At 73.1% G+C, this 55,169-nt stretch carries 43 protein-coding genes and 1 riboswitch (1 of these 44 only partly in view); of the genes, 13 read left to right on the top strand and 30 right to left on the bottom strand.

Annotated elements, in window-relative coordinates:
- Nucleotides 1–151: 151 nt before the first annotated feature.
- Nucleotides 152–1,723, bottom strand: coding sequence for a bifunctional phosphoribosylaminoimidazolecarboxamide formyltransferase/IMP cyclohydrolase (gene purH, locus ACIQPT_RS10600; protein WP_401154650.1), 1,572 nt, complete (start codon nucleotides 1,721–1,723; stop codon nucleotides 152–154).
- The gene (purN, locus tag ACIQPT_RS10595; protein WP_401154648.1) at nucleotides 1,710–2,366 is read right to left on the bottom strand and encodes a phosphoribosylglycinamide formyltransferase; all 657 of its coding nucleotides are present in this window, start codon (nucleotides 2,364–2,366) and stop codon (nucleotides 1,710–1,712) included. Before purN ends, purH begins: the two co-directional genes overlap by 14 nt.
- 271 nt (nucleotides 2,367–2,637) lie before the next feature.
- Between purN and ACIQPT_RS10590 the strand changes: the two genes are divergently transcribed.
- Nucleotides 2,638–3,609: a hypothetical protein gene (locus tag ACIQPT_RS10590; protein WP_401154646.1), complete on the top strand. Its 972-nt coding sequence runs from the start codon at nucleotides 2,638–2,640 to the stop codon at nucleotides 3,607–3,609.
- Here ACIQPT_RS10590 and ACIQPT_RS10585 read toward each other — a convergent pair.
- The gene (locus tag ACIQPT_RS10585) at nucleotides 3,599–5,356 is read right to left on the bottom strand and encodes a DUF6350 family protein (protein WP_401154672.1); all 1,758 of its coding nucleotides are present in this window, start codon (nucleotides 5,354–5,356) and stop codon (nucleotides 3,599–3,601) included. The genes ACIQPT_RS10590 and ACIQPT_RS10585 overlap by 11 nt on opposite strands.
- A 126-nt stretch (nucleotides 5,357–5,482) precedes the next feature.
- Between ACIQPT_RS10585 and ACIQPT_RS10580 the strand changes: the two genes are divergently transcribed.
- Entirely contained in the window at nucleotides 5,483–6,748 is a 1,266-nt protein-coding gene (locus ACIQPT_RS10580) for a helix-turn-helix domain-containing protein (protein ID WP_401154644.1), read from the top strand.
- 130 nt (nucleotides 6,749–6,878) lie between these two features.
- On the opposite strand, the gene sucD is transcribed toward ACIQPT_RS10580, so the two are convergent.
- From sucD to ACIQPT_RS10535, 9 genes are all read right to left on the bottom strand, one after another.
- Nucleotides 6,879–7,763 (bottom strand): succinate--CoA ligase subunit alpha, encoded by an 885-nt coding sequence (gene sucD / locus ACIQPT_RS10575; protein WP_401154642.1) that lies wholly within the window; start codon nucleotides 7,761–7,763, stop codon nucleotides 6,879–6,881.
- 21 nt (nucleotides 7,764–7,784) lie between these two features.
- On the bottom strand, nucleotides 7,785–8,966 hold the full coding sequence (gene sucC / locus ACIQPT_RS10570; RefSeq protein WP_401154641.1) for an ADP-forming succinate--CoA ligase subunit beta: 1,182 nt from the start codon (nucleotides 8,964–8,966) through the stop codon (nucleotides 7,785–7,787).
- A gap of 291 nt (nucleotides 8,967–9,257) precedes the next feature.
- Complete coding sequence (locus ACIQPT_RS10565) at nucleotides 9,258–9,584, bottom strand: hypothetical protein (protein WP_401154639.1); 327 nt, start codon at nucleotides 9,582–9,584, stop codon at nucleotides 9,258–9,260.
- Nucleotides 9,585–9,633: 49 nt separating this feature from the next.
- Nucleotides 9,634–10,287 (bottom strand): hypothetical protein, encoded by a 654-nt coding sequence (locus ACIQPT_RS10560; protein ID WP_401154638.1) that lies wholly within the window; start codon nucleotides 10,285–10,287, stop codon nucleotides 9,634–9,636.
- Nucleotides 10,288–10,392: 105 nt separating this feature from the next.
- The gene (locus ACIQPT_RS10555; protein WP_401154636.1) at nucleotides 10,393–11,430 is read right to left on the bottom strand and encodes a hypothetical protein; all 1,038 of its coding nucleotides are present in this window, start codon (nucleotides 11,428–11,430) and stop codon (nucleotides 10,393–10,395) included.
- A gap of 100 nt (nucleotides 11,431–11,530) precedes the next feature.
- Nucleotides 11,531–12,769, bottom strand: a complete 1,239-nt coding sequence (locus tag ACIQPT_RS10550; protein ID WP_401154634.1) for a VWA domain-containing protein — start codon at nucleotides 12,767–12,769, stop codon at nucleotides 11,531–11,533.
- Nucleotides 12,766–15,216: a DUF5682 family protein gene (locus ACIQPT_RS10545; protein WP_401154632.1), complete on the bottom strand. Its 2,451-nt coding sequence runs from the start codon at nucleotides 15,214–15,216 to the stop codon at nucleotides 12,766–12,768. Before ACIQPT_RS10545 ends, ACIQPT_RS10550 begins: the two co-directional genes overlap by 4 nt.
- Entirely contained in the window at nucleotides 15,213–16,337 is a 1,125-nt protein-coding gene (locus ACIQPT_RS10540; protein ID WP_401154630.1) for an AAA family ATPase, read from the bottom strand. Before ACIQPT_RS10540 ends, ACIQPT_RS10545 begins: the two co-directional genes overlap by 4 nt.
- A gap of 122 nt (nucleotides 16,338–16,459) precedes the next feature.
- Nucleotides 16,460–16,924 carry an MmpS family transport accessory protein gene (locus ACIQPT_RS10535; RefSeq protein ID WP_401154629.1) on the bottom strand — a complete coding sequence of 155 codons (465 nt, stop codon included), beginning with the start codon at nucleotides 16,922–16,924 and terminating at the stop codon, nucleotides 16,460–16,462.
- Between the two features lie 151 nt (nucleotides 16,925–17,075).
- Between ACIQPT_RS10535 and ACIQPT_RS10530 the strand changes: the two genes are divergently transcribed.
- Together ACIQPT_RS10530 and ACIQPT_RS10525 are read left to right on the top strand one after the other, a co-directional pair.
- On the top strand, nucleotides 17,076–18,485 hold the full coding sequence (locus ACIQPT_RS10530) for an SWIM zinc finger family protein (protein ID WP_401154627.1): 1,410 nt from the start codon (nucleotides 17,076–17,078) through the stop codon (nucleotides 18,483–18,485).
- 417 nt (nucleotides 18,486–18,902) lie between these two features.
- On the top strand, nucleotides 18,903–20,567 hold the full coding sequence (locus ACIQPT_RS10525; protein WP_401154626.1) for a DUF5691 domain-containing protein: 1,665 nt from the start codon (nucleotides 18,903–18,905) through the stop codon (nucleotides 20,565–20,567).
- 99 nt (nucleotides 20,568–20,666) lie between these two features.
- On the opposite strand, the gene ACIQPT_RS10520 is transcribed toward ACIQPT_RS10525, so the two are convergent.
- Entirely contained in the window at nucleotides 20,667–21,080 is a 414-nt protein-coding gene (locus ACIQPT_RS10520) for a cobalamin B12-binding domain-containing protein (RefSeq protein ID WP_003966859.1), read from the bottom strand.
- A 366-nt stretch (nucleotides 21,081–21,446) separates the two neighbouring features.
- On the opposite strand from ACIQPT_RS10520, the gene ACIQPT_RS10515 reads away from it, so the two are divergent.
- Both ACIQPT_RS10515 and ACIQPT_RS10510 read left to right on the top strand, forming a co-directional pair.
- A complete protein-coding gene (locus ACIQPT_RS10515) occupies nucleotides 21,447–22,313 on the top strand; it encodes a lipase family alpha/beta hydrolase (RefSeq protein WP_401154624.1) in 867 nt (288 codons plus the stop codon).
- 206 nt (nucleotides 22,314–22,519) lie between these two features.
- Nucleotides 22,520–24,268, top strand: a complete 1,749-nt coding sequence (locus tag ACIQPT_RS10510; protein WP_401154622.1) for a peptidoglycan DD-metalloendopeptidase family protein — start codon at nucleotides 22,520–22,522, stop codon at nucleotides 24,266–24,268.
- A gap of 66 nt (nucleotides 24,269–24,334) precedes the next feature.
- Here ACIQPT_RS10510 and pcrA read toward each other — a convergent pair whose 3' ends face one another.
- Nucleotides 24,335–26,773, bottom strand: a complete 2,439-nt coding sequence (pcrA, locus tag ACIQPT_RS10505; RefSeq protein ID WP_401154620.1) for a DNA helicase PcrA — start codon at nucleotides 26,771–26,773, stop codon at nucleotides 24,335–24,337.
- 268 nt (nucleotides 26,774–27,041) lie between these two features.
- Nucleotides 27,042–27,208: riboswitch (cyclic di-AMP (ydaO/yuaA leader) on the top strand.
- Nucleotides 27,209–27,215: 7 nt separating this feature from the next.
- Between pcrA and ACIQPT_RS10500 the strand changes: the two genes are divergently transcribed.
- Nucleotides 27,216–28,427 (top strand): NlpC/P60 family protein, encoded by a 1,212-nt coding sequence (locus ACIQPT_RS10500; protein ID WP_401154619.1) that lies wholly within the window; start codon nucleotides 27,216–27,218, stop codon nucleotides 28,425–28,427.
- Nucleotides 28,428–28,503: 76 nt separating this feature from the next.
- Here ACIQPT_RS10500 and ACIQPT_RS10495 read toward each other — a convergent pair whose 3' ends face one another.
- The gene (locus ACIQPT_RS10495) at nucleotides 28,504–28,857 is read right to left on the bottom strand and encodes a hypothetical protein (RefSeq protein WP_401154618.1); all 354 of its coding nucleotides are present in this window, start codon (nucleotides 28,855–28,857) and stop codon (nucleotides 28,504–28,506) included.
- A 203-nt stretch (nucleotides 28,858–29,060) separates the two neighbouring features.
- Here ACIQPT_RS10495 and ACIQPT_RS10490 point away from each other — a divergent pair, with 203 nt between their 5' ends.
- Nucleotides 29,061–30,140, top strand: a complete 1,080-nt coding sequence (locus ACIQPT_RS10490; protein ID WP_401154616.1) for an NlpC/P60 family protein — start codon at nucleotides 29,061–29,063, stop codon at nucleotides 30,138–30,140.
- A 41-nt stretch (nucleotides 30,141–30,181) separates the two neighbouring features.
- Nucleotides 30,182–30,949 carry a GNAT family N-acetyltransferase gene (locus ACIQPT_RS10485; protein ID WP_401154614.1) on the top strand — a complete coding sequence of 256 codons (768 nt, stop codon included), beginning with the start codon at nucleotides 30,182–30,184 and terminating at the stop codon, nucleotides 30,947–30,949.
- A 10-nt stretch (nucleotides 30,950–30,959) separates the two neighbouring features.
- Here the strand turns inward: ACIQPT_RS10485 and ACIQPT_RS10480 are convergent, their stop codons facing one another.
- Together ACIQPT_RS10480 and ACIQPT_RS10475 are read right to left on the bottom strand one after the other, a co-directional pair.
- On the bottom strand, nucleotides 30,960–31,655 hold the full coding sequence (locus ACIQPT_RS10480; RefSeq protein WP_030084469.1) for a response regulator transcription factor: 696 nt from the start codon (nucleotides 31,653–31,655) through the stop codon (nucleotides 30,960–30,962).
- Nucleotides 31,652–32,938, bottom strand: a complete 1,287-nt coding sequence (locus ACIQPT_RS10475) for a PspC domain-containing protein (protein WP_401154612.1) — start codon at nucleotides 32,936–32,938, stop codon at nucleotides 31,652–31,654. The genes ACIQPT_RS10480 and ACIQPT_RS10475 overlap by 4 nt, the downstream gene beginning before the upstream one ends.
- Before the next feature lie 236 nt (nucleotides 32,939–33,174).
- On the opposite strand from ACIQPT_RS10475, the gene ACIQPT_RS10470 reads away from it, so the two are divergent.
- Both ACIQPT_RS10470 and ACIQPT_RS10465 read left to right on the top strand, forming a co-directional pair.
- Complete coding sequence (locus ACIQPT_RS10470) at nucleotides 33,175–34,527, top strand: PspC domain-containing protein (protein WP_401154611.1); 1,353 nt, start codon at nucleotides 33,175–33,177, stop codon at nucleotides 34,525–34,527.
- Nucleotides 34,514–34,777 carry a hypothetical protein gene (locus tag ACIQPT_RS10465; RefSeq protein WP_401154609.1) on the top strand — a complete coding sequence of 88 codons (264 nt, stop codon included), beginning with the start codon at nucleotides 34,514–34,516 and terminating at the stop codon, nucleotides 34,775–34,777. The genes ACIQPT_RS10470 and ACIQPT_RS10465 overlap by 14 nt, the downstream gene beginning before the upstream one ends.
- Here the strand turns inward: ACIQPT_RS10465 and ACIQPT_RS10460 are convergent.
- The 3 genes from ACIQPT_RS10460 to ACIQPT_RS10450 all read right to left on the bottom strand — a co-directional run bounded on the left by ACIQPT_RS10460 (nucleotide 34,684) and on the right by ACIQPT_RS10450 (nucleotide 37,291).
- Nucleotides 34,684–35,193, bottom strand: coding sequence for a DoxX family protein (locus ACIQPT_RS10460; protein WP_401154607.1), 510 nt, complete (start codon nucleotides 35,191–35,193; stop codon nucleotides 34,684–34,686). The two genes, ACIQPT_RS10465 and ACIQPT_RS10460, sit on opposite strands and share 94 nt — an antisense overlap.
- A 104-nt stretch (nucleotides 35,194–35,297) precedes the next feature.
- Entirely contained in the window at nucleotides 35,298–36,566 is a 1,269-nt protein-coding gene (locus tag ACIQPT_RS10455) for a hypothetical protein (RefSeq protein WP_401154606.1), read from the bottom strand.
- A gap of 161 nt (nucleotides 36,567–36,727) precedes the next feature.
- Nucleotides 36,728–37,291 (bottom strand): hypothetical protein, encoded by a 564-nt coding sequence (locus ACIQPT_RS10450; RefSeq protein ID WP_401154604.1) that lies wholly within the window; start codon nucleotides 37,289–37,291, stop codon nucleotides 36,728–36,730.
- Nucleotides 37,292–37,421: 130 nt separating this feature from the next.
- Here ACIQPT_RS10450 and ACIQPT_RS10445 point away from each other — a divergent pair, with 130 nt between their 5' ends.
- Nucleotides 37,422–37,772 (top strand): hypothetical protein, encoded by a 351-nt coding sequence (locus tag ACIQPT_RS10445; protein ID WP_401154602.1) that lies wholly within the window; start codon nucleotides 37,422–37,424, stop codon nucleotides 37,770–37,772.
- Between the two features lies 1 nt (nucleotide 37,773).
- On the opposite strand, the gene ACIQPT_RS10440 is transcribed toward ACIQPT_RS10445, so the two are convergent.
- From ACIQPT_RS10440 to guaA, 3 genes are all read right to left on the bottom strand, one after another.
- Nucleotides 37,774–38,529: an SAM-dependent methyltransferase gene (locus ACIQPT_RS10440; RefSeq protein ID WP_401154600.1), complete on the bottom strand. Its 756-nt coding sequence runs from the start codon at nucleotides 38,527–38,529 to the stop codon at nucleotides 37,774–37,776.
- Between the two features lie 46 nt (nucleotides 38,530–38,575).
- The gene (locus ACIQPT_RS10435; RefSeq protein ID WP_401154598.1) at nucleotides 38,576–39,187 is read right to left on the bottom strand and encodes a Uma2 family endonuclease; all 612 of its coding nucleotides are present in this window, start codon (nucleotides 39,185–39,187) and stop codon (nucleotides 38,576–38,578) included.
- A 127-nt stretch (nucleotides 39,188–39,314) separates the two neighbouring features.
- On the bottom strand, nucleotides 39,315–40,901 hold the full coding sequence (gene guaA, locus ACIQPT_RS10430; protein WP_401154596.1) for a glutamine-hydrolyzing GMP synthase: 1,587 nt from the start codon (nucleotides 40,899–40,901) through the stop codon (nucleotides 39,315–39,317).
- A 342-nt stretch (nucleotides 40,902–41,243) separates the two neighbouring features.
- Between guaA and ACIQPT_RS10425 the strand changes: the two genes are divergently transcribed.
- On the top strand, nucleotides 41,244–41,546 hold the full coding sequence (locus ACIQPT_RS10425; protein ID WP_401154595.1) for a chorismate mutase: 303 nt from the start codon (nucleotides 41,244–41,246) through the stop codon (nucleotides 41,544–41,546).
- A 404-nt stretch (nucleotides 41,547–41,950) separates the two neighbouring features.
- On the opposite strand, the gene ACIQPT_RS10420 is transcribed toward ACIQPT_RS10425, so the two are convergent.
- The 7 genes from ACIQPT_RS10420 to ACIQPT_RS10390 all read right to left on the bottom strand — a co-directional run.
- Nucleotides 41,951–43,708, bottom strand: coding sequence for a peptidase (locus tag ACIQPT_RS10420; RefSeq protein WP_401154594.1), 1,758 nt, complete (start codon nucleotides 43,706–43,708; stop codon nucleotides 41,951–41,953).
- Nucleotides 43,709–43,827: 119 nt separating this feature from the next.
- The gene (locus ACIQPT_RS10415; protein ID WP_401154592.1) at nucleotides 43,828–45,723 is read right to left on the bottom strand and encodes a GMC oxidoreductase; all 1,896 of its coding nucleotides are present in this window, start codon (nucleotides 45,721–45,723) and stop codon (nucleotides 43,828–43,830) included.
- A 48-nt stretch (nucleotides 45,724–45,771) separates the two neighbouring features.
- Nucleotides 45,772–47,388 (bottom strand): succinic semialdehyde dehydrogenase, encoded by a 1,617-nt coding sequence (locus ACIQPT_RS10410; RefSeq protein ID WP_401154590.1) that lies wholly within the window; start codon nucleotides 47,386–47,388, stop codon nucleotides 45,772–45,774.
- 209 nt (nucleotides 47,389–47,597) lie between these two features.
- On the bottom strand, nucleotides 47,598–49,256 hold the full coding sequence (locus ACIQPT_RS10405) for a serine/threonine-protein kinase (protein ID WP_401154588.1): 1,659 nt from the start codon (nucleotides 49,254–49,256) through the stop codon (nucleotides 47,598–47,600).
- A 129-nt stretch (nucleotides 49,257–49,385) separates the two neighbouring features.
- Complete coding sequence (locus ACIQPT_RS10400) at nucleotides 49,386–51,158, bottom strand: protein kinase (protein ID WP_401154586.1); 1,773 nt, start codon at nucleotides 51,156–51,158, stop codon at nucleotides 49,386–49,388.
- Between the two features lie 168 nt (nucleotides 51,159–51,326).
- Nucleotides 51,327–54,464 carry a protein kinase gene (locus ACIQPT_RS10395; RefSeq protein ID WP_401154584.1) on the bottom strand — a complete coding sequence of 1,046 codons (3,138 nt, stop codon included), beginning with the start codon at nucleotides 54,462–54,464 and terminating at the stop codon, nucleotides 51,327–51,329.
- Nucleotides 54,465–54,691: 227 nt separating this feature from the next.
- A protein-coding gene (locus ACIQPT_RS10390) for a serine/threonine-protein kinase (protein WP_401154582.1) crosses the window boundary here: on the bottom strand, nucleotides 54,692–55,169 show its final stretch. The gene runs 1,670 nt beyond the window's last position; only the last 478 of its 2,148 coding nucleotides appear in the window; its start codon lies off the right edge, out of view — the gene reads right to left on this strand; the stop codon is at nucleotides 54,692–54,694.

The raw sequence follows: 55,169 nt of genomic DNA, 5'->3' as shown, positions 1-55,169 counted from the left end.
CGGGGGGCCCCCCCCGTTGGGGTTGCCCCCGGGCGGTAGCGGGTTCGGGGGGGGCGCCCCCCCCCGGGGGGGGCGGGGGGCCCCCCCCCCCCCCCGGGGGGGCCCCCCCCCCGGGGGGGGGGGGGCCCCCCGCCGGTGAACGCGGGTTCGGTCAGTGGAAGAAGTGGCGCGTCCCGGTGAGGTACATCGTCACGCCCGCCTTCTTCGCGGCCTCGATCACCAGCTCGTCGCGGACGGATCCGCCGGGCTGGGCGACGGCCTTGATGCCGGCGGCCGTGAGGATCTCCAGGCCGTCGGGGAACGGGAAGAAGGCGTCGGACGCGGCGTACGAACCGGCCGCCCGCTCCGCGCCCGCCCGCTCGACGGCGAGCTTCGCGGAGTCGACGCGGTTGACCTGGCCCATGCCGACGCCGACCGAGGCGCCATCCTTGGCGAGCAGGATCGCGTTGGACTTGACCGCCCGGGACGCCTTCCAGGCGAAGGCCAGCTCCTTCAGCTCGGCCTCGGAGAGCGCCTCGCCGGTGGCCAGGGTCCAGTTGGCCGGGTCGTCGCCGTCGGCCTGGAGGCGGTCGGCGACCTGGAGCAGCGCGCCGCCGTCGATGGCCTTGACCTCGAACGCGGTGGCCGGGGCCTCGGGGGCGAGCAGCACCCGGATGTTCTTCTTGCGGGCCAGCACCTCGACGGCGCCGTCCTCGTACGCCGGGGCGACGATGACCTCGGTGAAGATCTCCGCGACCTGCTCGGCCAGCTCGACGGTCACCGGGCGGTTGACGGCGATGATCCCGCCGAAGGCCGAGGCCGGGTCGCAGGCGTGCGCCTTGCGGTGCGCGGTCGCGACGTCGTCGGCGATGGCGATGCCGCACGGGTTGGCGTGCTTGATGATCGCGACGCACGGCTCGGCGTGGTCGTAGGCGGCGCGGCGGGCGGCGTCGGTGTCCGTGTAGTTGTTGTAGGACATCTCCTTGCCGTGCAGCTGCTCGGCCTCGGCGAGACCGCCGTCGCCGGAGGTGTAGAGCGCGGCGGGCTGGTGCGGGTTCTCGCCGTAGCGCAGGACGTTCTTGCGCGTGTAGGTGTCACCGAGGAACTCGGGCAGGCCCGAGCCGTCGGCGGCCGCGTAGTCGTCGGCGAACCAGGAGGCGACGGCCACGTCGTAGGCGGCGGTGTGCTGGAAGGCCTCACCGGCGAGCCGCGCGCGGGCGGTCAGGTCGAAGCCGCCGTCCTTGACCGCGGCGAGGACGTCGGCGTACCGCTCGGGGCTGGTGACGACGGCGACCGACGGGTGGTTCTTGGCGGCGGCGCGGACCATCGAGGGGCCGCCGATGTCGATCTGCTCGACGCACTCGTCGTCGGAGGCGCCCGAGGCGACGGTCTCCTTGAACGGGTAGAGGTTCACCACGACCAGGTCGAAGGGCTCGACGCCGAGCTCGGCGAGCTGCTCGCGGTGGGCGTCCAGGCGGAGGTCGGCGAGGATGCCGGCGTGGACGCGCGGGTGCAGCGTCTTGACGCGGCCGTCCAGACACTCGGGGAAGCCGGTGAGCTCCTCGACCTTGGTGACCGGCACTCCGGCGGCGGCGATCTTCCCGGCGGTGGAGCCGGTGGAGACGAGCTCGACGCCCGCCTCGTGCAGACCGCGGGCGAGGTCTTCGAGCCCCGTCTTGTCGTAGACGCTGACCAGGGCGCGGCGGATGGGCTTCTTCACCGGGGTGGGCTTATTCACCGACATGACCGAGATGAACCTTTCGTCCCTCAATGCGATAGCCGTCACGGGCGATCCGCCCCACGGCCTCGACGAGCAGTGAGCGCTCGACTTTCTTGATGCGTTCGTGAAGGGCGGCTTCGCCCTCCGGGGTGTCCTCCTCGGTCACCTCGACCACGCCCTGCGCGATGATCGGACCGGTGTCGACGCCGTCGTCGACGAAGTGGACGGTGCAGCCCGTGACCTTGACGCCGTACGCGAGCGCGTCACGCACTCCGTGGGCGCCGGGGAAGCTGGGCAGCAGGGCGGGATGGGTGTTGACGAACCGGCCGCCGAAGGCGGCGAGGAACGCGGGGCCCACGATCTTCATGAAACCGGCGGAGACGACGAGGTCCGGGCGGTGCTCGGCGAGGACCGCGGTGAGCGACTCGTCCCACTCGGCGCGGGTCGCGTGATCCTTGAGCTTGCACACGAACGTGGGGATTCCGGCCCGCTCCGCCCGCTCCAGACCACCGGCGCTGTCGCGGTCCGCGCCGACCGCGACGATCCGTGCTCCGTACCCCTCGGGGTCGTCGCCGATGGCATCGAGGAGCGCCTGGAGATTCGTACCCGATCCGGAGACCAGCACGACCAGCCGGGCAGGAGAGGCTGAGCGGGGCGGGGAGGCCACGTCGGGGCCCTTTCTCACGTGATGGCCGCGGGGTGACACACGTGCGGCCTGCTCTTTGTAGGGTCGTACGAAAGTATCGCTTCGCCCGATACGGGGAACCCTACGAACGGGCCGACCGTCAGCAACGATACCGGCACACCCGGCGGCCCCCACGGGACGGGGGCGTGACCGGGAGGTAGCGTCAGGGGACAGCTCACCGTCCACCGGGCTCCTCCGGGCGGACGAACCGTCCACCGGGCGGACATGACGAGATGGGGAAGACGTTCACCACATGCCGGACCGACGCCGCAGCACCGCCTTCCGCCTCCCCCTGCCCCAGCGGTCCGCTCTGCTGATGCGGGAAGGCCGGCCTTCTTCGCCGGACTCCTCCACCTCTCCCGATTCCTCTCCCGAATCCCCCTCCGGGGCCGCCGGAAAGCCGTCGGAGGACAACCCCTTCGCCCCGCCGCCCGCGGACCGTCCGGACCAGCCGTGGCAGCCGCGCCGCCCCGCCGCGCCGAACGGATCCAACGGGTCCGACGGGCCGGACGAGAACGGCGGGTCCGACGGGAACGGCGACGGCTCCTCCGGCGACCGCCCCTCGTGGGGCAGCCAGTGGAGCAGCAAGCAGCCCGGCCGGGGCAACGGCGGCTTCGGCGGCCGCTCCGGCGGCAACGGCTCCGGTGGCCCCGGCGGCAAGGGCGGAACCGACCGCGGCGGTCCGGCCGGACCGCGCTGGGACCCCAAGGACCCCGCACAGCGACGCGCCCGCTACGCGGTGCTCGGCGGCATGTGGGCCTTCTTCTTCGCCCTCTTCGAGTTCACGGAGCTCGCCCTGCTGCTGGGCGCGCTCTCGACGTACTGGGCGATCAGCGCGCTCCGCGCCCCGTCGAAGAACGCCTCCGCGACGGAACGCGCGGTGGCCGGCGGCACGGGGGCGGCCGGGGCCGCTTCCGGCACCAGCACCAGCACGGGAACGGGAGCCACGGCGGACGACGTCTCCGGGGCCGCACGCACCGCGCCCTCGCCGGCCTCGCACACCGCCGCGCAGAGCGTCAGCAGCAGGCAGCAGACCACGGCGGCCGTCAGCGGCCTGGTGACCGCCCTGCTGGCGCTGCTCATCGTGGCGACGACGTTCACCGTGCAGCTCGTCTACCGCGACTACTACACCTGCGTGAACGACTCCCTGACCAAGACCGGCGCGCTGGCCTGCAACGACCAGCTGCCGAAGCCGCTGGAGCCGTTCTTCGGCGTCAAGGAGTAGGTCCCGGGCCGTCCGGCTCCGCCGCGGGACGGCCCGCGGTGGGATCTGAAGGAAAGTCCGCGGGGAAGTCGGCCATCAGGCCGCCGGAGCCCCGTTTCAGGGAGGCCCAACGGGCCTCCCTGAAGTCTTTCTCGTGCCAGGGGTCGGCCGGGAGGAAGTCGTACGGCTCGAACCCCGCGTCGCCCCGCCCCGCCACCGGGTCCGTCGGCGCACCGGAGGCCGCTTCGGCCGCCGGGCCGGGAGCCGGAACAGCGCCTGCGGCGGCCGGGGTCGCGGAGTCACCCGGCCCCGCACCGCCGGACCCGCCCTCCGGCTCGCCCTCCGCGCCGCCCCGCCCGCGCCACGGCGCCCACCAGCGGCGCGGACGCGCCACGACGACCGCCGCCTCCTCCTCACCCTCCTCATCCTCCTGGGCCGCCGTCTCCGAGGGTTCCGCCACCTCCGATACGTCCACGCCCTCGTCCACGTCCCGGCGCCAGGCCCAGCCCGGAGTGCGCAGCCGCCACAGCCGCAGCAACAGGGCCGCCGGTACGCCGACGGCCGCGGTCCACGCCAGCGCCGCCGGGCCGGTCAGCCACCACACCGGACCGAACGCGCTCAGCGCCCCGGTACCGAGGGGCCCACCGGCCACCGCCGTGAGCAGCGCCGTTCCCGCGCCGCACCCCAGCGCGGCGAGCAGGGTCACCAGCACCGTCTCGCGCGGGCTCCACGCCTGCGCGCGCGGCGCGTCGGCGGGGGCGGCCCTGCGGGCGGTGAACCAGCCGACCGCCAGCGCGGCCGCCACCGGCACCGCCAGGGCCGCCCCGTTCAGCAGGGTGCCGGGGCCCTGGTCCGGCAGGGCGGCCAGCAGGGGGAAGGAGGGCACCGCCGGGGTCCCGTCGAGGCCCAGCGGGGTGGCGGTGGCTCCCGTACCGAGCGAGAAGCCGGGGCCGAGCCCGTACGCCGCTCCCCACAGCGCGGCGTTCGGCACGAGCGCGGCGGCCAGCAGGAGCACGGCGAACCGGCCCGGCCAGTCGCCCGCGAGCGCCAGGAACGCGTCCTGGCCCGCCGCCGCGTTCCGGCCGAGCGCCACCGCGACCAGCAGCCCACCGCCGCCGAGCAGCACCATCACGCCCACCGCGGCCGACCGGCACGCCGTCCCGGCCCGGTCGCGGAAGAGCGTCCGCGCGAACGCCTCCTGAAGCGCCAGGGGCGACCAGGACGGCAGGGGGCAGAACGGCCGCCCGGCCGCCGTCCACACCCCGGCCGCCGCCGCACCGGCCACCACCAGCGCCGCCGGGAACACCAGCGTGTCCGGGTCCGGGCGCAGCGAACCGTCCCGCGCGTAGGCCGCCGCACCCGCCACCACCAGCAGGTACCCCGCGGCCACCGCGCAGAACGCGCCCGCCTGCGACGGCCTGGGCCGCCCCTCCTCCGGCTCCGCCGCGTCGCGTGCCGCGCGGTGCGTCAGCCAGACCGGGCCCAGCACGAGCAGCAGCGGCACCACGCCGACGGGCGCGGCAGCGCCGCTCAGCGTGTCGGGGCGGACGAGTCCGGCACCATGGGCGAGCAGCCAGACCCCGGCGGCCGCGCGCAGCGCCCCGCCCGGTCCGCTGTCCGGGTACGGGGAGCTGATCCACACCACCATGACCAGCACCGTCAGCGACCCGAGGCCGAGCCCGGCGGCGACGACGCCCCGCACCAGGGCGGAGGCCAGGGCGAGGGTGCGGTTCCGCTCGGCCGTCGCCTTCGGGCTGCGTTGCGTCATTTGGGTCACGCGGCCCATGCTGCCAACGACACGCGCTTATCCCGCGTAACGCGCGAACAGCCGCCGTGTCGCTCAATATACGTTTATGTACTTTTTCACCCAGTGCGGCGCTGCCGGGGGTCGTCCATGACCCGGAGCACGACCGACGAGGCCGCCGCGCCGCCGCTGCCCTCCCCCAAGGAGCGCCGCAGACTGCGCGAGGCGAAGGCGCTGAGCGAGGAGCAGGTGGCGGCGGCGGTCGGCGTCACGCGCGCCACCGTGCGCTCCTGGGAGACGGGGCGCACGAGCCCGCGCGGACGCAAGCGCGCGCTGTACGCGAAGCTCATCGCACCCGAACCGAAGACGCCCCCCGCCACCGCAGTGCCCGTACCCCCTGCGTCGGCAGTGCCCCCGGTACTCTCTGCGGCTCCGGCAGCCGCGGCAGCTCCGGCGGCTCCGGAAGCCGCCCTCGAAGCCGCCCCGGAGGCCGAGGCTGAGGCCGAGGCGGGACCGGGAGCGGGAGCGGTGGGAATCGCGGAGCCGGAGCCAAGGCCGGAGCCGGAGCCGGAAGCGAGGGCCGTCGGCGAGCGGCCGCTCTCGCCCGCCGAGGCGTTCGACGAGCTGTACGCCCGCACCGCCCCCGGCCTCGTCCGGCAGACCTATCTGCTGACCGGCCGCCGCGCCCTGGCCCGCGAGTCCGTCGAGCGCGCCTTCCAACTGGCCTGGCAGCGCTGGCCCGAGGTCGCCGTCGACCGCGACCCGGGCGGCTGGGTACGTGCGGCGGCGTACGAGTACGCGATGTCCCCCTGGCACCGGCTGCGCCGCACGCACCGGCACCCCGACGCCCCGCCCACGGAGCCGGGCAAGCGGGCGCTGTTCGACGCGCTGCTCGACCTGCCCCCGGCCTACCGGCGCACGCTGCTCCTGTACGACGGCGTCGGCCTGGACCTCCCGGAGACGGCGGCCGAGACGGAGGCCAGCACCCCGGCGGCGGCGGGCCGGCTGATGACCGCCCGTGCCGCCGTCGCCGAGCGGCTTCCCGAGCTGACATCCGCCGAATCGCCCGCCGAACAGTCGGCCCTGCTGCACGACCGGCTCGGCGGCCTCGCGCGCGCCGAGCACGTCCCCGTACCGCAGCCGGCCCGTGCCGTGCGCACCGGCAGCGAGAACAAGGCCAGGCTGTGGACCCGGGCCGCCATCGCGGGCGTCGCGCTGCTCGTCGCCGTGACCGGGCTGACCCTGCACACCGCGCCCACCCACTACGAGCAGCCGATCTCCCCTGCCGAGCGGGTCGGGGGCGTACCGCCGCGCGGTGGTCCGCAGAAGCTCACCGCGCAGGACCTGAAGCTGCAGAAGTCGCTGAGCGAGCAGCTGGCGCACGGCCCGGAGCGGCTGATTCCGCAGCTGAGGTGAGCCGCGTTCCCGGGCGGCGCGTACACGCCCGTACGCCGCCCGTACGTACGCGAACGGCGCGGGCCCGCACCCCCTGTGTCGCTCAGGGGTGCGGGCCCGCGCCGTTCGCTGCGTGTCTCTGCTGCCTGGGTCAGGCGCCGAGGATCTCGCGCGCCAGCTTGGCGGTCTCGGTCGGCGTCTTGCCGACCTTGACGCCGGCGGCCTCGAGGGCCTCCTTCTTCGCCTGGGCGGTGCCCGAGGAGCCGGAGACGATGGCGCCGGCGTGGCCCATGGTCTTGCCCTCCGGGGCGGTGAAGCCCGCGACGTAGCCGACGACCGGCTTGGTGACGTTCTTCGCGATGAAGTCGGCGGCACGCTCCTCGGCGTCGCCGCCGATCTCGCCGATCATCACGATGAGGTCGGTGTCGGGGTCGGCCTCGAACGCCGCGAGGGCGTCGATGTGCGTCGTACCGATGATCGGGTCGCCACCGATGCCGACGGCCGAGGAGAAGCCGATGTCACGGAGCTCGTACATCATCTGGTAGGTCAGCGTGCCGGACTTGGACACGAGACCGATGCGGCCGGGCTTGGTGATGTCGCCCGGGATGATGCCGGCGTTGGACTGGCCGGGGGTGATGAGACCCGGGCAGTTCGGACCGATGATCCGGGTCTTGTTGCCCTTCTCGTTCGCGTACGCCCAGAAGGCGGCGGAGTCGTGAACGGCGATGCCCTCGGTGATGACGACCGCGAGCGGGATCTCGGCGTCGATCGCCTCGACGACGGCGGCCTTGGAGAACGCCGGCGGCACGAAGAGGACGGACACGTTCGCGCCGGTCTTCTCCATCGCTTCCTTGACGGAGCCGAAGACCGGGACCTCGGTGCCGTCGATGTCGACGGAGGTGCCGGCCTTGCGCGGGTTCACGCCGCCGACGATGTTGGTGCCGTCGGCCAGCATGAGCTTGGTGTGCTTCATGCCCGTGGCGCCGGTCATCCCCTGGACGATGACCTTGCTGTCCTTGGTGAGGAAGATAGCCATGGTGTTGGAGTCCCTCGTCCCTTACTTCGCAGCCGCGGCGAGCTCGGCGGCCTTGTCGGCCGCGCCGTCCATGGTGTCCACGCGCTGCACGAGCGGGTGGTTGGCGTCGGAGAGGATCTTGCGACCCAGCTCCGCGTTGTTGCCGTCGAGACGCACGACGAGCGGCTTCTCGACCTTCTCGCCCTTGGACTCGAGCAGCGCGAGCGCCTGCACGATGCCGTTGGCGACCTCGTCACAGGCGGTGATGCCACCGAAGACGTTGACGAAGACGGACTTGACGTCCGGGTCGCCGAGGATGATCTCCAGGCCGTTCGCCATGACCTCTGCGGAGGCGCCGCCACCGATGTCGAGGAAGTTGGCGGGCTTCACGTTGCCGTGGTTCTCACCGGCGTACGCGACGACGTCCAGGGTCGACATGACCAGGCCGGCGCCGTTGCCGATGATGCCGACCTCGCCGTCCAGCTTGACGTAGTTGAGGTTCTTGGCCTTGGCGGCAGCCTCGAGCGGGTTGGCTGCGTCCTTGTCCTCGAGAGCCTCGTGGCCGGGCTGACGGAAGTCGGCGTTCTCGTCGAGCGAGACCTTGCCGTCCAGCGCCAGGATGCGGCCGTCCTTGGTCTTCACCAGCGGGTTGACCTCGACGAGGAGGGCGTCCTCGGCGACGAAGGTCTCCCACAGGGTCACCAGGGCCTCGGCGACACCCTCGGCCACGTCGGCCGGGAACTTCGCCTGGGCCACGATCTCGCGGGCCTTGACGATGTCGACGCCGGAGTTGGAGTCGACCGGGACCTTCGCGAGGGCCTCGGGGGTCTTCTCCGCGACCTCCTCGATGTCCATGCCGCCCTGCACCGAGGCCATGGCCAGGAAGGTGCGGTTGGTGCGGTCGAGGAGGTACGAGACGTAGTACTCCGCCTCGATCTCCGGGGACAGCTCGGCGATCATCACCTTGTGGACCGTGTGGCCCTTGATGTCCATGCCGAGAATGTCGGTCGCCCGGGCGACCGCCTCGTCGGCGTCGGCCGCCAGCTTGACGCCGCCGGCCTTGCCGCGGCCGCCGACCTTCACCTGCGCCTTGACGACAGACTTGCCGCCCAGCTTCTCGGTCGCCTCGCGGGCTGCCTCAGGCGTGTCGATGACTTCACCGGCCAGCACCGGTACACCGTGCTTGGCGAAGAGGTCCCTCGCCTGGTACTCGAACAGGTCCACGCGCGTCCGTCCCTTTTAGTGGTATCGCGGTTCGTTCTTCTGCGTGGGCGTGCCGCGAAGGGCAACGTGACTGCACTGTCACAAGGGAGGCGCACACGGTGTCCGAGTACGCGGCATGTCCATCCGGCAGGTTATCCCCGCGCTCCGTGTGACCCTAAATCGCAGATCACACCTGAGCGGTGATAACGGTCACAGAGGGTGGCCCCTCCGGCTCCCGGGCGGGGCTCGCCGGGGGCCGGAGGGGCCGGATCGTGCTCTTGTTCTTGTTCTTGTTCTTGTTCCTGCTCGTGCTTACAGGGCGGGAACCGCGCCCGTCACGAAGGACGGGGCGACCGAGGTGACGTCCTGGACCCCGGTGCCCGCGTGAGCGACGGCGGGACGCGTGTCCTCGCGGACCGTGTCCGCCAGACCGCCCGCGAACGGCCGGGCCTGCGCCCCGACGCCCTCGGCCAGCGGCTGCACCCGGGTGGTGACGCCCTGGGCGAACGGCGCGACCGCGTCACCGGTCAGCCCCTCCGCCAGCGGCTGGACCTCGGACGCGACGCCCCCGGCGAACGGCACGGCCGCACCCGTGACGCCGGACGCCAGCGGCTGGACCTCGGTCGTGACGCCCTGCACGAAGGGCGCGGCGGCGTCGCCGACGACTCCCTGGGCGAACGGCCCGACCTCACCGACGCCCCCCCCGGGCGAGCGTGCCGACGTCGCCGACCGCCTGTCCGACGACCGGGAGCGCGGCACCGACCGCACCCGCGGCGAGCGGCGGCAGCACGGAGTCGGACGTCTGTCCGACCACGGGCCCGGCCTCGGCCAGTGCCCCCTGGGCTACGGCCGGCACCTGGGTCTGCGCGTAGCCGGGGATCTGCTCGATCGGCCCGAAGAGGTAGTCGATCTCGTCGACCGGCGCGGCGGGGATCTGGGGGGCCTGGGGGACCTGGGGAGCCCGCACGTCCCCGGGCACCTGCTGTACGTCACCGAGGTCCGGGACCTCCGGGGTCTGCGGCGCGCGCACCTGCGACGGGAGACGGTCCCGTACGTCGGCCGCACCGGCGGCCTTGTCCCCGGCCTCCGCGAGCGTGTCCTTGACGCCCGCTGTGTCCTTGACGACCGCCGTGTCCTTGACGGCCGTTGCTTCCTTGACGACCGCCGCGTCCTTGACGTCCTCGACGATCTCCGTCGCGTCGGGGGCCTCGGCCGCCAGGTCCGGGGTGGAGAGCGGTACGGACACGGGCAGCTCGTCCGCGCTCGCCGCGGCGGTGCCGAGCGCCCACATACCGGTGGCGGTGGCGGCGATGGCTATGGATCGGCGCATGTTCTTGTGCATGGGTGTGTCAGATCCTTCGAAGGTGTTCGGCTGTCCGGAGTACTCCGGACGCGGGCAGACCTGTTCCGCCCCCGCGCGGCAGGTCGAGGCGGGGAACGGCCTGCCCTAGCCGGGGAATGCGAGGATCTCGCCGGATCTGTCGGGTATCGGGGCGGCGGTCGCCGGAAGACCCGCTCCCCGGACGAGCGCGGCATACGGACCGCCCTGGGCCGGGACCGCGTGCAGGTCGCCGCCGCGCGGCCCCTGGACATCGGCCGTCGCCGTACGCACGAGGTCGCCGCAGGGGTCGAACGGCGCACGGTCCGGCGCCTGCGTGGGCGCGGAGCCCTGCGCGGGCCCTGCCTCCTGCACACCGGACCCGTCCGGCACGTCCGACGCGTCGGAGGCGGAGCCCGGCGCCCCGACGCCCCGGTCACGGCCGGCCGCGCGCTCGGCGGAGGTGTCCGTCCCGGCGTCGCCCGGTGCCGTCGTGCCGTCCTCGGCGCCACGGCCGGTGTCCGGCACGGAAGGTGACGGAGCACCGGGTGCGGCCGGTTCGCCGCCGGGCACGGGCAGTACGGAGAAGAGCGGCGGAAGCCCCGGCAGGGCCGGCACCAGCGGCCGCACCTCCCCGGCGACCCGGTCCACGGCGTCTCCCACGCCCGCGACCACGACCACGGCCGCGCTGACGCGAGCGGGTGCGGAGCCGAGAACGTCGGCGGGGGCAGGGGGTTCTGCGGCCGGTGCCGCAGAGGGCTTCACAGTGGGCTTCACAGAGGACTCCACCGTGGCCTGCTGCTCTGCGGCCTGCTGCTCTGCGGCCTGCTGCTCTGCGGCCTGTTGCTCTGCGGCCTGTTGCTTTGCGGCCCGGTCGACCGGCTTGACGGCTTTCTCGACCACCGGCACGGCGACCTTCTCGGTGCCAGGCTCGGTGACCGTCTCGGTGACCGGCTCGACGACCTTCTCGGCGACCTGTTCAGGGGCGGTGAGCAGGCCCGGGTCCGGACGCTCCTGCGCCTCCGCGCGTCCGCCGGCCAGGATCCCCAGAGCCAGCAGCCCACCGAGGAACAGCACCAACAGCACCACCTGTACCGCGCGACGCCCCGCCGTACCCCGCGCCGGGCGCGGGTCGACGGCTGCGCGGGCAGCGGTGGTCGTGGTCACCTCGGTGGCTCCTCCCTGGTACGCGGACGGCGGAATGCGGCCCTCCGCGAACGACGGGTCGATGCTTGCACGAGCCCGTGGGGGTCACGCAAGTCCCTGGTTACTGTTGGGTCTCCTTGTCCGGTATGGGCAGTGGTCTCTTCTCGATCGCCGCCGCCATGACGTCCGGGAAGAGATCCGGCGTACACGCGAACGCGGGGGCGCCCAGCGCTCCGAGCGCCGCCGCGTGCTCGTGGTCGTACGCGGGCGCTCCCTCGTCGGAGAGGGCGAGCAGCGTCACGAACTGCACGCCGGAGGCCTTCATCGCGGCGACCCGCTTGAGCATCTCGTCGCGTATGCCGCCCTCGTAGAGGTCGCTGATGAGGACGACGACAGTGTCCGCGGGGCGCGTGATCCTCGACTGGCAGTAGGCGAGCGCCCGGTTGATGTCGGTACCGCCGCCGAGCTGGGTACCGAAGAGGACGTCGACGGGGTCGTCGAGCTGGTCGGTGAGGTCGACGACCGCCGTGTCGAAGACGACGAGCCGGGTCGACAGGGTGCGCATGGAGGCGAGCACCGCGCCGAAGACGGAGGCGTGGACGACCGAGGCGGCCATCGAGCCCGACTGGTCGATGCACAGGACGATGTCCTTCTTGGCGGACCGGGCGGCGCGCCCGTAGCCGATGAGGCGTTCGGGAACGATCGTGCCCCTCCCCTCCGCACCTCCTGGGACGGGGAGGTAGTTCTTGAGGTTGGCCCGGATGGTGCGGTTCCAGTCGATGTCCCGGTGGCGCGGCCGGCTGATCCGCGCCGAGCGGTCCAGGGCACCGGTCAGGGTGGCCCTGGTGCGGCTCTCCAGGCGCTGCTCCAGGTCCTCGACGACCTTGCGGACGACGGCGCGTGCGGTCTCCTTCGTCGTCTCGGGCATCGCCTTGTTGAGCGAGAGCAGGGTGCCGACGAGGTGGACGTCCGCCTCGACCGCCTCCAGCATCTCCGGCTCCAGGAGCAGGGCCGCCAGGCCGAGCCGGTCGATCGCGTCGCGCTGCATGACCTGGACCACGGAGCTGGGGAAGTAGGTCCGGATGTCGCCGAGCCAGCGGGCGACGGAGGGCGCCGACGCGCCGAGCCCCGCCGAACGGCCACCGGTGCCCCGGCCACCGGGCTTCTTGCCCGCACCGCCTCCGTACAGCGCGTTCAACGCACCGTCCATCGCGGCGTCCTGGCCGGTGAGGGCGCATCCGGTGCTGTCGGCGCAGTCCGCGCCGAGCACCAACCGCCAGCGCCGCAGCCGTTCGGCGTCGGGCGGCTGTGTCGTCTCCGTCATCTCCCCCATCGGGTCCGTCCTCCTGGTCGTCGTCATACGGCCGCCTCCGTGGGCTCGGGTGTGCGGCCGAGCAGCAGGCGCAGCACCGGCTCCACCGCGTCGGCCCTGGTCTCGTCGAGACCGGGCCCGAAGCCCCCGGGCACCCGGGCGGCGTCGCCCCTGCGGGCGCCCTCCGGGGCGGGTCCACGCCGGACCAGCTCGCCCAGGGTGCGCCGTACGCCCGGTTCGTACGCGGAGAACGTGCGGCGCAGCAGCGGCAGCACATCGGTGAACATCTCGGCGGGGACGCCGGTCAGCCAGGCGTCGACGAGGCCGAGCAGCCGCTCGTCGTGGACCAGCAGCATGCCGCCGCCCGAGGCGCCGCCGACGAACCCCTCGATCCAGGCGGCGGCGTCGGCGGGCGGGGTGCCGGGCGAGAGCGCCAGGCCCATCAGCCGGGCCGCCTCGTCCTCCGCCAGCCGGCCCTCGTCCAGGAGCAGCCGGGTGGCCCGGCCCCGGATGGTCCCGGCGACCGTGTCCCGGGCCGCCAGCTTGTGCAGGACGGCGTCCCAGCGCTCCCGCAGCCCTCCGGCGGGGGCCGTTCCGGCGAGGAGCAGCCCGATCGCACCGTGCACGGCCTCCACCTGACGGCGCAGCGCCTCGGCCCCGTCGGTGTCGAGGCCGGTGCAGGCGGGCGGCAGGCCGACGCAGATCCGCTCGGCGAGTCCGGCGGCGACCTCCGCGAGCGCGGCCGTGTCCGTGGCGCGCACGTCCCCGTACCGCAGGGAGCGGGCCAGGGCGGGCAGCGCGTCCGCGAGGTGGCCGACGTCCACGTCGAGTGCGGCCCGGTCGGCGAGGGCCTTCATCACGACGGGCAGCGCGTCGGGGAGTCCGGCCAGGAGGCAGTGCTCGGCGAGTGCGGTGACGTCGGCCAGGGTCGTCGCGGCCACGGCCCCCGACTCGGCCTTCGCGGTGGCGGCGGTGAGCACGGTGGTGCCCCATACGCCCGCCTCCGCGACCCGGACGTGCAGTTCCGGCTCCCAGGCGAGCCGCCAGCTCTCCCGGAAGGTGCCGGTGCCGGCCCGGCCCTCGACCGGGTCGCCCCAGCCGACGTCGAGAAGGCGCAGCCGGTGCAGGAGGCGGCTGCGGGCGGCGTCGGTCTCCTTGCGCAGGTCGAGGTCCAGCTCGCGTTCCGATGCCTCCGGCTTGAGCCGGAGGGTGCGCTGGCTGCGGGTCAGGTCCCGTTGCAGCGGGACGGCCGGGGCGGTGTCCGGCACTTCGCCGAGTCTCTCGCCGACGATCAGCCGGTCCCGGACGAGGGCGAGCGGGACGTCGGACCCCTCGCACATGACGGCCCGCACCGCGTCGGTCGTCTCGCCGAGTCCGGCCAGCGGGCGGCCCCGGAGGGCGGCGAGGGTCTCGGCGAGCCGGACGGCCTCGATGACATGGGCGGTGGAGACGAACCGGTCCTCCTCGCGCAGCAGTCCGGCGACCTTGGTCATCCAGCGCTCGATCGGCCGGTCGGCCACGTCGAAGAGGTGCCCGTACCAGCCGGGTGAGTCGATCCCGGCCCCGTATCCGCTGTGCCGGGCGAGGCGGCGGTGGGTCCACGGCACCCAGGTCAGATCGGTCCTGACCTTCGGGAGGCCCTTGAGCAGGGCGCGGTCGGCGGCGAGGGTGGTCCGCGCGGCGAGAGCCGGAACGTGCCAGGCGCCGCAGACGACCGCGACGTCGTCCCCGAACTCCTTGCGCGCGGTACGCAGCTGGATCCGCATGTACGCCTCGCGCACCGCGTCCCGGGGCTGCCCGCCGTCGCCGTACGCCTCGCGGAGAGCGCCCATGGCCTCCGCCAGCGCGACGAACGGCGCGAGTGCGTCACCGGGCGTTCCTCCGGCGGGTGTTCCTCCGAGCGGGGAGCGGTGCTCGACGACGTCCTCCCACCAGCGCTCGGGGTCGTCGTATCCGGCGGTCTCGGCGAGCACCCGGATCGGGTCGACGACCGGCGTGACCTCGTCCTCGGCCCGCTCCCCCGGCGTCCCGTCGCTCCCCGGGCCCGGCGCGGGTTCCTTGAGCGCGAGGGAGTGGGTGGCGGGCAGGTCGATGAAGCGGACGGGGACGTCGTGGTCGAGGGCCCAGCGGATGGCCACCCACTCCGGCGAGAACGCGGCCATCGGCCAGAAGGAGGCCCGCCCCGGGTCGTCCACGGCGTGCGCGAGGAGCGCCACCGGGGGACGCATCTGCGGGTCGGCGGCGAGCGGGAGCAGCGCGTCGCCCTCGGGCGGGCCCTCGATGAGGACGGCGGCCGGGCGGGCCGCCGCGAGCGCGGCGAGGACCGCGCGGGCCGACCCGGGGCCGTGATGCCGCACCCCCAGGAGCCAGGGCCCGGCGGCAGCGCGGGTGCCCGGCCCGGCCGCCCCGCTCATCGCGCCCGCGCCGGTAGCGCCCGTCCCGGTCTTCGCCGTGGCCGTCCCGGTCGTCGCGCCCGTCCCGGCGGGGCTCGTCATGCGGATACCTCGCGGCAGGCGCGGTAGAAGTCCTTCCAGCCGTCCCGCTCGCGGACCACGGTCTCCAGATACTCCTGCCAGACCACCCGGTCCGCCGCGGGGTCCCGGACGACCGCGCCGAGGATGCCGGCCGCGACGTCACCGGGGCGCAGGACGCCGTCGCCGAAGTGGGCGGCTAGGGCGAGGCCGTTGGTGACGACGGAGATCGCCTCCGCGGTGGAGAGCGTGCCGGAGGGGGACTTGAGCTTGGTGCGCCCGTCGGTGGTCACCCCGTCGCGCAGCTCGCGGAAGACCGTCACCACGCGCCGGATCTCGGTCAGCCCCTCCGGCGCCGCGGGCAGGTCGAGCGAACGGCCGATCTGGTCGACGCGCCGGGACACGATGTCGACCTCGGCGTCCGGGGTGGCGGGCAGGGGCAGCACGACGGTGTTGAACCGGCGGCGCAGCGCGCTGGACAGCTCGTTGACGCCCCGGTCCCGGTCGTTGGCCGTGGCGATGAGGTTGAACCCGCGGACGGCCTGGACCTCCTGGCCCAGCTCGGGGACGGGGAGCGTCTTCTCGGACAGGATCGTGATGAGCGAGTCCTGTACATCGGCGGGGATGCGGGTCAGCTCCTCGACCCGGGCGGTCATGCCCTCGGACATGGCCCGCATCAGCGGACTGGGCACCAGGGCGTCGCGGCTGGGCCCGTGGGCGAGCAGCTGGGCGTAGTTCCACCCGTAGCGGACGGCTTCCTCGGGCGTCCCCGCGGTGCCCTGCACGAGCAGCGTCGAGTCACCGCTGACGGCGGCGGCGAGGTGCTCGGACACCCAGGTCTTGGCCGTACCGGGGACGCCGAGCAGGAGCAGCGCCCGGTCCGTGGCGAGCGTGGTCACGGCCACCTCGACCAGGCGGCGCGGGCCCACGTACTTCGGCGTGATCACCGTCCCGTCCGGCAGGGTCCCGCCCTGCAGATAGGTGGCGACGGCCCAGGGCGACAGCCGCCAACGGGCGGGCCGCGGCCGGTCGTCGGCGGCCGCGAGCGCCTTCAGCTCGTCGGCGAACGCGTCCTCGGCGTGCGGGCGGAGCGCCTCGGCGCCTCTCTCCGGTGCGATGGCCGCGGTGGTTTCGGGCACGGTCATGGATCCCCCTCCAGATCGTTCGACCTGATGTGGTTCCACCGTGCACCATGCCACTGACAACGGGCCCTGACCTGCGGTCAGGACCCGTGCACGGGCATGCGGGACGAGCTCGCCCCGGCAGGTCAGCCCACGATCGGCGACACGGCGACGCAGCCGCCCGCCGAGAGCATGCCGTCCCCCTTCGCCTCCTTGATGACCTCGCCCTTGTAGGTGATGGTGCAGGTGACGTCGGTGCCGCCCGCGTCCAAGGCCATCGGCATGACGGCGGGCGGCATGATGCCGCGCAGCGTGACGGTCTTCTTCCACGGCAGGGTCGGGGATTCGACGGTCTCCAGCTCGGGCTCCATGGCCTCGCCGCCGCCCCCGTGGTACGTGATCTCGTCGACGTTCGTCCCGGTGACCTCGTACGTGACCTCGTACTTCTCGTCCACGGTCTTGTCGACCGCCTTGCCGACCGCTTCGTCCACCGACTCGGCCGAACAGGCGCCGAGCCCGAACACGAGCCCGGTGACGGCGAGGGCGCTCGCAACAGCACGCACGGGTCGGGTGATTCCGGCGGTACGTGTGGTGCGGATGGTGCGGTTCATCTGGGATCCCCCCTGGATCGGTCCGCCCGGATCTGTTCCGTACGCGGAGACCGCAGAGAAACGCAAAGGGAAGGCAAAGTCAAATCCCTCTCGGGTCGGCTGCTTCGCAGGTCGGAGGGGATTGTCAGTGGCGCCCCCTACCGTCGGGGACATGCTGCTATCTCACGGGGGAGGACCCTCGCCCACCGGCGTACCGGTGGCGCGCCGGTCGGTGGAACAGGTGCTGGCACTGGCTCCTGACGACGCATCACGCAAGGCGGGTACGCGACTCGGCGTGGCCGGCCCGTGGACCGGCACGGGACGGGACACGACGGGCGGCGTGGTGTGGGGGCTGTGCAAGGGAAGCGGGAGCACGCCGTACCGGACGGTGGTCGACACCACAGGCCCGGCCTGCTCCTGCAGTTGCCCGAGCCGGAAGTTCCCGTGCAAGCACGCGCTGGGGCTGTTGCTGCTCCACGCGTCCGACGAGGCCGCGTTCCGGCCGGGCGAGCCGGCCGACTGGGCCGCGGCGTGGATCGAGGGCCGGCGCGCACGCGCGGCGGAGAAGGCCGGGGCCGCGGCGGGCGGTGGCACCGCGCGGGGGCCCGCCGACACCACCGCCGCCAGGAAGCGGGCGGAGCGCCGCGCCGAGCGCGTCACGGGCGGGGCCCAGGAGTTGGAACAGCGCCTGGCCGACCTGCTGCGCGGCGGGCTCGCCGCGACCGACCTCGCGGGGTACGGCCTGTGGGAGGAGACCGCGGCCCGCATGGTCGACGCCCAGGCCCCCGGCCTCGCGGCCCGGGTGAGGGAGCTGGGCGCGATCACCGGGTCCGGTCCGGGCTGGCCGGTCCGGCTGCTGGAGGAGTGCGCTCTCCTCCATCTGCTGGACACGGCCTGGCTCGGCAGGGAGCGGCTGCCGGAACCGCTGGCCGCGACCGTGCGGACGAGAGTGGGGCTGCCGATGTCCGCCGAAGGCGCCCCGGTCCGTGACCACTGGCTGGTCCTCGCGCAGTACGACACCCCGGACGGGAAGATCGTCACCCGGCGGATCTGGCTGTACGGGAGGGAGTCGGGCCGCACCGCTCTGCTGCTCTCGTTCGGCGCGGCGGGCCGGTCCCCGGCGCAGGCGCTGCCGGTGGGCGCGACGATCGACGCCGAGCTGACGCCGTATCCGGGCGGCGGGCAGCTCCGGGCGGAGCTGGGCGAGCAGTTCGGGGCCACCGCCCCGGCCGGGCCCCCGCCGGGGATCGCCGCTGCGGCCGCGCCGGCCGTCTACGGGACCGCCCTGCGGGAGGACCCCTGGCTGGACGCCTGCCCGGTCGTCCTGCGCGACGTCATACCCGTGCCGTCCAAGGACGGCTGGCAGGTGGCCGACGCCCACGCCGACTCCGCGCTGCCGATCGCCCCGGGCGCGCTGTCCCGGCCGGGCCTGTGGAAGCTCGTCGCCCTGTCCGGCGGTGGCCCGGTCACCGTGTTCGGCGAGATCGGCCACCGCGGCTTCGACCCGTTCGCGGCGTGGGACCCGGGCGAGGGGGAGGAGGGCGGGCGTACCACGGGCAGTTCGGTCGTCCAACTGGTCTGACCCGGCGGCCGGGTGACCAGCGGCCGAGTAACCGGGTGACCGGGCAACCAGGTGACCGGGCGGCCGGGTGACCGGGTGACCGGGTGACCCGGCAGGACGGCCCGGTCGGTCGGCCCCGGTGCTCCCCGACGCCCGGCCCTACCCGGCCCTACCCGGCCCCGCCCGGCCCCTGGCCCCCGGCGAACGCCGACCGCCCGGCATTCGCCCACTACCCGCCGCCCCACAACCCGCCACTCGCCACTCGCCACTCGCCACTCGCCGCCCAACCTGACCGCCCTGGCCGCCCTGGCCGCCCGCCACTGGCCGCCCGCCGCTCCTGCCCCCCAACTCGCCTCACTCCCCGCGCTCCCCGCACTCCCCGCCCCGGTCCGCCGCCCCTGTCCGACATCCGCGCATCCCTGCCACTGGAGGGGAAAGATGCCTCGCACGACCAGCCCCACCACGACCGGCCCCACCACCGCTTCGGCCGCCGTTTCCGCATCCGTCGGCTCCCTCCCCTGGGAGGAACTGGTCACCTCGGCGCTCCTGGGCACCGACCGCAGGCCTCCGACGCCACGCGGCAACCCCGTGCCGGCCGCCGATGCTCCCGCGGCCCTGCTGGACGCCGCCGCGCTGCACACCGTGCGGCAGCGGGCCGGGCTGCTGCCCGGCGCCCCGGAGGCCCGGCCCGCGCCCGCCGCCCCGGATCCGCGCCCGGCGCTCCCCGAAGCCGCCCGGCAGCGGCTCGCCCACCTGCTGGCCGACCGTGCCGCGCCCTCGGGCGGCGGGCGGCGCGGGACCGCGCCCGACCTCACCGAGCTCATTCCGCAGTGGCTGGCCAGCGCCAACCGGAAGGGCTTCCGCGCCCCTGCGGCCCTGCTGCCGCCGCTGCTGGACGCCGCCCGCGCCCGGACGGACCTGCGCCCGCAGGCGCTCGCGTTCGCCGGGCCGCGCGGCCTGTGGCTGGCCGGACTGAATCCCGACTGGAAGTTCGCCCTGCGGGGCTCCGCGAGCGGCGCGCTCCAGCCCGACACCAGGGACCCGGATGCGGTGCGCCGGCTGTGGGAGGAGGGGCTGTTCGCGGAGCGGGTCGCGCTGCTCGACGCCGTACGGGCGCAGGATCCGCCCGCCGGGCTCGCCCTGCTCGCCACCACATGGCCGGCCGAACGGGCCGAGGACCGGCTGATGTTCCTGGACTCCCTGCGGTCCGGGCTCGGGAGCGACGACGAGCCGTTCCTGGAGCAGGCCCTGTCCGACCGCAGCCGCAACGTCCGCGCCACCGCCGCCGAACTGCTGTCCGCCCTGCCCGCGTCGGCCCTCGCCGGGCGGATGGCGGCCCGCGCGATGACCTGCGTCAGCCCCGACCGTACGGGGGACGCCGTCTCCATCGCCGTGGAGGCGCCGCACGAGTGCGACGCGGGCATGCAGCGCGACGGCGTCGCCGCGGTACCGCCGACGGGCCGGGGCGAACGGTCCTGGTGGCTCGGGCAGTTGGTGGAGGCCACCCCGCTCGGCATCTGGGAGGAGCGGTTCGGCGGGCGTCCGGCCGAGGAGGTCGTGGCCCTGCCCGTCGCCGACGACTGGGCCGGGGAGCTGCACACCGCATGGTGCCGGGCGGCGATGCGACAGCGGAATCCGCAGTGGGCCCGGGCCCTGCTCGGGCGGCCAGCCGCGCCCCCGGCCAGCAGCCCCGGGGCGGCTTCGATCGCCGAGCGCTCGAAGCTCCTCGCGATCCTGGACGAGACCGAACGGGCCTCCTGGGTGGCCGGGTTCATCGCCGCGCACGGCCTGTCGGAGGCGTTCCAGCTGCTCGGGGTGTGCACGGTCCCGTGGGCCGGGCCGCTCGGGCGTGCGGTGGTCGACGCACTCGACATCGCGCGGGACGGCGGGAGTTATCCGTGGAGCTTCAGCGGAGTGATGGGCCTCGCCGAGCGCTGCCTGGATCCGGCCGAGGCCGACCGGCTGGAGGTCCTGACGGCCGCGCAGGACGAACAGGAGGGGGCGTCACCGGGGGCGGGCGGCTACTGGTCGGAGGCCTTCCAGCGCCTGGTCTCCACCCTGCGGCTGCGCGCCGCGATGGAGGCGGAGCTGATGGCGGCCTGACGCGGCACCGCGTACGGAGACGGCCGCCGCCGACGCTACCGCTGCGCGTACCGGCCCGCGCGGGCCCCTTGCGCAGCGGGCCCGCCCCGGGGTCGGCGTTCAGGCCTGGGCGGCCTGGCGGACGTTGGCGTTGACCCAGGTGACGATCTCGGTCGTCGTCGCCCCCGGGGTGAAGAGCTCCGCGACGCCCAGCTCCTTCAGCGGTGCGATGTCGTCCTCCGGGATGATCCCGCCGCCGAACACCTTGATGTCCTCCGCCTCCCGGGCCTTCAGCAGCTCGATCACCTTGGCGAACAGCGTGTTGTGCGCCCCGGAGAGGATCGAGAGGCCGATGGCGTCGGCGTCCTCCTGGATCGCCGTGTCGACGATCTGCTCGGGCGTCTGGTGGAGCCCCGTGTAGATCACCTCCATACCGGCGTCCCGCAACGCCCGCGCGATGACTTTGGCACCGCGGTCGTGGCCGTCGAGGCCCGGCTTGGCCACCACCACACGGATCGGACCGGTCACACCCATCACTGCCTCCACCTGGTCTCCCGTGCCTGAAGGGCCGGGGATGTGAACGAACGTTATCCACAGCATCCCGCAAGCCGCTGTTTCGCGGCAGGCGGGGAGGGGGAAATCACACGTGGGACATGTTCACCAGGCGTCGTTCCCCGTACCCCGCGGTGTTCCGGCCGCGCGGGGTCCGGCGCGAGACACCCCAGGGGAGCCGCCACGAGGTGGCCGTACCACCGCGCCGCCAGCCGCACGGCACGGTGGTACGGCGCCTGTCGCCGCCCGGCCGTATTTTTTCCGGCCCGCGGCGCTCGTGCCGACACCCCATGAGGGCATACGGGGACGGGAGCCGCCTCCCCCGTACGCCAGTGCAGGAGGTCGGCCGTGAAGCTCCTCCCTCTCCTCTCCCTGCTGCCCCGCCTCCCCCGGCTGCCGGTCCCCCGGCTGTCGTCCGCGCTGCTCGGCGCCACCGCGCTGGAGCTGGTCGTCCTCGCCGGGCACGTGATGGTCTACCCCTTCGGCCTCACCCCGGAGCGCCGCCCGCCGACCCGACCGACGAACACCAGCACGAACACCGACACCAGCCCCCTGCCGGTCACGGCATCCGCCGCGCCGCCCGTCGTCCTGCTGCACGGCTTCATCGACAACCGTTCCGTGTTCGTCGTCCTGCGCCGCGCGCTGACCCGGCACGGCCACCGCCACCTGGAATCCCTCAACTACTCCCCGCTGACCCGCGACATCCGCACCGCCGCCGAACTGCTCGGGCGGCATGTGGAGGAGATCTGCGCCCGCACCGGGCACAGCAGGGTCGACATCGTCGGGCACAGCCTCGGCGGCCTGATCGCCCGGTACTACGTACAGCGACTCGGCGGTGACCGGCGGGTGCGCACCCTGGTGACGCTCGGGACCCCGCACGGGGGCACCGCCGTCGCCCCCGGGGCGGGCGTTCACCCCATCGTGCGGCAGATGCGCGGCGGATCCTCCGTCATCGAGGAACTGCGCGCCCCCGCCCCCGGCTGCCGGACCCGGTTCGTGAGCTTCTGGAGCGAGTTGGACCAGGTGATGGTCCCCATCGAGACGGCGTGCGTCGATCACCCCGACCTCGACGCGGTGAACGTACGCGTCACCGGCATCGGGCACCTCGCGCTGCCCGTGCACCCGACGGTGGCCGCCGCGATCCGTGAGGCTCTCGATACACCGGAGGCCGGGGAGGACGCGGCGCCCGCCGCCGGAGCGGCTTCCGCGGCATAAAAATAGAACACCACTCGAACATAGGGCCAAGGCTATGCCTGTCGTCCACCGAAAGACGGCCGATTGCCCGTTTCCTGCGAGCGCAAAACCTGTCGAAGATTGTCGTCCTCACATACCGCCGGGTACAGTCGCGGCCACTGCTTCCCCCTGGGACCCCCCTGACCGGGACCCAGAACAGTCCTGCTGCCGAGGCGAGAGAGAAGTTGGTGAACGACCAGCACCCCCACGCCGGGCACGTCGGGTACGACGACCGATCGACCGGCAGCTTCGACACCGACCCGCTCTTCGGCTCCCTTCCGGGCGGCCACGACACCGGCTACGACGCGGGTCACCCCGCCGCCGGATACGGCGACACCACCTACGGCGCCGGCTACGACACCGCGTACGCGACCGGACAGCCGGACCACAGCGGCCAGTACGACGCCTCCGCGTGGAACACCGGCGCCCAGCAGACCCTCACCCACGACGGCTACGCCGCCCAGGAACAGCCCTCGCAGCAGCCCTCGCAGCAGCCCTCGCAGCAGGCCCCGCAGCAGTGGGACACCTCCGGCGCCTGGCAGCAGGTCACCGACCAGGACCTGACCGGCCAGTGGGCGACCGCCCCCTACGGCACGGACACCTCGTACGCCACGGAGGCGTACGGCACCGGGGCGTACGGGACGACGGATGCCTACGAGACCGGTACGTACCCGGCCGGCACCGCGTACGGAACCGGCGGCGTCTACGGGGCGGACGCCTACGAGACCGGGGCGTATCCGACCGGCGCGTACGACACGGCGGCCGTCGCCGCCGACACCGGCACGCAGGACTCCGGCTCTTACGACACCGGTTCCTACGACATCGGTTCCTATGACACCGGGACGTACGCCACCACTGGCGCCTACGACACGGGGACATACACCACCGGCGCGTACGACACGGGTACGTACGACACGGGTGCCTACGACGCGACCGCGTGGAACTCCGGCGCCACGCCCGGGGAATCCGCGTACGAACCCGAACAGACGTCGTACCCGCTGTACGAACAGCAGCCGGCCGACGCGACGGCGCCCGAGGCGTCGGCCGAGGCGGACGGTGCTGCCGAGGAGACCGAGGCCGACCCTGCCTCCACCTCCGCGTTCGCCGCCCTCGCACCGGACGACGGGGACGACTTCCCCGCCCCGCCCTCCGTGAACCGCACTGCCGTCCGTCCCCCCGCCCCCCGCAACCGGGCCCGTCGGCGTACCCCCGCCAAGCGTTCGGCCCTGCTGACCATCGCGGTGCCCTCCGCCTGCGTGATGAGCGTCGCGGGCATCGCCGCGGCCTCGGTCAGCGGGATGCCCGGCGGCGAGGAGAAGCAGGACGAGACGACCACCTCGCTGGCGGTCGCCGACCCCAGCACGGTCAAGCCGGTCGCCGCGAACAACCGGCTGGACAGCCAGCTGGAGCAGCTCTCCGAGGGCAGCGACGACTTCCGTGAGCGCGCGAGCCGCACCCAGGAGCGCATCGACCTGCGGGAACGCCAGGCGGCGGAGAAGAAGAAGCGCGAGGAGGAGGCCGCACGCCGTGAGGCGCTGCGACCCAAGTTCGTCCTGCCGGTCAAGCAGCACGGGCTCAGCGCCTACTACGGCCAGGCGGGCGTCAACTGGATGTCCGTGCACTCGGGCATCGACTTCCCCGTCTCGTACGGCACTCCGGTGATGGCCGCGACCGACGGCACCGTGCGCACCCAGCTGAACAGCGCCTACGGGGTCATGGCGATCGTGACCGCCGCCGACGGCACCGAGACCTGGTACTGCCACCTCAGCAGCACCAAGATCCGCTCGGGCCCGGTGAAGGCCGGTGACGTCATCGCGTACTCCGGGAATTCGGGCAACTCCACCGGTCCGCACCTGCACTTCGAGGTCCGGCCCGGCGGCGGCGCGGCGATCGACCCGCTGGTGTGGCTGCGCAGCAAGGGCGTCAACCCGACCTGACCTGACTGACGAGCATGTGAAAAAAGGGGGCCCGAGGGCCCCCTTTTTTCACGTCCGTCTACCCGTCTACAGCTTCTCGACCGGCGCGTACCGCAGCAGCAGCTTCTTCGGGCGCTCGTCGCCGAAGTCGACCGTCGCCTTGGCCTGGTCGCCGAAGCCGTCCACGGCCGTCACCGTGCCCAGCCCGAACTGGTCGTGCGTGACCCGGTCGCCGACCACCAGGGTGACCGTCGGCTTGTCCGCGCCGCGCCGGGTCGCGAAGCCCGAGGGGCCGGTGCGGGAGCGCGAGGAGGACAGCGAGGACGTGATGCCGGAGGTGGGCCCGGCGGGCGCGGCCATCGGGCCCTTGCGCTTCCAGTCCAGGTGCTGTTCCGGGATCTCCTCCAGGAACCGCGAGGGCGGGTTGTACGAGGGCTGGCCCCAGGCGCTGCGCATCGCGGCCCGGGTCAGATAGAGCCGCTCGCGGGCGCGGGTGATGCCCACATAGGCGAGGCGGCGCTCCTCCTCCAGCTCCTTGGTCTGGCCGAGGGCCCGCATGTGCGGGAAGACGCCGTCCTCCATGCCGGTGAGGAAGACGACCGGGAACTCCAGGCCCTTCGCGGTGTGCAGGGTCATCAGCGTGATGACGCCGGAGCCGTCCTCGTCCTCGTCGGGGATCTGGTCGGAGTCCGCGACGAGTGCGACCTTCTCCAGGAACTCCGCGAGCGTGCCCGCGCCCTCCTCGTCGCCGCGCTCCTGCTCGAATTCGAGGGCGACGGCGGCGAGTTCCTGGAGGTTCTCGATACGGGTCTCGTCCTGCGGGTCCGTGGAGGACTGGAGCTCGGCGAGATAGCCCGTGCGCTCCAGGACGGCTTCCAGCACGACGGCGGGCCCGGCGCCGGACTCGACGATCGTGCGCAGCTCCTCCATCAGCGTGTTGAAGCGCTTGACGGCGTTGGCCGAGCGGGCGGCCATGCCGTACGCCTCGTCGACGCGGCGCAGCGCCTGCGGGAAGGAGATCTTCTCGCGCATCGACAGCGCGTCGATCATCGCTTCGGCGCGGTCGCCGATGCCGCGCTTGGGGACGTTGAGGATGCGGCGGAGCGGGACGGTGTCCTCGGGGTTGGCGAGGACCCGGAGGTAGGCCAGGACGTCCCGGACCTCCTTGCGCTCGTAGAAGCGCACGCCGCCGACGACCTTGTAGGGCAGGCCGACGCGGATGAAGATCTCTTCGAAGACACGGGACTGGGCGTTGGTGCGGTAGAAGACGGCGACGTCGCCCGCCTTGGCGTCGCCCGCGTCGGTGAGCCGGTCGATCTCGTCGGCGACGAACTGCGCCTCGTCGTGCTCGGTGTCCGCGACATAGCCGGTGATGCGGGCGCCGGAACCGGCGTTGGTCCAGAGGTTCTTCGGGCGGCGGCTCTCGTTGCGCTCGATGACGGCGTTGGCGGCGGAGAGGATCGTCTGCGTGGAGCGGTAGTTCTGCTCCAGCATGATCGTCGTCGCGCTCGGATAGTCCTCCTCGAACTGGAGGATGTTGCGGATGGTCGCGCCGCGGAAGGCGTAGATCGACTGGTCCGCGTCGCCCACCACGCACAGCTCGGCGGGGGCGTCGGCCTCTCCGGCCGGGCCGACCAGCTCCCGTACCAGCGTGTACTGGGCGTGGTTGGTGTCCTGGTACTCGTCGACGAGGACGTGGCGGAAGCGGCGGCGGTAGTGCTCGGCGACGTCCGGGAAGGCCTGGAGGAGGTGGACCGTCGTCATGATGATGTCGTCGAAGTCCAGGGCGTTGGCCTCGCGCAGGCGGGCCTGGTAGAGCGCGTACGCCTGGGCCAGGGTCTTCTCGAAGCCATCGGCCGCCTGTCCGGCGAAGGTCTCCTCGTCGATGAGCTCGTTCTTGAGGTTGGAGACCTTGGCGGTGAAGGACTTCGGCGGGAAGCGCTTGGGGTCCAGGTCGAGGTCGCGGCAGACCAGGGCCATCAGGCGCTTGGAGTCGGCGGCGTCGTAGATCGAGAAGGACGAGGTGAAGCCGAGCTTCTTCGACTCGCGGCGCAGGATGCGGACGCACGCGCTGTGGAAGGTCATGACCCACATGGCGTTGGCGCGCGGGCCGACGAGCTGCTCGACGCGCTCCTTCATCTCGCCCGCGGCCTTGTTGGTGAAGGTGATCGCGAGGATCTGCCCGGGGTGCGTGCCGCGCTCGGCCAGCAGGTGGGCGATGCGGTGGGTGAGCACCCGGGTCTTGCCGGAGCCGGCCCCGGCGACGATGAGCAGCGGGGACCCGGCGTGCACGACGGCGGCGCGCTGCTCGGTGTTCAGCCCGTCGAGCAGCGCGGCGGCGTCGATCACCGGGCGCGGGTGACCGTCCCGGTAATACCCGTCCCGGGGCGGCGGGGGCGCGTCGTAGACGCCCTCGAAGAGTCCCTCCGGCACCGCTTCGGGCGCGTGGTCCTCGGGGGGCGGCGGGGGGCCGTCCTCCGCGGGCTGGAGGCCGGTCAGGAAACTGTCGTCAAAGAGGCTGCTCATCGCCTACCGAGTCTAGGCGGCCGCACCGACAACGATCCGCCGAAGCCGGGAAGCGGTGACCTCGGTCCTACGCAGGTCCTACGCACGGAGACCGGACGCCCACGTTCCGTGAAGGATCGCCCGGTCGGAAGGGGTGGGCAGCCCCCGATCCGAAAAGGTCACGAAAATGTATCGGGCATATCGCTCATCCTCCTTCCCAGCGGTGCCACGGGTTGGCTAGCGTGCTCGGTCAGGTGATCCGTACCTCCCTGAGGCGAACCGCGCCTAACGGACACCTCTGCCGAATCCGTCCTGCCGTCCTGGCAGTTCGGAACCGGGGACCCACACGCAGAACCGGGGTGAATCGGTCCGTGCCCTCGCATCCGGACCGTAGGACAGCCTTCCGTTCCGTCCGAACCCGACAGCTAACCCGGTAGGCGGTCCACGGAAGGAGATGCCGGTCTTGGCATCGCATCGCAAGCCGCGCACGAAGGTGCGCACCACCACCCCTGCCGTCGGGCTGACGACGGCCGCGCTGGCCTCCGTGACGTTGCTCTCCACGCAGAGCGCCACGGCCGCGCCCGCGGAGCCGAAGCCCGCCATCGAGGAAGTCCAGAAGAAGGTCGACGCCCTGTACCGGCAGGCGGGCTCCGCGACCCAGGAGTACAACCGGGCCAAGGCCGCGTCCGCGTCGCAGCAGAAGAAGGTCGACACGCTGCTCTCCGACGTGGCGAAGCGGACCGAGAAGATCAACGAGGCGCGCCGGGCGCTGGGCTCCTACGCGGCGGCCCAGTACCGCAGCGGCGGCATCGCGCCGACGGCGACGTTCTTCCTGGCGGACGACCCGCAGGGGTACTTCGACCAGAGCCGGCTCATGGACCGGGCAACCGAGCGGCAGCAGCAGGCCGTCACCGACTTCCGTACGCAGCAGGCGTCGGCGGCGAAGAAGCGCGCGGAGGCGGTGAAGAGCCTGGAGACCCTCACCGAGACGCAGGCCACGCTCGCCTCCAGCAAGAAGGACGTGCAGAACAAGCTCACCGAGGCCCGTGGCCTGCTGTCGAGGCTGACCGCCGAGGAGAAGGCGCGACTGGCGGAGCTGGAGCGCAAGAAGGAGGCCGAGGCCAAGGAGAAGGCGGCGAAGCTGGCCGCCCGGCAGGCCGCCGAGGCGAAGGCGAAGGCCGAGGCGGAGAAGAAGGCCCGCGAGGAGGCCGCGAAGGAGTCCGACGGCGGTTCGGGATCGGGCTCCGGGTCCGGGTCCGGGTCCGGGTCCGGTACGGGCACGGGGTCGGGCTCCGGCACCGGCTCCGGTACGGGCAGCGGTTACGCCGCCAAGGCGGAGAAGGTGCTGGACTTCGCCCGCGCCCAGATCGGGAAGCCGTACGTCTGGGGCGCGTCGGGCCCCTCCTCGTACGACTGCTCGGGGCTGACGCAGGCGGCGTGGCGGGAGGCGGGGGTGACCCTGCCGCGGACCACCTGGGACCAGGTGAAGGTCGGCACCCGGGTCGCCACCTCGGACCTGCAGCCGGGGGACCTGGTCTTCTTCTACGACGACATCAGCCACGTCGGCATCTACAAGGGCGACGGGATGATGATCCACGCCCCGAAGCCGGGTGCGAACGTGCGCGAGGAGTCGATCTACTACATGCCGATCTACGGGAGCGTGCGCCCGGCGTAGTAGGCAGTAGCAGTAGTACGGAGCCGGGGCGGCCGGTCACAGTTGGCGGCCGCCCCCGGAAGGCCGTGGTCCGGCCTCAGGTCCAGACGGTGGCGATGAAGATGTTGGCGACCGTCAGCCCGCCGACCGCCGCGAACGCGCCCTTGTCGACCTTCTCGTCGTCCCGCTTGACGTAGACCAGGGCGAGGATCACGACCAGCAGCGCCAGCTTGATGCCGATCTTGACGTTGTTCACGGTCTGGTCGTCGGCCTGGTTGAGGCCGACCAGGGCGATTCCGGTGACCAGCATGGTCAGCGCGCCGTGAAGCATCGCGGGGACGAAGCGGGCGGTCCCCGCCCCCATGGCCTTCATCTGCGTCAGGAAGCCGCCCAGCAGGGAGGCGATGCCGATGATGTGCAGGGCGACGAAGACATTGATGAGTACGTCCATGGCTCCGGAGCCTAGCCATGACCAAAGTTTCACCTTTCAGTGAGGCAAGCCTTCGTTGATCGCTTCGATCATCAGCGATCGGCGAAACGTCACATCAGGGCAATAGCTGTCATGGTGACCCTTTTCCGCGCACCCGGATTAGCGTCCTTCACGGACCCGCCGGTATCCCCCGCCGGGCAGCCGACAGGAAGGATGCCGCCCCCGTGGCAGCGCACCGCAGGTCAGCTCACCGAAAACCCAAGCAGCGCCCGTTCACCGGCCCTGCTGCCCGCACCGCCGCCACCCTGGCGCTCGCCGGGGCCGCCACCGCCGGCTCGGTCACCGGAGCCGGCGCGGCCCCCGCCGAACCGGCCCCCACCGCCGACCAGGTCAGGGCGAAGGTCGACCGGCTGTACCACGACGCCGAGGTCGCCACCGAGAAGTACAACGGGGCGAAGGAGAAGGCGGCCGCCGCCACCCGCACCGTCGAGGCCCTGGCCGACGAGGCCGCCCGCCGCACCGACCGCCTCAACACCACGCGGAACGCCCTGGGTTCACTGGCCACCGCGCAGTACCGCGGGGGCACCCTCGACCCGGCCCTGCAACTGGCACTCTCCTCCGACCCCGACGCCTATCTGCAGCGCGCCTCCTATCTCGACCGGGCGGGCGACCGGCAGAGCGGGCTGCTGCGGAACATCAAGCGGCAGGTCTCCCAGATCACCCGGGTCAAGGCCACCGCCGACCAGGAGACCGAACGCCTCGCCGCCCGCCGCGCCGAACTGCGCGAACACCGCACCGCGATCCGCACCAAGCTGGCCGACGCCCGCAGGCTGCTGGGCACCCTGACCGCCGACGAGCGCGCCGCCTACGAAAGCTCCGCCGACGCCCGGCACGGCGGCGGCCCGGCCCACGCCGACCGCTCCACCGCCCGGAGCGGCCCGGTGGCGGCCCCCAACTCCCGCGCCGGACAGGCCATCGCCTTCGCGCACGGCGCGATCGGCAAGCCGTACGTCTGGGGCGCGACGGGCCCGAACGCCTTCGACTGCTCGGGCCTGACCCAGGCGGCCTGGAAGGCGGCGGGCGTCAGCCTGCCGCGCACCACCTACACCCAGATCAACGCCGGATCCCGGGTCTCCCGCTCCGAACTGGCCCCCGGCGACCTGGTGTTCTTCTACTCCGGGATCAGCCATGTCGGCCTCTACATCGGCGGCGGCCAGATGATCCACGCCCCACGCCCGGGAGCGCCGGTCCGCATCGCGCCCATCAATCAAATGCCTTTCGCCGGAGCGACCCGGGTGGCATAGTCCCCGGCGCCGACCTCACCTCCCGCCGAAGGAACTCCCGTATGACGATGGCGAACGCCGTCCAGGACTACGCCCGCACCCTCACGCTGCGCTCCCCCGACCACTACCGGGTGGGCCCGTTCACCGTCCGGCACAACCCGGGCTGGGAGCTGAAGTACGCCAACTACGCCATCCCCGACCGGGAAGCGGAGCCCACGGCGGACGAGGTGGCCGCCCTGGTCGACGCGTTCCGGCAGCGTGAACGGCTCCCCCGCCTGGAGTTCCTGCCCGCCTGGGCCCCGGCCGTCGAACCGGCCCTGCTCGCCGCCGGCTTCACCGTGGAGAACCGGGCCCCGCTGCTCGCCTGCGGCCGCGAGCACCTCCGTACGCCGCCGCGGGTCGACGGCCTCCGTATCACCGTGCCCGGCACCGAGACGGAGTTCACCGACACCGCCCGCGTCCAGCACCAGGGCTTCGGCGGCGAGGGCGAACCCGAGCCGGGAATGACCGACTGGCTGCGCGCGGCCGCCACCGGCGACGGGGTCGCCGCACTGGCGGTCCTCGACGGCGCACCGGCCGGAGCGGGCGGCTGCTCGGTCGCGGTCGACGGCCTCAGCGAACTGGCCGGCCTCGCCGTCGCCGCCCCCTTCCGCCGCCGGGGCGTGGGCGCCGCGCTCTCCGCCTGGCTGACGGAACGGGCCCTCGACCAGGGCTGCCGGACCGTCTGGCTGGAGCCCGGCGACCCCGACGTCGAGAGGATCTACGCGAGCATCGGCTACCGCCGGATCGGCGAGAAGGTCAACATCTCGCTGGAGCCGAAGCCCACCTAGGTGGACGGCCTCAGACCAGCCGGCGCGCCGTCGCCCACCGGGTCAGCTCGTGCCGGTTGGAGAGCTGAAGCTTCCTGAGCACCGCCGAGACGTGCGATTCCACCGTCTTCACCGAGATGAACAGCTGCTTGGCGATCTCCTTGTACGCGTAGCCGCGCGCGATCAGCCGCAGCACCTCGCGCTCGCGCTGGGTGAGGCGGTCCAGGTCCTCGTCGACCGGCGGGGCGTCCGTGGAGGCGAAGGCGTCCAGGACGAAGCCGGCCAGGCGGGGCGAGAAGACCGCGTCGCCCTCCTGGACCCGGAAGACCGAGTCGACCAGGTCGGTGCCGGTGATCGTCTTGGTGACATAGCCGCGCGCGCCGCCCCGGATGACGCCGATGACGTCCTCCGCCGCGTCCGAGACGGACAGCGCGAGGAAGCGGACCGGGTCCTCGGCCGTGCCCATCATGGGGGCGCAGCGGCGGAGCACCTCGACGCCGCCGCCGCCCGGGAGATGGACGTCCAGGAGGACGACCTCGGGGCGGGTCGCCGTGATGACGGTGACCGCCTGGTCGACGTCGGCGGCCTCGCCGACCACCTCGACGCCGGTCTCCTCGGTGCGGCCGATCTCGGCCTGCACCCCGGTGCGGAACATCCGGTGGTCGTCGACGAGCACGACCCGTACCCGTCGCTCCGGGCCCCCGGTGGCTTCGGTGTTCTCGGTCATTCGCTCGCCCTTTCCATTTCCAGCTCGACCTCGGTGCCCCCGCCGGGCACCGAACGCAGCCGGGCGCTGCCGCCGTTGCGCTGCATCCGGCCGATGATTGATTCTCGTACGCCCATGCGGTCCCCGGGAACCTCGTCCAGGTCGAAACCCGGACCCCTGTCCCGTACGGACACGAAGACCGTAGTGCCCTCGACCTCCGCGAAGACCTGGACGGCGCCGCCCTCGCCACCGTACTTGGCGGCATTCACCATCGCCTCGCGCGCGGCCTGCATCTGCGCGGTCAGCTTGTCGTCGAGAGGGCAGTCGCCGACCACGACGACCTCCAGCGGGACGCCGTGCTTGTCCTCGACCTCGGCGGCGGCCCGCTTGACCGCCTCGGCCAGGGTCTCCGGCTCGTCGTCCTCGTCCTTGCCGGTGCCCTCGGGGTTGTAGAGCCAGTTGCGCAGCTCGCGCTCCTGGGCGCGGGCGAGGCGTCGGACCTCGCCGCCGTCGTCCGCGTTGCGCTGGATCAGGGTGAGGGTGTGCAGCACGGAGTCGTGGACGTGGGCGGCGACCTCGGCCCGCTCCTGGGCGCGGATGCGCATCAGGCGCTCCTCGGAGAGGTCCTGGGTCATCCGCACCAGGTAGGGGCCGGCGAGCAGGGCAATGCCGGTGAGGACGGCGATGGCGGCGGTGAGGACGTTGCCGAGCTGGGCGGCCGAACCGCGCACCACCATGAACACGGCGAGGCCGAGGCCGACGAGGGCCACTCCGGCGAGGCCGCGGGCCAGGTGCAGCAGCTTGCGGTTGCGGCCGGTCTCCATCCAGCGGGCGCGGCGGGCGTTGTCAGCCTGCCGCCAGACCAGGACGGAGCCGGCGCCGATCAGGAGGGTGGGCCAGATGTAGCGGTCGGCCTCGCTGCCCATGTCGACGTTGACGACGAACGCGACGGCCCCGACGGTCAGGGCGACCAGCGCGAAGACCTGGCCCTTGTCCGGTTTACGGAGCTTGCGGCGGCCGTCCGTCGCGGTCTCGAACACCGAGCGCGGGGCGTCGACGCCGCCGACGCCGAGCGGGACGACGATCCAGAACACCGCGTAGAGCACCGCGCCGAGGCCGTCGGTGAAGAACAGGCCGAGGAAGAGGAACCGCACCCAGGCGACGGGCAGCCCGAGGTGCCCGGCGAGCCCGCGCGCGACGCCGCCGAGCAGCCGGGCGTCCGCGCTGCGGTAGAGCTTGCGCAACGGCGGCTCCTCCGGGTCGGCGGCGAGGGAGCTGGCGGCTCGGGCGGTGGCGGCTGGCATACCCCGATCGTCACACGCGCGGGCGCGGGGCGGCATCAGGGTCGGTCCCGGAGGCGACCCTGATTACGCACCGGGGCAGGCGGCGGCGATTACGCACCGGGACAGGCGGCCGGCGGGTACGCAGGCGCGGTCCGGCCTCCGGACGCGGCCCTTCCGGGGCGTACGCGGGCAATATCAGGGACCGGCCAGGGTCGGCGCGGGTCCCGGCGGGCGGTCCGGCCCGTCACCATGGAGGCATGACCGCTCCCTCGGACGCCGCTCCCGGCGTCGCGCCCCCCGAAGCGCCGAAGCCGACGCTGCGGCGCACCCCGCGACAGAAGGTCGTCGCCGGGGTGTGCGGCGGACTCGGCCGGTACTGCGACGTGGACCCGGTGATCTTCCGGATCGTGCTCGGTGTGCTGTCGGTGACCGGCGGCATCGGTCTGATCTTCTACGGCTTCGCCTGGCTGCTGCTGCCCGCGGACGGCGACGACGAGAACGAGGCACGCAAGCTGCTGTCGGGGCGGGTCGACGGGGCGTCCCTGGTGGCGCTGCTCCTGGCGCTGATCGGCTGCGGGCTGTTCCTGTCGATGCTGCACAACCGGGGCATGCTGGCGTTCGCCGCGCTGCTGACGCTGGCCGTCGTCGGGTTCTCCGTCTGGACGCAGTCCCGGCGGTCGGCGGCCCCGGAGGATCCGGCGGCCCCGCCCGGCGCACCGGCCGCCCCGCCCGGGCCCGCGCACGCCGGCGGGCTCGGCACGCCGCCGCCGGAGGTGAAGGCCCCGCCGACGCCCGGCAGCCCGTCGTGGTGGCGGGATCCGATCGTCAAGGACGGGACCACGGGGCCGGTCGGCTCCGGCTATCTGTGGGGCCCGCCGGACACGGACGCCGACGCGGCGCGCGCCGGGGTGAAGGCCGGGCGGCCCAGCCCGGACGCCCCGTTCCGGACGCCGAAGCCGTCGTCGCCCGCTCCGCGCGGGCCGCGTTCCATCGGCGGTCTGGTGTTCCTGACGGCGCTGGTGGCGGGCGGTCTTGGCACCGGGCTGAGCTGGGAGCACCAGCCGTTGGGGACCGCCCTCCAGATCGGTCTGGTCGCGGCCCTCGCGGTGTTCGGGATCGGGCTGCTGACCGCCTCGGTGCTGGGGCGGACCGGTTTCGGCACGGTCCTGATGGCGATGGTCACGGCGGGTCTGCTGGCGGGTGCGGCGGCGGTGCCGAAGGACATCGGCACGACCTGGGTCCGTGAGGGGTGGCGGCCGGCCTCGGTGGCCGCCGTCCAGCCGCACTACGAGCTGAGTACGGGTGACGCCCGGCTGGACCTGTCCGGTCTGCAGGTGCCGAAGGGCGAGACCGTGCGCACGGGGCTCGACGTGGCGGCGGGGCGGGCGGCCGTCGTCGTCCCGAAGGATGTGACGGTGAAGGTACGCGCGGAGGCGGGTCTCGGGGACATCCGGCTGGACCGGGGACCCCGCGAGGCCATCACGATGGGCAACGACCTGGAGGTCGTCCGCACCCTGAAGGCGCCCGGCGGCGCCAAGCCCGCCGGCACGATCGAACTGCGACTGGAAGTCGGTATCGGACAGGTGGAGGTCACCCGTGCTGCGTCATGAATTCCGGCCCGGCCGCGCGGTGGCGGGCCTGGCGATGCTGGGCCTGGCCGGCGGGTACGCGGCCGACGCGGCCGGGGCCTGGGACGTCCCGTGGACGTTCTTCCTGCCGCTGTTCCTCGGCGGGCTGTGGCTGGCCGCGACGGTGACCTGGGTGGCCTACATGGTCCGGCGTCGGCGCGAGACGAGGAAGGCGTCGGCGGAGAACACGGTGGCGCCCGCGAGCACCAGCGGCAGCCACGCCATCAGATAGGGCAGGTCGTTGCCGTAGTAGTACGGGGTGGCCTGCCAGCTCACGGTCAGCCAGAGGCTCAGCGAGATCAGTGCGCCGCCGAGCGCCGCGAGCCGGGCCCAGAGACCGACGAGGGTGCCGAGGCCGACGAGGAGTTCACCGATCGCGATGGCGTGACCGAAGCCCTCGGGGCTCTTGAGCGCCAGGTCGACGAGGGCGGGGATCGCGGAGGAGTCGCGCACCCCGCGCATCATCTCGCCGATGGACCCGGTGCCGGTCGCGGACAGGAACGCGCTGTCCGTGAGCTTGTCGAGGCCCGCGTAGACGAAGGTGACGCCGAGGAAGATCCGCAGCGGCAGCAGGGCGTACGTGCCCGCCTGTTCCCTCAGCGTCCTGCGCTCGCCCAGCCCGTACGAACCGCCGCCGTAACCGTTCATCGCCACTGCCCTACTTCCCGAAGTCCCGTCACCTCGACCATACGTACGCCTTCGGGGCGCTGCTCACCAGGGCTGGGACGTGATCGGCCGAAGAGGACGGGGCGTCAGTCCGTCACGTCGATCGGGCAGCGGTTGGTCTCCACCCCGGCGGCGGTGACGACCTGGACGTCCACGGTCCCCGGCTCGACCTCGACCGGGACGGGCACGGTGAGGACGGTGTCGGTCGGGTTGGCGAAGCCGCCGGCGACCGGGACCAGCGGGACGTGCACATGGACGGTCCCTATCCGCACGACGAGCCGGGCCAGCCGGTCGGGGCTGCCCGCGCCGGGCGGTACGAAGCCCGCGCCCCGGATCTCGATGTCGTCGCCGGTCCGGATCGCGCCGTCCAGGTCCCCGGCCTCCCGGGCCCGCACGACGGAGAGCACGACGGGCCGGCCGCCCTCCGTGTACTTCCCGGCGAAGTAGGTCGCCGCGGAGACGGCCACCAGCAGCGCGAGGCCCCACGGCAGGTCGGGCAACTGCTCGGGGCGGCGGGCGAGGCGGACCGCCGCGAACAGCACGGCGACGGCGCTGACCAGCACGTACTGCACATCGGTGAAGGAGCCGCGCCCGGAGTCGTCGGTGAGCAGATCGGCGGCGCGCGGCCGGTCCGCGCGCAGCTTCTGGAGCCGCTGGCCCAGCACCCGTACGGTCACCACGCGGCGCACGACGACGGCGACCGCGCACACCAGCGCCAGCACGGCCACGACCCCGGCGGAGCGCACGAGGTCGAGCCCCTCGATCAGCGCGTCCCGCTCGTCCGGGTCGGAGGCCCCGGCCAGTTGCAGCGCGAGGACGAGAACGGCGAAGACGGCGAGCAGCACCCAGCCGGCGGCGACCGTCCTGGACGTGGAGAGCCGGTTGTCCTCACCGATCAACGGGGCGAGAAGGCCGCCCCGGGCGCGGTGGAGCCGGGCGGCGGCGGTGAGCAGCCCGGCCGTGAGGAGTGCGGCGATCAGCCCGGCGGTACGGGCGGTGGACCAGCCGGCCCCGATCGCGGTGACGCTCGCGCCGACGAGCAGCGCCCCGGCCGCACCCCAGACGGCGAACAGCGTGCCCCGCCACACCTGGTGGAGCCAGGCGTCACCGGCCTCCCGGGCCCGTTCGGCGACGGTACGGGCGGACCCGGTCAGCTCGTCGGAGACCCACTGCCGGGACGCGGACGGGGACTGGGCGACCCCGGCGGGCAGCCCGGTGCCGGCCGCCAGTTCGTCACGTTTGGCCAGGAACGCGGCGACCGCGTACCGGTGTCCGCGACGGGCTCCGTGCGGGCAGTCGCCGCAGGTACAGCCGCCGCCGTGCGTGCCGCTCGTCCTGGATTCGTCCAACGCCACGGAGGATTACACCCTTTCCCACCCCGGTACAGCCAACTCACTTGCGATATCCGCGAATTGTGCCGTACCGGGCGGCCGGACCACGCATCGGGGCGGCCCGGGGGCGGGTCCCGTCGACACGTTCGAATGATCGGCCGCCCTGCGACGACGCCCCCGCGTCGTCATCCGAGGGGCAGCCACGCCGGCCACCAGCCCGGGATCCCGCCCGACGCGCAGGGCGCTCCTCCCGCACCGGCCAGTGCGTGCCAGACGGCCATCGCGGGCCAGAGCGCCAGTACGGCGACCAGCAGCACGCCCGTCACGGTTCGCCACCCGGCCGGGCGCCCCGGTGCGGCACGTCGCGCCGACCACAGCCAGATCGCCAGTGCGGCGGAACCCACCAGCGCCGAACTCGTCAGCACATGGACCATGTTGGTCCCCTGCTCAACTCCGCCGCAGGCACGCCAGGCCGAGCCGAGGAGCGACGCGTGCAGATAGAAGGAGACGACGAAGACCAGCCAGGGGACAGCCGTGGAGCGTGCGGCGCCGCCCTGGCGCGCGAACCGGCCGCCCCAGGTATCCGTCGCGCACCGGAAGAGGTACCACCAGGCCAGCAGGCCGATCGCGGCGAGCACGCACCGGGCCACCACCGGGAGATCTCCCATGACCGCCCCTCCGGGCCCGCCCACGGCTCCGAGCGCGGCCAGCCCCACCAGCCGCCAGTCGATCCATATGCCGCCTTGCAAGGGAACTCCTTCTTCGCCGCGGTCCGCCTCCCGAACTCCCCGCACGGGACTTCTCCCCGGATCCCCGCCGTGCCATGATTTTCTGATTCACCGTCAGGTGACTGAGGAATCCGGCAGGGTGGAGGCGCCCATGGTGCAGGACCGGACACGTGTCTATCTCGCGCATCGGCAGACATACGCCGCCTTTCTGACGGCCACGGATGCCGAGGCGCGGGTGGCCTGGCACCGGTGGCGCGGCGACTACCCGGACAAGGAGCAGGCTCTCGCCCGGACCGACGCCGCCTACACGAGGACGCAGGCCGAGTTCAATGTGATCGACCTCGACGGCCTGGACCCGGTCGAGGAGGCCCGGGCCCTCGTGGAGTGCATCCGGTCCATGCACACCGCCGATGACGAACCGGAAGGCATCTGGGCGCGGTACACGGCCCTGCGCACGGCTTTCGTCGAAGCCGCCCGGCAACGCCTCGCGGACCATCTGTAGGTCAGGTGCCGAGCACCAGATAGGCGAGGGTGAGATACGAGCGGTAGCCGCCGTAGTAGCCGGTGCGGCGGGCGTCGACCTCGGCCGTCACCTCGGCGTGCAGCGGATGGTCCGGGTGCTCCAGCACCCAGCGCTGCCCGCGCCCGATCGGCCCCTCGGACTCGAAGAGATCCCATTCGCGCTCGTCGGCGACGGTGACCTGGAGCGCGCGCAGCCCGACGGACTCCGCCAGCCGGATCAGCTCCAGCAGCGAGCCGAAGTCCCCGGGCTCGGCCCCGATGCCCGCCAGCGCGGCCGGGGTCGGCTCCTTCAGCCAGACCCCCTCGCCGAACAGGACCCGCCCGCCGGGGCGCACGGTGGCGGCGAGGGCGGTGAGGGCTTCCCGGGTCGTGCCGGGCCAGGCGTGCGAGGAGCCGATGGAGACGGCGAGGTCGTATCCGCGCTCGGTCCACTCGGCCGCCGGCGTCTCGTGGAACCGCACCCGGTCGCCGAGCCCCCGCTCCTCGGCAAGCTTCCGCCCGCGCGCCACGGCGTCCGGGTCGGTCTCGACGCCGTCCCCGGTGGAGCCGGGCGCGACCTCGACAAGCCGCATCAGCAGCTCGCCCCAACCGGAGCCGAGATCGACGATCCGCGCTCCGGGAGCGGGGGCGCAGGCGGCGATCAGCCGGGCCGCGTGGTCTTCGGAGAGCGGGGTGTTCCAGGTGAGGCGGTCGTTACCGGGGGCGGAGATGAGGGCGCGGACTTCTTCGGCGGACATGGTGGCCGAGCCTGGCACGGGGGGCGGGGCCCGTGCCAGTGGTTTCTTACGGGCGGCCTCGGCGGTAGATCTCGCTGAGATCCACGTCGATCGAGAACGGGACGTCGAGGTTCATCTTCCTGCGGTGGATTCCGGTGGGCGTGTACGTGTTCGTCGCCGGATCGAGCTCATACACGTATACGACGGGCAGATCGTCGGCTCCCTGCTCGACCCGCCAGAAGTGCCTGACCCCGGCCTCGGCGTACTTACGCGGTTTGACGCCCCGGTCGCGCTCCAGGGAATCGGGGGACACGACCTCGACGGCGAGGATGACGTCCTCCGGTGCGTACCAGGTCTGGTCGGCACCGGTGTCCGCCTCGGCCCGATAGACCAGCAGGTCGGGCTCCGGACGGTTTCTGCGGTCCAGCCTGATGGTCATTTCCCGGTCGACGTCCAGATCCGCGGGGACGTGCGCGAGAAGCGCCGTTTCCAGCAACCACATGGCTCGCGTGTGGAACTTCCGCTGCGGACTCATGAAGACGAGACTCCCGTCGATCAGCTCGGTGTGGGGCGGGAGGCCCGGAATCCGGTCGAGGTCGTCCGCCGTCCAGCCGCCCTCCGGCGGGACAGGCCACCGGTTCGGCTGCTGCTCAAGCCCGTTCTCGGGTGCGGCGCTCATCATTACTCCCATACGCCGAAGTCTCGTCTCTTCACTCAGCGTACCCAGCCGATACGACAATGCCGCCGCCCAAACGAATGAGCGACGGCATCGGCGTTGACTCAGGGGGCCGCGAAGCCCCGGGCGGTCACTCCCACTCGATCGTCCCCGGCGGCTTGCTCGTCACATCGAGGACGACGCGGTTGACGTCGGCGACCTCGTTGGTGATGCGGGTGGAGATCTTCGCCAGCGTCTCGTACGGCAGGCGCGACCAGTCGGCCGTCATGGCGTCCTCGGAGGAGACCGGGCGCAGCACGATCGGGTGGCCGTAGGTGCGGCCGTCGCCCTGGACGCCGACCGAGCGGACGTCGGCGAGGAGGACCACCGGGCACTGCCAGATGTCGCGGTCCAGGCCGGCCGCCGTCAGCTCCTCGCGGGCAATGGCGTCGGCCTCGCGGAGCAGGTCCAGGCGGTCCTTGGTGACCTCGCCGACGATGCGGATGCCGAGGCCGGGGCCGGGGAACGGCTGGCGCTGGACGATCTCCTCGGGGAGGCCCAGCTCCTGGCCGACCATGCGGACCTCGTCCTTGAACAGCTGGCGCAGCGGCTCGACGAGCTGGAACTCGATGTCGTCGGGGAGGCCGCCGACGTTGTGGTGGGACTTGATGTTGGCGGTGCCGGTGCCGCCGCCGGACTCGACGACGTCCGGGTAGAGCGTGCCCTGGACGAGGAAGGCGACCTCGGGTCCCTCCTCCTGGAGGATCTCCAGCTGGGCCTGCTCGAAGACGCGGATGAACTCGCGGCCGATGATCTTCCGCTTCTGCTCGGGGTCGGAGACCCCGGCCAGGGCGTCGAGGAAGCGCTTCTCCGCGTCGACGACCTTCAGCTTCGCGCCGGTGGCGGCGACGAAGTCCTTCTCGACCTGCTCGGTCTCGCCCTTGCGCATCAGCCCGTGGTCGACGTACACGCAGGTCAGCTGGGAGCCGATGGCCTTCTGGACGAGAGCTGCCGCGACCGCGGAGTCCACACCGCCGGAGAGACCGCAGATGGCGCGCTTGGTGCCGACCTGCTCGCGGATGAGGGCGACCTGCTCCTCGACCACGTTGGTGGTGGTCCAGTTCGGCTCGATGCCCGCGCCGCGGTAGAGGAAGTGCTCCAGGACCTGCTGGCCGTGGGTGGAGTGCAGGACCTCGGGGTGATACTGGACGCCGTAGAGCTTCTTCTCGTCGTTCTCGAAGGCGGCGACCGGCACGACGTCGGTGGACGCGGTGACGGTGAAGCCCTCGGGCGCCGCCGAGCAGGCGTCGCCGTGCGACATCCACACCGGCTGCTCGGTGGGCGTGCCCTCGAAGAGCGTAGAACCCGCCTTGCTGACGTGCAGCGCCGTGCGGCCGTACTCACGGGCCCCGTTGTCGTCGACCGTGCCGCCGAGCGTGGTGGCCATCAGCTGGAAGCCGTAGCACATGCCGAAGACGGGAACCCCGGCCTCGAAGAGCGAGCGGTCCAGGGACGGCGCGCCCTCCGCGTACACCGACGAGGGGCCGCCGGACAGGATGATCGCGCGCGGGTTCTTCGCCAGCATCTCGGCCACCGGCATGGTGGACGGGACGATCTCGCTGTAGACCCGGGCCTCACGGACACGGCGGGCGATGAGCTGGGCGTACTGCGCGCCGAAGTCGACGACGAGGACCACGTCGGCCGTGGCGTCGGGGGCGGCGGGGGGTGCTGCTGGCACGGGGCGGCCTTCCGGCGGTGGTGAAGGGGGTCGGTTCTTCCGATTCTACCGGCCGTGCGCACACCCTCCGCCGGGCCGGTGACGCCAGGGGCCGATGCTCGCCGTCTCAGGATCCGGGCCCCGTTTTGTCGGGGCCGCCGGGCCGGGGCCATACTGTCCCCCATGCGTCAGCACACGATCTTCGTCTTTACCTATGGCATCCGGCCCGCCGGCTGCCATGGTCGTGCTGCTTGAGCTACTGACAAGCAACGTTCCAGGCGCCCCGGGCCATCAGGCCCGGGGCGTTCTGCGTATCCGGGCCGGTAGCTCCGGGGGGCCTCCACCTCACCGGGAGTCACCACCATGAGCAGCACCACCACCGCCACGGACACCACCACGGACACCGGCGCCCGCACCGACGAGGCCGCCGCCCTGATCGGCGGCGCCCGGGAGCGCATCGACGCCCTCGACGACCGGATCATCGGCCTCGTCCAGGAACGGATGGCCGTCTCGGCGGTGATCCAGCAGGCCCGGATCACCTCCGGCGGCCGCCGGGTCAACCTCTCCCGGGAGACGGCCGTGCTCGGCCACTACAGGGACGCGCTGGGCAAGCCGGGCACCGCGCTGGCCATGACGCTCCTGGAGCTGTGCCGCGGCCGGGTGTGAGGGCCCCCGGGAAGACCTCCGGGAGGACCTCCGGGAGGACCTCCGGGAGGACCACCGAGGGAACGGTTCTCCGCTTGCCGGACAGGGGCCGTATCTGCGTTCGGACCCCGTCTCACCCGTACGGCGCGTGACCGGGAGCGCGGTGCCTTCGTTGGTCCTGATGTCCGTGCCAACCAGGGGCGGCATCGGTAGGAAACCACGCGTGGCTCCGCCGGGAAGTGTGACGTACTGCAGGTGCGTCGTGGGACCACGACCCGGCGTAAGTGACCGGTCCGCAGGGGACAGCAGCCCGGTCACCCCATATGCGGCCGAACCCGGGGACGCCCGGGTCGGCCGCATCGGAACGTATCCGGGCGGAGGCCCGTTCCCCTCCTCCGCCGCACTCTCCACCGTCGGTCAGGCCGTCAGACGTGCTGCGCGGCCGCCCGTCGACGTGCCGCCGTGAACAGCAGCAGACCCGCCGCCAGCGCCGCGGCCGCCGTGCCCGAGGCGATCAGCGCGATCGACCCCGTCGAGGCCAGGCCGCCCCCGCCGCCGGTGCCACCGGCCGTACCCGCCGAGCCGCCGCCGGACGTGGTGGACGCCGAGGGGCCGGAGGTGCCGGACGGGCTCTTCTCCGGGTCCGGGGCCGAGGTCGGCGGGGTGGACGGTTCGCCGGAGCCGCCGTCGGAGCCGCCCGTCGAGCCGCCGGAGTCGGAGCCCTCGCCCTCACCGTTCAGGATCAGGTACGCGGTGTTGTTGGCCGGCTTCGGGTCGAACGGCAGCTTCGGGCTCTGCAGCCAGATGTTGCGTACGGTCACCTCGCCGCTCGCGCCGACCAGGGCCTTGTCGATCCGCAGCTCGAACGGCAGGTCGAGGCCGGCCCCGTCCCGCACGCTCATGTAGGTGTTGCAGACGTAGCGCGGCGCGGGGCTCTTCTGGTCCTCGCGGTAGCCGCCGCCGGACGTCACCGCGCGGCAGCGCTCCGGCTTCGCGGTGACCGAAGCGCCTTGGGGGACGGTGAAGTCGACGGTGGCGACGTCCTCGCCGGAGCGGATGTTGCCGATCCACGCCGGGCCCTCGTTGCGGAAGCCGATGTCGGCCTTCACGGTGGAGCCCTCGGCCCCGGCCACCTTGTCGCCGTACGCCACGAAGTCGGCCGTGTTCTTCGTACGGAAGTCGACCTCCTGCTGGTTGTCGCCCGGGGTGAGGTCCGTGCTCCGGGCCGCGGCGGCCTTCTTAGCCGGGACCGCCTTCAGTACGCCGCCGGTGCCCCGCTCGAAGAGGGCGCCCGCACGCTGGGCGGTGCGCTGAGCGGCGCTGTCCTCCTGGATGCGGTAGAGGAAGGTGTCGTAGTAGGCACGCGTGGTGGCCTCCAGCGTCAGCGGAGTCGCCAGCGTGTACGTCGCGCCCGCCTCGAAGAGTCCTTCGACGGAGCAGAGCGCCGTGGTCGAGCCGAAGCCCGGCAGGTCCGGGTCGTCCACGGTGTATTCGCAGTTGGAGTAGCGCTGCGGAATGTCCAGGCCGCGCGAGTACCGCAGCGTGAGCAGGACGCCGTCGGCGGCCCTGGTGCCACGGTTGGCGAAGGTGATCGGGGCCGGCTGCTTCTCTCCCGGGGTCAGCTCCGTCCTGAACGGCAACTGCTCCATGACCAGGTCGGGGCCGCCGACCGTCAGCCGGGTGGTGAACGGCGTGAAGGTGGCCCCGTCCGCCCGGCCGGTCACCGTGATCGTGCCGGTGTCGCCGGCCTCGCTGCCTGCGGCGGCGGTGACGACGAGGTCGGCGGCGCTCTGCAGGCCGGGCCAGGTGCTCCAGCCCTCGCAGACGGCCTTCGTGCCGGTCACCTCGCAGTCCGGGCTCGACTCGCCGTCGAACGTCACGTCGGCGACACCGGCGACGCCGCTGAGGTCGAAGGTGATCGTGAAGTCGCCGCCGAAGTCGTCGTTCTCCTGGCCATCGGACGGGTTGTTGACGGTGATCCCGACCGTGGACGACCTCGGCCGGCCGCTCTCCGGATACGGGTGCAGGCCGGTCTCGGCCGGGCCACCGAACGTGAACACCGGCGTGTCCGCGGCCTGCGCCGGGGCGGCCGCCCCGGCGAGCGAGGCGGCGGCCAGCAGGCCTGCGGCGGCGAGCGAGCCGGCTGCGCGGTGCAGCACGGTGCGCGGGGAACAGCGTGTCATCGGGGACCTCGGGGACTCGGCAGGAGCTGTGTGGCTGCTGTGACAGTTGTCGCGGTACGGGTTCGACCGCGCAGCTCCCCGAACAGTTGCCCTCGCCAAGATCACGGATTGGGTACGGATCACGGGTTGGGTACGGGGGTGTTCCCGACGCCCTTCACGTCCGCACCGGCCTCCGCCGTCCCCTTCGGCGGCACCACGGGCAGGCCCAGGAACGGCAGCTTCAGCGCGCCGAACGCCTCCTTCGGCACGGCGGGCGCGAGCGGCTCGACGGGGGTGAGCCGCTCGTAGGCCGCGTCCTGCTCCGGGCGCGGGTCCGCCTCGCCCTTGTTGGGCCACAGCGACATGGCGCGCTCGGCCTGGGCGGTGATGGTCAGCGAGGGGTTGACGCCGAGGTTGGCGGAGACCGCGGAGCCGTCGACGACGCTGATGCCGGGGTGGCCGTAGAGGCGGTGGTACGGGTCGATGACGCCCTCCTGCGCGCTCGCGCCGATCGGGCAGCCGCCGAGGAAGTGGGCGGTGAGCGGGGTGCCCATCAGCTCGCCGACGTTGGACCCGGCGAAGCCGTTGATCTCCTCGGCGAGCAGCGTGGCGCTGCGGGTGGCCTCGGGTATCTGGGTCGGGTTGGGCGCGCCGTGGCCCTGGCGGGCGGTGAGCAGGCCCTTCCCGATGCCGCCCTGCTTGCGGTACGTGGTCAGGGAGTTGTCCAGCGACTGCATGACCAGGCCGATGATGGTGCGCTCGGACCAGTGGTGGTTGGAGAGCGAACGGACGGCGAGGGTGGGGTGCTTGATCATGTTGGCGAGCCAGCCGCGCACCCGGTGGGCCCCGTAGGGGACCTGGAGGATCGACATCGCGCCCATGGCGTTGGAGCCCTTGCCGTAGCGGACGGGCTCGATGTGGGTGTTGTCGTCGGGGTGGATCGAGGAGGTGATCGCGACGCCCTGCGAGAAGTCGGCCTTCGCGATGCCGTGCTTCTTGCGGTAGCGGCGGTCGCTGGTCTGGGAGCCCACCAGCGCCTCGGAGTTGGTACGGGTCAGCTCGCCGAGCCGGGTCGAGAGCCGGGGCAGCAGGCCCCGGTCCTTCATGGTGTGCAGCAGGGTCTGGGTGCCGTACGTGCCCGCCGCGACGACGACCTTCCGGGCCCGCAGCTTCGTCGGCTTCGCCTTGCGGCGGCGGTCGGTGGGGACGGTGAGGACCCGGTAGCCGCCCTCGGGGTCGTCGGTGATCCCGACGACGGAGGTCATCGGGTGGATGGCCGCTCCGGCCTTCTCGGCGAGGTGGAGGTAGTTCTCGTTGAGGGTGTTCTTCGCGCCGTGCCGGCAGCCCGTCATGCACTCGCCGCACTCCGTGCAGGCCTTGCGGGCGGGGCCCGCGCCGCCGAAGTACGGGTCAGGGACGGTGGAGCCGGGCTTGGCCTTCGCGGTGCCGTCGGCGTCCCTGCCGTCGCCGAAGAAGACGCCGACCGGGGCCAGATGGAAGGTGTCGCCGACGCCCATGGCCTCGGCGGCGGACTTGAGGTGGATGTCGGAGGGGGTCATGGTCGGGTTGAGGCGGACCCCGAGCATCCGGCGGGCCTGGTCGTAATACGGCTTGAGCTCGTCCTGCCAGTCGGTGATCGAGGCCCACTGGCGGTCCTCGAAGAACGGGGCGGGCGGCACGTACAGCGTGTTGGCGTAGTTGAGCGAGCCGCCGCCGACCCCGGCCCCGGCGAGCACCATGACATTGCCGAGGAGGTGGACGCGCTGGATGCCGAAGAGGCCCAGCGCCGGGGCCCACAGGTAGTTCTTCAGGTCCCAGGAGGTCTTGGGGAGCGTGCCGGGGGTGAAGCGGCGGCCCGCCTCCAGGATCCCGACGCGGTAGCCCTTCTCGGTGAGCCGGAGCGCCGACACCGCGCCCCCGAAGCCCGAGCCGACGACCAGGACGTCGTAGTCGTACGCGGCGTCGTCCTCGGCCGGAACAGGGATCGCCGGAGCCTGGCTCACGGCCTGTTTCTGGGCAGGGCTGTCCTGGGACATGGCACTCCTCGGAACGGAATCAGTACGAAAAGGACGTGCTGTGCTGTCTCAGCGCAGCCGGAACGCCTTCATCGCCTTGAGGCTGCGGGTCATGAACGCGGCGTACTTCTCGTCGTCCATCCCGAAGGCGGGCGCGAGCGGGATCAGCCGCTGCTGGGCGACGGTCTGGGCCTCGGTGTACTTGAGGATGCCCTCGGAGCCGTGCCGCCGGCCGAGGCCGGACTCCTTCATGCCGCCCATCGGGGACTGGACGCTGCCGTAGGCGGGGGCGTACCCCTCGTTGATGTTGACGGTGCCGGTGCGCAGCCGGGCGGCGACCTGGTGGCCGCGCCGGGAGTCGGTGGTCCAGACGCTGGAGTTGAGGCCGTACGGGGTGGCGTTGGCCAGCGCGATCACCTCGTCCTCGTCGCTGAAGCGGTAGATGGCGACGACCGGCCCGAAGGTCTCCTCGGTGCAGACGGACATCGGCGCTTCGACGCCGTCGAGGATGGTCGGCTCGTAGAAGAGCGGGCCGATGTCGGGGCGGGCGACGCCGCCGGCGACGAGGGTCGCGCCCTTCTCGACGGCCTCGTCGACGTGCTGGGTGACGGTCTCCAGCTGGCGTTCGCCGACGAGGGAGCCCATGTCAGCCCCGTACGCGAGGGCGTTGCCGAGCCGCATGGCCTTCGTCCGGGTGGCGAACCGCTGGACGAAGTCGTCGGCGATCGACTCGTGGACGTACAGCCGCTCGATGGAGATGCAGAGCTGCCCGGCGGAGGAGAAGCAGGCGCGGACGGCTCCGGCGGCGGCCTTCTCCACGTCGGCGTCCTTGAGGACGAGCATGGCGTTCTTGCCGCCGAGCTCCAGCGAGACGCCGACCAGGCGGTTCGCCGCGCCGACGGCGACCTCGCGGCCGGTGCGGGTGGAGCCGGTGAAGGAGACGTAGTCGGCGCGGCCGACGACCTCGGGGCCGACGACGGGGCCCTCACCGAGGACGACCTGGAAGACCTCGGCGGGCAGTCCCGCCTCGATGAGCAGGTCGCGGGCCCACAGGGCGGTGAGCGCGGTCTCCGTGTCGGGCTTCATCACGACGGCGTTGCCGGAGACGAACGCGGGCAGCGCGTCGCCGACGGAGAGTTCGAGCGGGTAGTTCCAGGGGGCGATCTGGCCGACGACGCCGCGCGGCTGGCGCAGTTCGGTGACCTTGGTGAGGGTCGGGACGACACCGGTGTGGCGGCGGGGCTTGAGGTAGGAGGCGGCCTTGCGCCCGTAGTGGCGGGCGGCGACGGCGACGGCCTGCACCTCCTCGTGGGCGTGCAGACGGGCCTTGCCGGTCTCCAGCTGGATGAGGTCGAGGACCTCGGACTGGCGGCTCAGGACGAGGTCGTGGAAGCGCAGCAGGACGGCGGCCCGCTGCCGCACGGGGACGGCGGCCCAGACGGGCTGGGCCGCGCGGGCCCGGTCGAAGGCGGTGGCGACGTCCTCGGGCGTGGACTCGGGCAGGTCGGCCAGCTTCTCCCCGCTGAAGGGGGTGTGGTTGGCGGTGCGGCCCGACCCGACGACGCCACGGGTCAGCTGGGCGATCACCTCGGGGGTGACCACGTCGGCGGCGGTGCGCACACCGGCGGGGGCGACCGCCACGGGGTTCGTACCGAGAGGGGCGTCAGGGGCCTGCGAGTCCGTCATGAGGCCGAGAGTATGTCCAGCCGCAGCCTTTGGGTACCCGTGGGTAACAGTTTTTCACAGGACCCGCCACCCCTGCCCGACACCCTCCTCGAACGAGCCAGTGATCGCTGGCGGCATAACCGCTGATCAGTGGCTATGCGGCCGACCGCCCGGCGGCGGCCGGCGCGCGACGCCCGGGAACGCTCCGGAACCCGGATTTCCCGGTGCCCTCAGGAAGCGTGGATCTTCAGCCCTTCGGTGACTTCGGTGAAGATCGCGTCGCCGTCCTTCGCGGCCTGCCCCTTCGCGGGCATCCGCACCCGCACGTGCCAGTACGGGTCGCTCTTCTTCTCGCCGGGGATCAGCAGCTCCCGGAAGCGGTAGCGCACCGGGTCGTCGTCGGAGGAGGCGTAGGGGGTGTACTCGGTGTTCATCTCGACCGCCGGGCGCCCCTGGTGCGTGACGTCCTTGTACGTGACGGAGGCGTCCTCCATCTGGGTGGTGTCCGACCCGCCCTTCTCGTAGTACGTCTTGCGGGCCGCCGGGTCGGCGCCGGGGTTGTCGTCCATGCCGTCGACGTCGTTCTTCGGGGCGCGGCGCCAGAAGTCGATCTCGAAGATGCCGCTGGGGTCCGCGTACCAGACCAGTTCGCCGTCGTCGTCCTGGACCCGCTTGTACTCCTCCGGCACGGCCACGTCCGCCGACAGGACCTCGTTCTCCGGCCGGATCTGCCAGCTCTCGGGCGGTCCGTCGCCCGCGAACGGGTTCAGCAGGACCAGCACGAGCGCGACCACCACCGCCAGCGCCCCGCCGCCGAGCGCGAACTGGGCGACACGGTTGCGGTGCAGCACCGGCGGCACCCACTTGCTGCCGCCGCCACCGCCCGCGGCGGCCGCCCCGTACACGGAGGTCACCCGCGCCGGGGTCGGGGCGGCCAGCTGCTGGAGCGTCCGGCGGACCTCGGCGGCCGGCGGGCGCGCGGCGGGGTCCTTGCGGAGCAGCTGCATGACGAGCGTGCCGAACGCGCCCGTGCCCCGGGCGGGCACCTGCGGCTCGGCGGACAGCACGGCCTGGAGGGTGGCCGGGGTGTGCGAGCGGCGGTACGGGGACATCCCCTCGACCGCCGCGTACAGGACGACGCCCAGCGACCACAGGTCCGACTCCGGTCCGGGGCGCTGCCCGAGGACCCGCTCCGGCGAGATGTACTCGGGCGAGCCGACGAACGCGCCGGTCTCGGTGAGCTGCTGCTCGCCCTCGACCTGGGCGATCCCGAAGTCGGTGAGGACGACCCGGTCGCCGGTGCCGAGCATGACGTTGTCCGGCTTGACGTCCCGGTGCAGGATGCCGATCGCGTGGGCGGCCATCAGCGCGTCGAGGACCGCGAGACCGATCCTGGCCGCCTCGCGGGGGTCCAAGGTGCCTTCCTGGAGGCGGTCGCCGAGCGACGGGCCGCGCACCAGCTCCATCACGATCCACGGCTTGCCGTCCTCGACGGCCACGTCGTGGACGGTGACGACGGCGGGGTGGTCGATCCGGGCGGCGGCCCGCGCCTCGCGCTGCATGCGCTGGTGCACGGTGCTGTGCTCGCGCTCGCCGAGGTGTTCCGGTACGCGCGGTTCCTTGACGGCCACCTCGCGGTCGACGACCTCGTCGTGGGCCCGCCACACCGTGCCCATCCCGCCGTGCCCGAGCCGGGAGAGCAGCCGGTAGCGGCCGCCGATCAGCCGGTTCGCGGCGCTGTCGGGGGCGCTGGAGGGGACGGTCGGGGAGGGGATGTGCGCCGGGGGCCCGGGGTGCGGTGCGCCGGAGCCGCCCAGCGCGTGCGGTGCGGTCGGCGGCTGGAGTCCGTAGCTGGTGGGCTCGTTCGCCCGTCCCCCGTGATCTGTCATGCGCCTCATCCTGGTTCACGCGTCGGGCCCGGCACCACCGGGGGCGGTCACCGGATGCGGAGCCGTGACCGTACAGCAACCCGGGCGGGGCATCGGACGCTCGCGGTCACGTCTTCGGGGCGCTCGCGCTCACGTCTTCGGGGCGCTCCAACTGCGCAGCATGATGGCGAACTTCTCCCGGCTGTCCTCCCAGCCCTCCTGCGGGGCGGTCAGATACAGCGCGTACTCGGGGCCGCCGGGACCGCCGTAGTACATCTGGTCGATCCCGTGCCGGGGTCCCGGGTGGTCCTTGGTCTCGTTCCAGGTGAACTCCCAGAGGGCGCCCGGCCGGTCGCGGAAGGTGTTCTTCTCCATCCCGATCCGCTGGTAACCCGGCAGCCGCTCGGAGAGCTGCTCCTCCATGTTCTGCAGGTGCAGATACGGATGGTCGAAGTCCGGGTCCGGGTCGACGCTGATGCGGATCCGGTGGGCCCCGCCGTCCGGTGTGTAGTCGATCTGGCCGTTCTCGTACTGCCGTGTCCAGTCCTTCGGCACGACCAGGCTGAACCCCGCCGGGTCCTCGACCCGGTGCCAGCCGTCGGGTATCTCCGGTATCCCCTGCGCGGGGGCGGTGGCGTCCGGGGTGGTCGGTGTCGCGGACGGCGTGCTGCCCGCGGCGCTACCGCCGTTCGATCCGGCGGGGTCGTCCGAGCCGTCCCCGTACTTCATCGCGAACAGCCCGCCCGCGCCCCCGAGGACGGCGGCGGCTACGACCACGACGAGCACCGTGCGCCACCGGGATCCGGCACGCCGGGTCACCGGGGCGGAGGCGGGGCCGGTGACCGGGTTCGCGTGGTCCGGGGCGACGCCGTCCGGGCCGGGGGCGGACGGGCCGGGGGCGGAGGGGCCGTGGGCAGGCTGGGCTGTCGTGGCGGGGGCCGTTCCGGGCAGCCGGGCGGTGGCGCCGTCGTGGCCGTCGGAGGCGCGGGAGCCGTTCGCCCCGCCGGGGCCGTTCCCGTCCGGGTAGGCATACCGGGCGTCCTCGGGAAGGCGCTGCGTCGGCACATGCGCCTGGGCGGCACGGGGTTCGCGGCCCTCCATGGCGTCCAGCAGCATCTGCTCGGTCTCGGCGGCCGTGGGCCGGTCGGCCGGGTCCTTGCGGAGCAGCGCGGTGATCACGGCGCCGAGCGGACCGGCGTTGACCGGGGCGGGCGGCTCATCGGTGACGACGGCCTGCATGGTCGAGATCGGGGACGTACGCCGGAACGGGGAGGTCCCCTCGACGGCCGTGTACAGCGTCGCGCCCAGCGACCAGAGGTCGGAGGCCGGTCCCGGGTCGCCGCCGCGTACCCGCTCCGGGGCCAGGTAGTCGATGGAGCCGACCAGTTCCCCGGTACGGGTGATGGTGGAGTCGCCCTCGATCGCGGCGATCCCGAAGTCGGTCAGCAGCACCTGCCCGTCGCGCGCCAGCAGGACGTTGCCGGGCTTGACGTCGCGGTGCAGCACCCCGGCGCTGTGGGCGGCGCGCAGGGCGCTCAGCACGTGCAGCCCGATGCGGGCCGCCTCGCGCGGGGCGACCTCGCCGCTCTCCTTGGCGGCGTCGGCGAGCGAGGGCCCGTCGACGTACTGCATGACGATCCAGGGGCGGTGGTCGTACTCGATCACGTCGTGGACGGTGACGACGCCGGGGTGCGTGATGCGTGCCGCCGCCCGTGCCTCCTTCTGCGTCCGGGCGTGCAGGACGAGCCGGTCGGCCTCGGCGACGTACAGTCCGGCGGTCAACTCCTTGACGGCGACGGTGCGGTGCAGCACTTCGTCGTGGGCGCGCCAGACCTTGCCCATGCCGCCCCGGCCGAGGACGTCGCCCAGCCGGTAGCGCCCCGCCAGCACCAGTCCCGCGTCCGTGCCCTGTGATCGATCCACGTGATGTCCCCGCCCCGTTCCTCGGCTTGCCAGATTACGGAGGCGGAACGGGGAGGCGGAACCGGGGATCGCCCACGAGACCGCACTGTGATGGTTGTCGACACCGCACAACGCCCCTGGCGGTGTGGTGGCGATGACGTGCGGTCAGGCCCGCACGGGACCGGAGGGTCAGGCGTTGACGCGGTACGAGGCGATGGCCTGCTCGTAGATCTCGGTGACCTTGTCCCGGTCGCTCTCGGGCCCGATGACCTGGATGACGTGATACCTGCCGTCGACGATCATGGCGAGATTGCGGACGTACACCTCGCGCCCGCCGCTCTCCTGCCAGGTGAACTGCCCCTCGGCCATGGCCTGCCGGCCGACGTCGACCCGGCGCAGCCCGGACGAGGAGGACCAACTGGAGTCCCGGAACGGCTGGAGCTCGGGCTCCTTGTCCCGCTGGTAGTCCAGCGGATCGCTGCCACCCGCCTTCACCGTGTCCCGGCCGGGCACCACGAGCAGGGTGAACCCGTCGCTGCCGTACCGGATCTGACGGTCCGCGTTGGCGGGACTGCGCTGCCAGTCCTTCGGTACGCCGACCTCGAAGCCCTCCGCGTCCTTGCGGAGCGCGTAGCCGGAGGCGAGCGCGACGGCCGACCGGCTGGTCTGCGGCTGCTGGGAGCCGGGGTCGGCGGACCCGTCCGGCGAGGCGGACGGCTCGGGCTCCCCCGAGGCGGCGGGCGGTGCGGCGGAACCGGTGGGCGCCACCGGTGCTCCGCTGTCCTTGCCCTCCTCCTGCTTCGGCAGGAACATCACCGCGTACGCGACGGCGGCGGCCATCAGGAGCAGGATGAGGATGAGCAGCAGCCGGCCCAGGCTGCGCGGGGAGGACGACCCCTCGCCCCGGCGCGGCGGTTCCCGCAGCACCCGGGGGCCCTTGGGCGCACGCGGCGCACGGGCCGGGCGCTCCTCCTCCCAGGACTCGACGGGCATCCGCACGGACCGGTCGGGCGGCAGCAACGACTCTTGCCGGTCCCGCCGCTTGCCGCCGCCGCGCTGCTTCGGCGGCTGCTGACGCTTCCCCTGGCGGTGCCTGCCGTGCGCCGCGCCGCCGCCGAAACGGCCCCGGCGCCGGCGGACCAGCTCGCCCCTGCGGCGTACGACGGGGAGCCGGGTGGCGTCGGGCGCGGGCAGCGTGACGACGTCGGTGCCCGCCTCCGGCTCCGGCGCGGAGCGCACCAGCGAGCGCAGCCAGCCGCGCAGCTCCTCGAAGTCCGGCCGCTCGGTCGGGTCCTGGCGCAGCAGCGACTCGACAACCGGCCGCAGCGGGCCGCACTCCTCCGCGAAGGCGGGCGGCTCGCCGCACACCATCTGGACGAGCTCGGCCGCGTTCTCCTCGGGGTAGGGGGCGTGGCCCTGGACGGCGCGGTAGAGCAGCGCGCCGAGCGCCCACAGGTCGGTGGAGGGGCCGATCGGGGGCGCGAGCTGCCAGTTGTCGTGGACCGGGCCCGCCTGCTCGGGGGCCCAGCGCTCGGTGACGGCTCCGACGACGGCGATCCGTGCCTGGCGGGCGCGTTCGGCGGCGAGCGGGGTGGTGGGGCCGCGGTAGACGACTCCTTCGCCGCCGCCCGCGACGGCGTCCTCCCAGGCCCGGGAGGCGGCCCGGCCGTCCGGGGGCGGCGCGGTGCGGGCGAGCTGCTTGGGCGCGGGGAGCGGCGGGCCGGGCCGCCGGGAGTCGGCGCGCAGCGCGTCCTCGCCGGAGCCGCCCGCGGAGACGGGCCGCCCCGCACCGGGCCCGTCGTCCCAGGTCCCCGCGAGGTGGACGCGGCGGCCGGGCGGTCGGGGGCCGTCGTCCTCGTCCTCGTCGTCCTCGTCGTCGTAGGGGTCCTCGGCGGGGCTGCCCCAGGGGGCGGTGAGCCGGGGGGCGAGGGGGGCGTCGGGGGCCGGACGCTGGAGGGGGAGGACGCCGGTGCCGGCGTCGGTGAGGTCGGAGGCGCCTGTGGTGGCTGCGCCCGTTTCGGATGCGGCGGTTCCGGCGGTTGCGGCGGCGTCCGGGCGCGGTTCGGTTCCGATGGCGTCCGGGCGCGTTTCGGTTCCGGTGGTTCCGATGGCCGGGGCGGCTGGGACGGCCGGGGTGGCTTCGTGCCCTTCCGCCGGTGACTTCGTGAGGTCCGCCGGTGGCTTCGTGAGGTCGGCCGGGGCGCGGTCGGCCTGCTGCCGGTCCTCGGTGACCCGGGCTGCAGCCCGTGCGCCCGCGCGGTAGGCGGCGATGGCTCCGGCGCGGGCGGCCCGCAACTGGGCGGCGCTCGCGGCGCCCGGCTCGGCGGGCGGCGGTACGGCGGTGTACGGGACGGCGGGGGCGGCGGGGCGCGGGACGATCTCCTGGCCCTCGACCCGCTGCCCCGGGACGGGGTCGGCCTCGCGGCCCGGCGGGAGGTCGTACCGTTCGTCGTCCTGACGCGGCGCGTACCCCTGCGGCAGCGGCGGAACGGGAAACTCGCGGCCCTCGCGGCTGTCGTGGCCGACGGGCTCCTGGACGTCCGCGTACTCCTGGACCTCGGCGTACTCCTCGCCGCCCGCGTAGCCCTCGACTGCCGCGTACTCCTCGACTGCCGCGTACTCCTCGTCGCGGCCGGCCGGCGGGAGCGGGAACGCGCCGCCGAGCTCCCTCGGCGGGGCGGGCTCGACGGCCGGGATGCCGTACGTCGCGGGGGCGGCCACCGGATCGGCGTCGGGGCGCGGTTCGGGGGCGTATCCGCAGAGCGCCTCCTCGGCGGCGCCCGCCGCGAGGCCGGTGAGCATGACGCGGCCGTCGTCGCACACCAGGACCGTGCGCACGGTGATGTTGCGGTGGGTCCAGCCGTGGGCGTGCAGCACCCGCAGGGCGGTGAGCACGTCGGATCCGATCTCGGCGGCCCGGTAGGGGTTGAGGGGGCGTTCCGCGAGGAGGGCGGCGAGCGGGCGGGCGGCGACGAGCTCGCTGACTATCCAGAGCGAACCCGCTTCGGCGAACACGTCGAAGACCTGGTCGAGCCGGGGGTGGTCGGGCACCTGGGCGGCGGCCTGCGCGGCCTCGATCGCCCGCCGGACCGCGGGGTCCGTACTGCGGCGGACCGCTCGCCCGGTGGTACGTCCGGACATCGAGGACTGCCCGTCGGCGTCGAGCACCTCCGCGTCCACGATCTCCGGCAACGGCACCTGGCGGACCAGGACCTCCTGGCCGCTGTAGGTGTCGAACGCCCGGGTCTCGGCCAGTTCGTACCCGTCGGACGGGGGCAGCGGAAGGCGGTAGCGGTCGGCAAGCACCCGACCCGCGTAGTCGTCCACGACGCCTCCCCAGAGCGCGCTGTTCCCCCGGCCGTCAGAGGCGCACGTATCCGTCAGTTACGGTCATTCGGCGGGCAATTGACCCGCCGTTCCGGCTGCGTACGGTCTCCGGCCTCTTACGATACGTGGCAACGCGGGCGGGCGGGCCGGGTCGTGCCAACCCGGCCCGCACAAACGTTTCACTCCCGCCGGTTCACAGGCGTACTGCCCGTGGGCGTGCCCGCCGGTCAGTCGGTGGGCGTGAACGTGGCGAACGCCGTTTCGCGCAGCGTCCGGCACGCGTCGCCGTCCCACTCGTCGACCTTGCAGCTGATCATGATCGAGTAGCCGCGCTTGGCGTCGACCTTGAAGCCGCGGTTGAGCACCCGGACCCGGACGCCGTTGTGGTTGCGCTCGAACGTCCAGTCCGCGACGGTCGGATAGCCGTTGTACTCGACCTTCTTTATGCTGCCGTGCTTGTAGCCGTCGCTGAGGACCTTGGCGCTCGCGACGGCCCCGCGCCAGGCGGCCGCCGCGTCGTCCTTGGGCGAGCTGTTGAAGTCGACCTGGACCCGGGGGAAGGTGCCCTGCCCGGCGTTGTAGATGCCGCCGGAGTTGGCGCCCGCGATGGCCGTGCGCATGAAGTTCCCGGGCATCGCCATGGAGAAGTGGAACCGGGTGTCGGTGACGTTCTTGTAGCCGGCGGGCAGGGAGTCGCCCTCGCCC

Origin of the sequence: Streptomyces sp. NPDC091289, from assembly GCF_044757365.1 — a bacterium.
Classification (GTDB): domain Bacteria; phylum Actinomycetota; class Actinomycetes; order Streptomycetales; family Streptomycetaceae; genus Streptomyces.
The sequence above is the reverse complement of the archived record's forward strand: the minus strand, read 5'-3'. Positions and strand labels throughout refer to the sequence as shown.

What these genes read in the sequence shown, in the direction of transcription:
- purH (WP_401154650.1), bottom strand. Translation starts at nt 1,723, where the DNA reads ATGTCGGTGAATAAGCCCACCCCGGTGAAGAAGCCCATCCGCCGCGCC.
- ACIQPT_RS10590 (WP_401154646.1), top strand. Translation starts at nt 2,638, where the DNA reads ATGCCGGACCGACGCCGCAGCACCGCCTTCCGCCTCCCCCTGCCCCAG.
- ACIQPT_RS10585 (WP_401154672.1), bottom strand. Translation starts at nt 5,356, where the DNA reads ATGACGCAACGCAGCCCGAAGGCGACGGCCGAGCGGAACCGCACCCTC.
- ACIQPT_RS10580 (WP_401154644.1), top strand. Translation starts at nt 5,483, where the DNA reads ATGACCCGGAGCACGACCGACGAGGCCGCCGCGCCGCCGCTGCCCTCC.
- sucD (WP_401154642.1), bottom strand. Translation starts at nt 7,763, where the DNA reads ATGGCTATCTTCCTCACCAAGGACAGCAAGGTCATCGTCCAGGGGATG.
- ACIQPT_RS10560 (WP_401154638.1), bottom strand. Translation starts at nt 10,287, where the DNA reads ATGCACAAGAACATGCGCCGATCCATAGCCATCGCCGCCACCGCCACC.
- ACIQPT_RS10550 (WP_401154634.1), bottom strand. Translation starts at nt 12,769, where the DNA reads ATGACGACGACCAGGAGGACGGACCCGATGGGGGAGATGACGGAGACG.
- ACIQPT_RS10545 (WP_401154632.1), bottom strand. Translation starts at nt 15,216, where the DNA reads ATGACGAGCCCCGCCGGGACGGGCGCGACGACCGGGACGGCCACGGCG.
- ACIQPT_RS10540 (WP_401154630.1), bottom strand. Translation starts at nt 16,337, where the DNA reads ATGACCGTGCCCGAAACCACCGCGGCCATCGCACCGGAGAGAGGCGCC.
- ACIQPT_RS10535 (WP_401154629.1), bottom strand. Translation starts at nt 16,924, where the DNA reads ATGAACCGCACCATCCGCACCACACGTACCGCCGGAATCACCCGACCC.
- ACIQPT_RS10530 (WP_401154627.1), top strand. Translation starts at nt 17,076, where the DNA reads ATGCTGCTATCTCACGGGGGAGGACCCTCGCCCACCGGCGTACCGGTG.
- ACIQPT_RS10525 (WP_401154626.1), top strand. Translation starts at nt 18,903, where the DNA reads ATGCCTCGCACGACCAGCCCCACCACGACCGGCCCCACCACCGCTTCG.
- ACIQPT_RS10520 (WP_003966859.1), bottom strand. Translation starts at nt 21,080, where the DNA reads ATGGGTGTGACCGGTCCGATCCGTGTGGTGGTGGCCAAGCCGGGCCTC.
- pcrA (WP_401154620.1), bottom strand. Translation starts at nt 26,773, where the DNA reads ATGAGCAGCCTCTTTGACGACAGTTTCCTGACCGGCCTCCAGCCCGCG.
- ACIQPT_RS10495 (WP_401154618.1), bottom strand. Translation starts at nt 28,857, where the DNA reads ATGGACGTACTCATCAATGTCTTCGTCGCCCTGCACATCATCGGCATC.
- ACIQPT_RS10485 (WP_401154614.1), top strand. Translation starts at nt 30,182, where the DNA reads ATGACGATGGCGAACGCCGTCCAGGACTACGCCCGCACCCTCACGCTG.
- ACIQPT_RS10480 (WP_030084469.1), bottom strand. Translation starts at nt 31,655, where the DNA reads ATGACCGAGAACACCGAAGCCACCGGGGGCCCGGAGCGACGGGTACGG.
- ACIQPT_RS10475 (WP_401154612.1), bottom strand. Translation starts at nt 32,938, where the DNA reads ATGCCAGCCGCCACCGCCCGAGCCGCCAGCTCCCTCGCCGCCGACCCG.
- ACIQPT_RS10470 (WP_401154611.1), top strand. Translation starts at nt 33,175, where the DNA reads ATGACCGCTCCCTCGGACGCCGCTCCCGGCGTCGCGCCCCCCGAAGCG.
- ACIQPT_RS10460 (WP_401154607.1), bottom strand. Translation starts at nt 35,193, where the DNA reads ATGAACGGTTACGGCGGCGGTTCGTACGGGCTGGGCGAGCGCAGGACG.
- ACIQPT_RS10445 (WP_401154602.1), top strand. Translation starts at nt 37,422, where the DNA reads ATGGTGCAGGACCGGACACGTGTCTATCTCGCGCATCGGCAGACATAC.
- ACIQPT_RS10440 (WP_401154600.1), bottom strand. Translation starts at nt 38,529, where the DNA reads ATGTCCGCCGAAGAAGTCCGCGCCCTCATCTCCGCCCCCGGTAACGAC.
- ACIQPT_RS10435 (WP_401154598.1), bottom strand. Translation starts at nt 39,187, where the DNA reads ATGAGCGCCGCACCCGAGAACGGGCTTGAGCAGCAGCCGAACCGGTGG.
- ACIQPT_RS10425 (WP_401154595.1), top strand. Translation starts at nt 41,244, where the DNA reads ATGAGCAGCACCACCACCGCCACGGACACCACCACGGACACCGGCGCC.
- ACIQPT_RS10420 (WP_401154594.1), bottom strand. Translation starts at nt 43,708, where the DNA reads ATGACACGCTGTTCCCCGCGCACCGTGCTGCACCGCGCAGCCGGCTCG.
- ACIQPT_RS10415 (WP_401154592.1), bottom strand. Translation starts at nt 45,723, where the DNA reads ATGTCCCAGGACAGCCCTGCCCAGAAACAGGCCGTGAGCCAGGCTCCG.
- ACIQPT_RS10410 (WP_401154590.1), bottom strand. Translation starts at nt 47,388, where the DNA reads ATGACGGACTCGCAGGCCCCTGACGCCCCTCTCGGTACGAACCCCGTG.
- ACIQPT_RS10405 (WP_401154588.1), bottom strand. Translation starts at nt 49,256, where the DNA reads ATGACAGATCACGGGGGACGGGCGAACGAGCCCACCAGCTACGGACTC.